Below are 54,935 nucleotides of genomic sequence, written 5' to 3' on the forward strand. Positions count from 1 at the left end.
GGTCCGATGTGTTCGAATACATCGAGCGATTCCACAACCCGAGGATGCGACGTAGGGTCGCCAGGCAGGATCAGAAGTTCTCAGCTCTTTCACAACCGTCCGTGATTTCGGGGTAGAACCCAAGCGAAGCGCCGCGCCTCACAGCTGCCCAAGCGCAGTAGCGCCACTGGGCCAGGGTGAGAACAGGGCAATCGCGGTATGCAAACGCAATGTCCAGCGCCCAACCGCCAGGGAACCTGTGCTTGGCCAACTGCTGCTCAAAGAAGCGCTCGGTTTCTGCCGAGCCGATGTCCGTCCACAAGCGCAGTTGAAATGCGGTAACGAAGTCGTCCCGCTCGAGCGTATCGAAATAGTCATCCAGGGCTTCCAGCAGGCGGCCGGGCTCATAAACCGTCCATGCCAATCGCCACTGCAGCCCTTCGATCGGCGTGGTGTGCGCGTCTGGCTTGAACTCCCATCGCATCTGCGGCCACGGCACTTCGATGACGCCCTGGTCTTGCAGCAGCGCGAGAATGACCAGCGTCATCCGCTTGGTCGGCGCAATCGGCAGTCGACGCTGCTGACCGGTCAAGAGCGCCCATAGGTAGAGACAGCCCTGCAACCCGAGCTCATCGACAGTGGCGGGAGCGTGAGGCGCCATAGAAGGGGCGTGACTCGTTGTCGGAAATGCTAAGGATATCTTAGTATTCAGAAGTCGGTCACTCCGCCATCCTTAAGGCCTTCTTAGGGGAGGGCGGTGGTGACCCGGACGACGCAGCACCCGGTCTTCGCACGGCGGCTGGCCGAGGCGCGGAAACGTGCGGGCTTGTCGCAGCGGCAACTGGGGGTACTGGCCGACCTGGATCCGACCGTGGCCTCACCTCGCATCAACCAGTACGAACGCGGCAAGCATGAACCGCAACTCAAGACGGCCAAGCGGCTGGCCGAAGTCTTGGGTATCCCGCCGGCCTTTCTCTATACCGAAGACGAGGTTCTGGCCGCGTTGCTGCTGCGATGGAACGATCTGACGCCACGCCAAAAGAAGGACCTGCTCAAGCAGGCCGAGACAGCACCGGTGAAGCGATCACACAAGGCCGAGTAAGGGCGTCATTGATTTGCCAGCATCCGCGCACGTGGGGCCTGCCCTTCACAGTGCCTTACAGGCAGCGTGCGACAAGAACGGCGCACTCGGCAATTGCCACCCTTTGCCGTGTCTCTCGGGCCTCCGTGCAGCTCGCTGCACGAAACCGACCCCAATGTCTCTCAGGCTCTATGCCGGCGATCGCGTCTGGCTGATCGTGCCGGATTGCATGCTCGCCTCCCAGGCGGCCATTGACCGCTATGGCCCACTTGCGTTTGTGGGAGAGGTGGACGAGATGTGTTTGAGCGATACCGAACTGGCCAAAATCATGGCAGGGTTCGATGTCGACTTGTTTGCCAAAATCTCAAAGAAGGCCGCGAAACTCTTGTTGGCAGGGAGCGGGGCCTGACGCCAGAGTCGGGCGACAAACCCTGGACTATGCTCAAGGCATGCGTTCACACCTGTTGTACATCCGGAACGCCTTGGCAAGGTAAAGTAGCGCCATGTCCACCCGCGCCATCCTGTTGCGTCTGTTGCTGTGCGTTGCCTTGGTATTCAACGGGGCAGCCTCGGCCATGGCGTCTGTGCAGATGATGCAGATGCACGCGGATGGGCATGAAGCCGCAAGTACTCCGGTCGCGCCTATGGCGAGTGCCGAGTCCGAGATGCCATGCCACCACGACGGGCAGCCCGCGCATTCGCAGGATGCGGCCGATGCGGCAACGGCTACCAAGGACAAGCAACCCGGCCAGTCACCCGATTGCTGCAAGTCGAGCACCTGTACCTGTGCATGCGTGCATCAGGCGGCCGCCATGGTGCCGGTGATGGCCTTCCAGGGCACCGCCCTGCTGCATGTCGGTAGCGTGCGATCGATGGCCTTGGGCCATGCAACACCACTGTTGCCCCATCTGATCCGACCTCCCATCGGCTAAGTGTCCTTTGGCGCCCCGGGCGCCGGTTCGCTTGCGCGCGTCGCCGTTCGACGTGCTTTGCAGGCAGTGGTCCAGCGCTTGTGCTGGCCTATGACACTTTGATGGAGTTCACATGTCTTCCGATGCTTTCGGCCGCAATGCCGACGGGTTGTTCAAACCGTCGCGGCGGCGATTCGTGCAGGGGTTGGCCGCGGGTGGTGCTGTGGCCAGCCTGGGTCTCTGGCCCAAACTCAGTTGGGCGCTCAAAGGCCCCGGTAATCCGAATGTCCTGTCGGGTACCGAGTTCGACCTGACCATCGGCGAGACGCCGATGAATTTCACCGGGCGCACGCGTCCAGCAGTCACCGTCAATGGCTCGATTCCAGCACCGCTGCTGCGCTGGCGCGAGGGTACGACGGTCAACCTGCGTGTCTCCAATGCGCTGCCGGAAGGCTCGATCTTTGGCCATGAAACCTCGATCCATTGGCACGGCATCCTGCTGCCGGCCAACATGGACGGTGTGCCTGGGCTGAGCTTTGACGGCATCCACCGGGGCGAGGCCTACCACTATCGGTTTAAGGTGAATCAGGGCGGTACGTACTGGTACCACAGCCATTCGGGATTCCAGGAACAGGCCGGGCTCTACGGCCCGCTCATCATCGATCCCATCGAACCTGAACCGTTCGCCTACGACCGCGACTACGTGGTGATGCTGTCCGACTGGACCGACATGGACCCCACACGGCTGTTCGCGCGGCTGAAGAAGATGTCGATGTACGACAACTACTACATGCGCACGGTCGGGGATTTTCTGCGTGATGCTGAGCGAAATGGTCTTGCGACCACGATCGACGACCGCAAGATGTGGGGACAGATGCGCATGTCGCCGACCGACCTGTCGGACGTCAATGCGAACACCTACACCTACCTGATGAATGGCGAGACCTCGCTGAGCAACTGGACCGGCCTGTTCCGCTCCGGCGAGAAGATCCGCTTGCGCTTCATCAACGGTTCGGCGATGACGCATTTCGACGTGCGGATACCCGGCCTGAAGATGACCGTAGTGGCCGCCGATGGCCAGTACGTGCATCCAGTCACCATCGACGAGTTCCGCATCGCCACTGCCGAAACCTTTGACGTGATCGTCGAGCCGTCGGGGCAGGATGCCTTCACGATTTTCGCGCAGGACATGGGCCGCACCGGTTTCGTCGCCGGCACGCTGGCCGTGCGCGAAGGGCTTCGTGCGCCGATTCCGCCGGTCGATCCTCGTCCGCTGCTGACCATGCAGGACATGGGCATGGATCACGGAAGCATGGGTGGCATGGACATGTCCGGCGGCAAGGGCATGGAAATGAGCTGTGGCGCCAACATGGGCATGGCCGGCATGGATCATGGCGCGATGGCGCAGACGTCGAAGCCGGCCGATGCCGATCCGCATGCAGGTCACGACATGGCGACCATGAAAGATGGCTCGATGGCCGGCATGGATTCCGGGAGCACGGTCACGCACCCGGCCAGCGAAACGCGCAATCCGCTGGTCGACAACCAGGCCATGGTGGTCAGTTCACGGCTTGATGATCCGGGCATCGGCCTGCGCGACAACGGACGCAAGGTCTTGAGCTATTCGATGCTCAAGAGTGCCTTCGACGATCCAGACGGGCGCGATCCTGGCCGCGAGATCGAACTGCACCTCACCGGCCACATGGAACGCTTCGCCTGGGGCTTCAATGGGCAGAAGTTCTCGGACGTCGAACCGCTGCGTCTCAACTACGGCGAACGCATGCGCATCGTGCTGGTGAACGACACGATGATGACGCACCCGATCCATCTGCATGGCATGTGGAGCGATCTCGAGGACGATCAAGGCAACTTCCTCGTTCGCAAGCACACCATCGACATGCCGCCCGGCAGCAAGCGCAGTTATCGCGTGCGCGCCGACGCACTCGGCAGTTGGGCTTATCACTGCCATCTGCTCTATCACATGGAGGCGGGAATGATGCGCACCGTGAGGGTCGACGAATGAAGACGACCATTTCTGTAGCACCCCTCGCGGCAGGTCTGCTGTTGGCCCTCAATGTCGCCGCACAGGAGCACTCGCAGCATCAGATGCCGATGCCGGCCGCGCAGGATCATTCCCAACATCAGATGCCGGCGATGCAGGAGCACACTCAGCATCAGGTGAAACCGAAAGCCAAGCCGAAGGTAAAACCAAAGCCAAAACCGAAGGCGAAGCCCGTCACCACATCGAAGCCGAAAGCAACGGCGCCTGCTGCGCCAATGGATCACGCGGCCATGGGCCACGAGATGCCAGCGCAGGCGCCGGCCGCCATGGGGCATGACGCCGCGCAACCGGCACCGATGGATCACGCCGCGATGGGGCATGCCATGCCGCATCCCGCGGATCAGCCCATCACGCCGATTCCGGTGCTGACGGCCGAAGACCGCGCGGCGGCCGTAGCGCCACCGAACGATCATCCGGTGCACGACAACAGCGTGCAGCACTATGTGTTGTTCAACCGTCTCGAAGGCTTCGATACCGATGATGGCACCGGCATGGCATGGGAAGGCCAAGCCTGGGTCGGCACCGATCTCAACAAGCTTTGGCTGCGCAGCGAAGGCGAGCGGGTCGGTGGCCACATTGAAGGCGCGGATCTTGAAGTCCTGTATGGCCGTGCATTCGCTCGCTGGTGGGATGTGGTGGGCGGTGTGCGCCACGACTTCAAGCCGGGCGCATCGCAGGACTTCGTCGCGATCGGTGTGCAGGGCCTGGCGCCATACAAGTTCGAGGTGGAGGCGACCGCATACCTCGGCCAGTCCGGCCAGACCGCGGCACGCCTGGAGGCCGAATACGAAACACTGCTGACCAACCGGCTGATTCTGCAGCCGCTGGTTGAAGTCAATTTTTACGGCAAGAACGACGCGCGCCGTGGTATCGGTTCTGGCCTGAGTACCGCCGAGGCCGGTTTGCGCCTGCGCTACGAAGTCACCCGGCAATTCGCGCCATACATCGGCGTCGTTCGCGAGCACGCCTTCGGCAGCACCGCAGATTTCCGCCGTGCCGCCGGCGAAGACGTCAATGACACCCGCGTCGTCGCGGGCATCCGCATTTGGTTCTGATCGGGGAGATCACCATGCCATTCGTGACTCGAAAGTCCCTGCTCACCTTGAGCATCCTGTCCGGCGTCGCCCTGGCGGCAGCCGCCGGTTTCGTCTGGTCGGGCGTCTACAACATCGGCGCCGACGACACCCACACCCGGCCCGTTTACTCGGCGCTGCAGGCCCTCCGCGAACGCTCGATCGAGGTGCGCGCCGACAAGCTGCAACGGCCCGCGGATCTCTCCGATCCGGCGCGCATTCGCCAGGGCGCCGGCAACTACAACGCCATGTGCACCGGCTGCCACCTTGGCCCAGGCATGCAGGAGACCGAACTTAGCAAGGGCCTGTATCCGGCACCGCCGAATCTGAGCAAGGAAACGGTCGACGCCGGCAAGGCGTTCTGGGTGATCAAGCACGGCATCAAGGCCTCGGGCATGCCGGCCTGGGGTAAGAGCATGGACGACGAATACATCTGGAACATGGCGGCCTTCCTGCAGGCGCTGCCCAAGCTCACCCCCGAGCAATACCAGGCGCTCGTCGCCAGTAGTGGCGGGCATTCGCATGGCGGAGGCGAGAGCGAAGGACATTCGCATGCAGAGGGGGGCGAGGAACCTCATCACGATGAGGGTGAGGCTCATGAGCATGCCGAAGGCGAGGAACACGACGCGATGGCGGGCATGCCGATGGATGAGTCGAAGCCGCACGCGCATCCTCCGGGCACACCGCCGCATACCGACGCGATCAAGTCCACGCAGGCGCCGTCCGGTGGTGAGGTACATGTCCATGCCGATGGCAAGACGCATATCCACGATGCAACGCCTGCCGCCAAGCCGGCCCCAGCGACCACCAAACCGGCCACTGCTGACCCACATGCCGGCATGGACATGCCGGCAACCGCACCGGCCAGCGATGGCCACGATCACCAACACTGACCGGAGTCGAGAATCCATGATCCATCGAATTGTTTTCCTCGCCTTGCTGGCCCTTCCATTCGCCTCGCAAGCACATGACCCCGCACAGCACGCGAAGACCAATGCCCCCGCTATCAGCTCGGAGGCGAAGCCCGCGGTCGCGGCTGTGGACGCCTTTTCGGCTGCATTGCAGGCCGGTGATCTGAAACGTGCCGGCACCTGGCTGGCCGACGACGTGCTGATCCTCGAAAGCGGCGGTGCCGAGCACTCGAAAGCCGAATACCTGGGCGGGCATGCGACGCACGACGCCGAGTTCCTGAAAGGTGCACATGTGCAGTTGCAGCAGCGCACCGCCCAGGCGACAGGGGATCTGGCGTGGGTGGGGAGCGAAAGCGAACTGCACGCGACGAAAGATGGCAAGCCGATGACGGTGCTGAGCACCGAAACCATGGTGCTCAAGCGCGGTAAAGCGGGTTGGCGCATCGTCCATATCCACTGGTCTTCGCGGACCAAGCGATGAGGAGGGCGAGCATGTCGATGCATACAGCAACAACCGTGCTGGTACTGGCTGCAACCCTTTCACTGGGTGCTTGTGCCAAGCAGGCACCGGCACCGGAACGCGCCGCCGAGGTCACGGCCGAAACAACCGCAGTGCCCGCACCGACACAAGCGTTGCCGCTCGTCGTCGTTCACAAGAGTCCGAGTTGCGGGTGCTGCGGCTTGTGGGTAGACCACATGCGCCAGGCCGGCTTTCAGGTCGAGGTGCGCGACGAGGACAACGTCAATCCGGTGAAGGAGCGCGTGGGTGTGCCGTACGGCAAGGGGTCGTGCCACACCGCCGAAGTGGGCGGTTATTTCATTGAAGGCCACGTGCCGGCCGCGGACGTGAAACGCTTGCTGGCCGAGAAGCCCGACGCCAAGGGACTGGTGCTTCCCGGCATGCCGACGGGGTCGCCCGGCATGGAAATGCCGGACGGGCACACGGAGCCGTACACCGTCGAACTCGTTCGTCGGGACGGCACCACTGCGGCCTTTGCAGCGCACTGAACGCACATGGTGGGCCGAATGCAAAAGGGCTTGACTCTGGACTTTAGTCAAAGGTGGAGACTGGCGGCATCCCGTCACGAGAGATTCCCCAATGAAGATCGGTGAACTCGCCCAAAGCGCCGGTGTCCCCATCGACACAGTGCGGTACTACGAGCGGCAGGGCTTGCTGCCGGAGCCGCAACGTCAGCCGTCCGGCTACCGTCGCTACCAGACTGCGGATGTCCTGCGCCTGCGCTTCGTGCGTCGCGCCAAGGCGCTCGGCTTCACCTTGGAGGAGATCCGCGAACTGCTCGCGCTTTCCAGCCATCGCGAACACGACATGGGCAGTCTCAAGGCGGCCGCCGAGCAGAAGCTGGCGGGCGTCGAAGCCAAGCTGGCGGAACTGGCCCGGATTCGCGATGGCCTCCGGACCCTGATCAAGGCGTGTCCGGGCCATGGCGCGCTTGACGCGTGCCCGATTCTGCACGCCCTGAATGAGGACGCCGCATGAACACGCACATGCATTCTCACCACGACCATGACGCACATGAGCAGGGCGGTTGCTGCGCCAGCAACGCGAACCAGAAACCGAGCACGGTCCTCGATCCGGTCTGCGGCATGCAAGTCGACCCTGCGACCACGCCGCATCACGCCAGCCATGCCGGCACCGACTACCACTTCTGCTCGGCGCGCTGCCGGGAAAAATTCGTGGCCGATCCCGGGCGGTACACGGCCCCCACGGCCATGGAAGAAAAGAAGGGCAGTTGCTGTGCAAGCAAGGCGACTGCCGCGATCTCCGAGCAGACGGTGATTGATCCGGTCTGTGGCATGCAAGTGGACCCTGCGACCACACCGCATCACGCCAGCCACGCCGGGACCGATTACCACTTCTGTTCCGCGCGTTGCCAGGCGAAGTTCGTCGCCGATCCGCCTCGCTATCTCGCGCCGAAGGCCGAGGCGGCGCCTTCCGCGCCAGCAGGCACGATCTATACCTGTCCCATGCACCCGGAAATCCGCCAGGAAGGGCCCGGGACGTGCCCGATCTGCGGCATGGCGCTGGAGCCGGAAATGCCCAGCCTGGAAGACGAGGAAAACCCGGAACTGCGCGACTTCTCGCACCGCTTCTGGTGGACGTTGCCGCTGACCGTCGTGGTCTTCCTGCTGGCAATGCTGGGCGACCGGCTGACGTTCCTGAGCATGGGTGCCCGTACCTGGCTGGAACTCGCATTGAGTGCACCGGTCGTGCTCTGGGCCGGGTGGCCGTTCTTCGAACGCTGCATGCAATCGATCCGTAACCGCAGCCCGAACATGTTCACGCTGATCGGTATCGGCGTGGCTTCGGCCTTCGGCTACAGCGTGGTCGCCACCGTGGCGCCAGACCTGTTCCCGGACTCGTTCCGTGAACACGGCCGCGTCGGCGTCTATTTCGAGGCCGCCGCGGTCATCGTGTCGTTGACCCTGTTGGGGCAACTGCTGGAACTGCGCGCCCGCTCGAAGACATCGGCCGCGATCAAGGCCCTGCTCGGACTCGCACCGAAGACGGCGCGCCGCGTCAACGACGATGGCAGCGAAGAGGACATCCCGCTCGACCATGTCCACGTTGGCTACCGCCTGCGCGTGCGCCCGGGCGAAAAGGTGCCGGTCGATGGCGAAGTGCTCGAAGGGCGTTCCAGCGTCGACGAATCGATGCTGACCGGCGAGTCGATTCCGGTCGAAAAGACCGCCGGCAGCCGCGTGATCGGCGCCACGCTCAATGGCACCGGCAGCCTGGTGATCCGCGCCGACAGGATCGGCTCGGAAACGGTGCTATCGCAGATCGTGCAACTGGTGGCCCAGGCCCAGCGGTCGCGCGCACCGATGCAGCGCATGGCCGACAAGGTGGCGTTCTGGTTTGTCCTCGCGGTGCTGGCGGTGGCCGTGCTCACGTTCTTCGGTTGGGGCCTGTTCGGACCGGAGCCGTCGTGGACGTACGCCGTCCTTAACGCAGTGTCGGTGCTGATCATTGCCTGTCCGTGTGCGCTGGGATTGGCCACGCCGATGTCGATCATGGTCGCCACCGGTCGTGCGGCGCGTGCTGGCGTGTTGTTCCGCGATGCCGAAGCGATCGAGCAGTTGCGCAAGATCGATACCCTGATCGTCGACAAGACTGGCACGCTGACCGAAGGGCGGCCCGCGTTCCGCGCCGTCATGGCCGCCGACGGCTTCGACGACGATACCGTGCTGCGGTTTGCGGCCAGTCTGGAGCAGGGCAGTGAGCACCCGTTGGCGGACGCGATCCTGACCGAAGCCAAGCGCCGGAACTTGCCGCTGTCCGCGACCGATGACTTTGATTCGGTCACCGGCAAAGGCGTGCGCGGGCAGATCGCTGGGCAGATGCTTGCCCTCGGCAACAAGGCGCTCATGGCCGAGGTGGGCGCCGATGTCGCTCCGCTGCTCGCCCGCGCCGAAACCGCGCGAGGAGAGGGTGCCAGCGTGATGTTCCTGGCCGTTGATGGCCGGTTGGCGGGCGCAGTGTCCGTGGCCGATCCGATCAAGGCCACGACCTTGCCGGCCTTGAACGCCTTGCGTGCGGCAGGCCTGCATCTGGTGATGGCTTCGGGCGATGCGCAATCGACCGCCGAGGCGGTGGGTCGCACGCTCGGGATCGAGGATGTGCGCGGCGAAGTGCGTCCGCAAGACAAGGCCGCGCTGGTACAGCAACTCAAGGCGCAAGGGCGACGTGTCGCGATGGCCGGCGATGGCGTGAACGATGCACCGGCCCTTGCGGCGGCCGATGTCGGCATCGCCATGGGCACCGGTACCGACGTTGCGATGTCGAGTGCGCAGGTCACCTTGGTCAAGGGCGACCTACGGCGAATCCTGGAAGCCCGCGAGATTTCGGATGCGACGGTCGCCAACATGAAGCAGAACCTCGCATTCGCCTTCCTCTACAACGCCATCGGCGTGCCGATCGCCGCCGGCGTGCTGTATCCGGTCTTCGGTCTGTTGCTCAGCCCGATGATCGCGGCATTGGCGATGAGCCTGAGTTCCGTCTCGGTCGTCACCAATGCGCTGCGCCTCGGACGTGCTTCCCCTGCCGAATCTGACGCGGCCTTATCGCGCCAGGAACCCAAGCACGGCGCGTCCTGTCACTAGTTGTTCCTTCCCCACATAGGAGTCATGCCATGAAATACGTTTCCCTGTTCCTTATCTCCGCACTCGTATCAGGCGCTGCCTGGGCAGGTCCGCAGCAATCCGCTACGGCGACCGATCACAGCACGCATGCGGCGCACGCACAGCCGGCTGCACCAGCGAAGCAGGACACGTTTGCCGCCTACGACAAGGACAAGAATGGGTTCGTGTCCAAGGCGGAGGTCGCCAAGCATCCGAAGGTCGCAATGTTCGGTATGTCCGATTCCAATCGGGATGGCCGTCTGGATCGAGCCGAGTTCGCGATGATGGAAAGCATGTAACGAAATGCCGGCATGTGGCGGCAGATCACACTGCCGCCACCGTGCGAGTACCAGTCTTTCGCATTAGCTGCCAAGGAGGTGAGCGATGGAACACGCCAAACATGAAGCGCATGCTGGAAAGGGTGGGCATGCGGAGGCAAATCACTACGGACGCCTACTGGCGATGCTCGGGTTGTCTTTCGCGTGCATGTACGCACTCATGTACGCCATGGTCGATCGCTTTGCCAACGTCGTGCCGAATATCAACCAGTTCTACATGGCCGCTCTGATGACCGCGCCCATGGCGATCCTGGAACTTGCACTGATGGGCGCCATGTACCAGGACAAGCGAAAGAACGCCGTGATCTTCGTCTTGGCTGGCCTCGTGTTGGTTGGCAGTTGGTTCGGGATTCGCGCGCAGGCCGGTGTCGGCGACAGGCAGTTCCTCAAATCCATGATTCCACATCATGCCGGGGCAATCTTAATGTGCGAAAAGAACCACTTGCAAAACCCTGAGTTGAAGCAGCTCTGCCATAACATCGTTGCTTCCCAGCGCGCCGAAGTCGAGCAGATGAAAGCACTGTTGGAAGAACGGTAATTCACGTCACGGTCAATCGCCTTCAATTCGCACAGGTTGTGCCTCGCTCATGAGGCCGTCGCAAAGCGCCAAGAATCGCGCAGCGGTCGCGCTCGCCACCGGCACACTGGGAGATGACGCGTTCGAGCTCGGCGGCCATGTTGCTCAGTTCGCGGATGCGATCGCGGATGTCGGCGAGGTGCTGGCGCGCAATGACGTCAACATCGCAGCAGGACATCGCCGGGTCGTCGTCGAGGCTGAGCAGGCTACGGATTTCTTCCAGGCTGAATCCAAGCTCGCGGCCGCGGCTGATGAAGCGCAGCCGGTCGACCTCGGTGGGGCTGTATTCCCGGTAGCCGCTGGCGGTGCGGGCAGGGGCGGGCATAAGGCCCGAGCGCTCGTAGTAGCGGATGGTTTCCAGGTGACAGCCGCTGGCCGCCGCCGCTTCACTGATTTTCATTCGCATTTGCCCTTGACCCTGTAGCGGCTACGGACTTTACGCTGTGCACTTGTGCGGTGCCAACCCGGCGCCCTTTATGGATGTCCGCCGCCGTGCGATTCGTAGCCCGACTCGGTTTGCTGCTCTCCTTGGCCTGCGCATTTGGTGCGGCAGTGGCCGCCGAGCCCGCCAATCCGCGCCAGACCTGGCAACTGCTGGATTACATCGCCGTGGACTACGCCGGCGCGGTGCAGGGCGGGCAGGTGGTTGCGCCGGCGGAGTACGCCGAGATGCGCGAGTTCGCCGCGACCGTGCGAACGCAGCTGTCGGCGCTGCCGGCAACCCCGGCCCAGACGGAGCTGATCGCGCAAGCTGATCAGCTGGTGGCGACCGTGGAGGCCAAGGCCGAGGCGCATACGGTCGCCGCGGCCGCCCACCGGCTGGCCGACGCGCTGCTCAAGAGCTATCCCATCGCGGCGGTGCCTTCGACACCGCCCGACCCGGCACGGGCCGCGTCGCTATACGGGCAGCAATGCGCCGGCTGCCACGGTGCCTCGGGCCGGGGTGATGGTCCGGCGGCGGCCAGCCTGAATCCGCCCCCGATCAACTTCACCGATGTCGACCGCGCGGCGCGGCGCAGCCCACTGGCGCTGTATCAGGCGATTTCGCAGGGCATCCAGGGCACGGCCATGACGGGCTTCTCGCAGATGTCGGAAGCCGACCGCTGGGCCCTGGCGTTCTATGTCGGTGGCTTGGCGTACCCCGAAGAGGCGCGAGCGAAAGGCGAGGCCCTGTGGCGCGAAACCGAGGCGGTACGTCGTCGGATTCCGACCCTCGAATCTCTGACCCAGACCAGCGAAGCCGATCTCGCCGCCTCGCTCGGCGAGGCGCAGCAAGCCCAGGCGATCATCGCGTACCTGCGTTCGCAGCCGCGGGCGGTCACAACCCCCACCGCGGAAGCGAAGAATGACCCGTTCGCACTGGCGCGCCAGCGCCTCGCGGGTAGCGTGCAGGCCTTTGCCGCGGGCGACGCCACGCAGGCCAAGGCCCTGGCCCTCTCGGCGTACCTGGATGGCGTCGAGCCGGTCGAACCGACGCTGGCGGCCCGTGATAGCGCCCTGATGCGCGAAATCGAAACCGCCATGAGCGAGTACCGCGCACAACTCGGACGGAATACGCCAACGACCGAAGTGACGGAACAGGCCGACCGGATCAGCACGTTGTTCGATCGCGCCGCCAGCGTGCTGCAGGATAGTCACACCGACAGCACGACTGCCTTCCTCGGCAGCTTCACCATCCTGCTGCGCGAGGGCCTGGAGGCCTTGCTGATCGTGATCGGCATGATCGCCTTCCTGCGCAAGGCGGAACGACGCGAGGTGCTGCCTTACGTGCACGCCGGTTGGATCGGCGCTTTGCTGGCCGGCGTGGTGACCTGGGCGATCGCCACCTATCTGGTCGGCGTCAGTGGCGCCAACCGCGAGGTCACGGAAGGCCTGTCCGCGCTGTTCGCGGCGATCGTGCTGCTCAGCGTTGGTATCTGGATGCATCAGAAGAGCCTGGCGGGCCGCTGGCAGCAGTACCTCCACGCCAAGATGTCGGCCGCGCTGACGCGGCGCTCGGCGATCTTCCTGTTTTCGCTGGCCTTCATCGCGGTCTACCGCGAGGTATTCGAGACGATCCTGTTCTTCATCGCCATGTGGAGCGAGCACAACGGCGGCGCGATCGTCGCCGGACTGGTGGCTGGTAGCGCTGCGCTGGCCGCAATCGCGTACTGGATGCTGCGGATGAGCAAGCGCTTGCCGATCAGCCAGTTCTTCTCCATCAGTTCGATCCTGATTGCCGTGCTTGCAGTTGTGCTGGTGGGCAAGGGCATCGCCGCATTGCAGGAAGCCGGCTGGATCGGGCAAGCGCTGGTCGCCGTGCCGCGGATCGATTGGCTCGGCGTCTATCCGTCCTGGCAGTCGTTGACGGCCCAGATCGTGGTTGCCGTGATCGCGGTCGGCGGCTTCTATTTCAATGCCCGTTCTTCGCGTGCCCTGGCGCGCGCGGCCAATTGAGGATCTCTCGATGAGCGATTGTGGTTGCCACGACACCGCCGCCACGCTGAGCAAGAACACCGACCACGCCCGTCGCCGAGTGTTGTGGGTCGTGCTGGCGATCAATGTGTTGTTGTTCGTTGGTGAGTTCAGCGCCGGTTGGTGGGCCGACTCCAGTGCGTTGCAGGCCGATTCGCTCGACAGCCTGGGCGATGCGTTGGTCTATATCCTGAGCTTGTGGGTGATCGGCGGAACGCTGCGGCAACGAACCAAGGCCGTGTTTCTCAAAGGCGGCATCCAGGCACTATTCGGCCTCGCAGTGCTGGTCGAGGTTGGGCGTCGCGCATGGTTGGGGGCCGAGCCCGTCGCGCCGATCATGGCGATCGCCGCGAGCATCGCGCTTGTGGGCAATTTGATCTGCTTCGGGTTGCTGACGCGCTTTCGCAGCGACGACATGAACATGCGCTCGGTCTGGCTATGCTCGCGCAATGACCTGGTCAATAACGTCGGCGTGATTGCAGCAGCAGGGCTGGTGAAGTGGTTCGATAGTCCATGGCCGGACTTGCTGATTGGCCTGCTGGTCGCCGTGCTGTTCCTGCGCACGGCGGCCCATGTCCTCACTGGGGCGTGGCAGGACTGGCATCGTCCGGAGTCTGTGGTTGTCACCCAGCCGTCATCGTGTGGCGTGCGACGTTCCCCCGCACCCGACGCTGCCGCCAACCGTCGCGGATGAAATTTCATAACATCCAGCCGGGTGTGTATTGTGCGCGGGTGACTTCGGCCGCCTCCCGTACCTTGCTCGCCCGCTTGCGCGCTTCTGCGCGGCTCGCCGTGCTTGTGCTGCTGGTGTTCGCGCTGAAGCTGGGCACTGCCGCTGCCTGCGTCAAGCATGATTTCGCGGATATGGGCTTCGGTACGGATGGCAGCCATGCCGTGGCGGTGAAGGCGTCGCCGCTGGATGGCGGTAATGACGATTCCACGAAGCTCAAGCTCGGGCATGCCGCTTGCAGCCACTGCGGTTGCCATCACGCGGCAGCCATGGTGCCGGATACGCAGGTCGTGGTTGTGCTCGTGCCGCAGGCACTGCCCATGCGTACGTCCGGGTTACCGCCCAGCGCGTCGCAGCCCTTGGAACTGAGGCCGCCGATCGCCTGAGTCAGGTGTTATGCCCCTCGGGCGCGGAGCGCCCGAGGACACCGTCGACTCAGAGGATCCTCCAATGCACTTTGTTCGTTCGCCGCGACGACGTCGCGTCGCGCGGCTGGCCGTCCTGGCCTTGGCAGCGAGCTTGCTGCCAGGCTTGGCCGTGGCCGCCCAAGCTCCCGAGACACAGGCCCCCGCCGCACTTCGCAACGCGCTGCAGGCCGCCTGGCAACACCACCCCAGTTATCGTGCCACCGAAGCGCAGCTGGCCGCGGCGCGTGCCCGGTTCGATGCAGCCGGACAGCCGCTCTACAACCCCGAAGTGGAGTTGGCTGGCGACGATGAAGGCCCGGATCGCACTACAACCGCGGGCCTCAACCTCACGCTCGATCTGAGCGGCAAGCGCCGTGTGCGTCGCGAAGCGGCCTCCGCGCGGGTCGATCAAGCCACCGCTGAAGCGAAGCTGCGGCGCCGCGATTTCGCCAAACAGTGGTTCGCCAGTTGGGCGGAGCTGCAGACGATGCAGCAACGCGTGCGTACCGGTGAACGCCGATTGGCGTTGGTGACGCGCTTCGGCGATTTGGCGCAAAAGCAGTTTGCGGCCGCCGACATTTCCGGGTTGGAGCGCGATTTGGCGCTGCTGGCCCGTGATGAGGCGCAGGCGGAGCAGTCGCAACTCGTCGCCGAACAGGCGGAGGCCGAGGCGCGTTTCCGCGCGGTCGGCGGCTCACCGGAACTCCTGGCGAGCCTGGCGCTGCCCAGCAATGCATTGCCACCGCCGACGGCGCCCCAAACCGGCATCGAACAGTTGCCCGATTGGCAAGCCGCACAAGCTGCTGCGCTCGCCGCCGAACGCGAAGTGACCGTCGCCCGTCGCAACCGCATCGCCGATCCCACCGTGGGCGTGCGCGGAGGACGTATCGACTACGGCAATGTGCAGGACAACGTGATCGGCGTGTCGCTCAGCATCCCGCTCTTCGTGCGCAATTCGTATCGCGCCGAAGTGGTGGCGGCCCAAGCCGATGCGGATGTCGCGGTCGCGGAAGCCGAACGCGTGCGCGTCGAACTGGATGCCGATCGCCGCCGCGCCATCGACAGCTACGCCGCCGCGCAATCGGCCTGGTCGCACTGGCAGGCGAGCCGCGGCACGGATGTGGAGCGTCGCGCCAATCTGCTGGAAAAGCTCTGGCGCGAAGGCGAGCTGTCTACCGCCGACTACCTGCTGCAACTCAAGCAGACCCTCGACACGCAGCTCGCCGGCGCTGAACTCGAAGCGCGCCTGTGGCGCAGCTACGCCGACTACCTCGCCGCCACCGGACAGCTCGAACGCTGGGCCGGGCTGGAGGGCACCCCATGAGAGAGATTTCGATGACCCCGTTCCGTCTGATGTCCCCGTTGCTCGCAGCGGCGTTGCTGCTTGCCCTGGCCGCATGTTCGAAGTCCCCCTCGACCGAGTCGACCGCAACCGAAGCCGAGAGCGCTGAAGCGCCTGCCGAAAGCGAAGCCGGCATCGCGCCCGTCAAGCTCGATGCTGCGGCGATGAAAGCGGCCGGCATCGTCGTGCAGGCGTTGCAACCCGCTTCGATGAGCGAACAGCTGCGTGCGCCCGGTGAAGTGCTTGACAATGCCTACGGCACGGCGCTGATCACACCCAGCGTCGAAGCACTGGTCGTGCGTCGCCATGCCAAGCTCGGCGACGAAGTGCGTACTGGTACACCGCTGGTGACGTTGTCCAGCGTCGAGGTCGCCAATGCCCAGGCAGACTTGCGCATCGCCGAACAGGAATGGCGTCGCGTGTCTGCGCTTGGCCGTGAAGCCGTGTCCGGGCGCCGCATCAACGAGGCGCAGGTCGCGCTCGATCGCGCCCGTGCCACCGCGCAGGCGTATGGCTTGCCGGGCACGGCGGCCGGGCGCAGCAACGGCCAGTTCACTCTGACTGCGCCGCACGCCGGACGCATCACTGAAGATGCGGTCGTTATCGGCGAGAAAATCGAACCGGGCAAGACGCTGTTCCGCCTGGTCGACGAATCGGTGGTCTGGGTCGATGCCAAGTTGCCGTCCGGGATCGTCCCGCGCATCACGCCTGGTACGGAAGCAACGGTCGTATTCAACGGCGAACGCCTGACGGGCACGGTCCAGCACCCCGCGCATCGCACCTCGGACGCGACCCGCAACGCGGTGGTGCGCATCGAGGTGCCCAACAAAGGTGACCAGCTACACAGCGGCGACTACGTCGATGTGTTCTTTGAAGCCAGCGACGCCACCAATGGAAAGAGCCCTGCTGCGATGATGGTGTCGGTGCCAACCGACGCGGTGGTGCAGTTGGAAGGCGACACGGTCGTGTTCCGCCGCAACGCAACCGGTGCGCTGGAACCGACGCCGGTTCGCACCGGTGAGGCGATCGGTGATCGGACCGTCATCCGCGAAGGCCTCAAGCCCGGCGATGCCGTCGTGGTCGAAGGTGCTTTTGCCGTCAAGGCGCAGATGCTCAAGTCGCAGTTGGGGGAAGAGTGATGATCCCTGACGCCAATCCCGCCCGAGTGGGAGGTGCGCCATGCTGAATCGCCTGGTCGAACTCTCCCTGCGCTACAAATTCCTGGTCCTGATCGTGTTCGCGGTCGTCGCCTTCCTCGGCGTCAGCGCGGTACGCAACGTGCCGATCGATGCCTTCCCCGACGTGACGCCGGTCCAGGTCAACATCTACACCGAGTCCCCGGGCCTGGCGGCCGAGGACGTCGAGCAGTTGCTCACCACGCCGGTAGAGTCGGCGCTGGCCGGCCTGCCCAAGGTGCAGGAAATCCGCTCGGTCAGCCTGTTCGGGTTGTCGTACGTGTCGGTCTATTTCAAGGACGACATGGATATCTACTTCGCTCGCCAGCTGGTCAACGAACGCCTGCAGGAAATCGGCGACCGCCTGCCGGAAGGCTACGGCAAGCCGAGCATGGGGCCCAACACGTCGGGACTGGGGCAGGTGTACTGGTACACGGTCGAACGTGCGCCCGGCGTTTCAAAAAACCAGGTCAGCGACATGGACCTGCGCACCTGGCAGGAATGGACCGTGCGCCTGATCCTGCGTACCGCACCAGGCGTGGACGACGTCAGCTCCTGGGGCGGTGGCGAACGCCAGTACCAGGTGCAGATCGATCCGCAGCGCCTCTATGCCCGCGGCTTGGGCTTTGGCGACGTGATCAACGCGCTGCCGGCCAACAACGGCCAGGTCGGCGGTAACGTGATGGACGTGGGCCGCGAACAGTTCCTCGTGCGAGGCCTGGGCCTGCTGAAATCGACCGAAGACATCGGCGCGATCGTGCTCAAGGCCGAGGACGGTGTGCCGGTGTACCTGCGCGATGTGGCGACGGTAGTCGAAGCCCCCGCGCCGCGCTTCGGTGCGGTGACGCGCGACGGCCAGGAAGTCGTGATGGGCCAGGCACTGGCTCGTATCGGCGAGAACGCCAAGGACGTGGTCGAGGCGGTCAAGGGCAAGCTCGATGTGGTGCGCGATGCACTGCCCAAGACCATGGTGCTCAAGCCAATCTACGAACGCACCGATCTCGTCAACAAGGCGGTGGAGACGGCCGTACGCGCATTGGTGGAAGGCTCGCTGCTGGTCGCGGTGATCCTGTTCCTGTTCCTTGGGGAGGTCCGCTCGGCGCTGGTGGTGATCGTCACGCTGCCGCTGGCGATGCTGATTGCCTTTATCGGCATGGGGCAAGTCGGCTTGTCCGCCAATCTGATGTCACTCGCGGGCCTGGCGATCGGCATCGGCATGATGGTGGACGGCGCGGTGGTGATGGTCGAGAACGCGTTCCGGATCATGGCCGAGCGGTTGGAGCATGGCGAGAAGGTTGACAAGACCTCCGCGGTGCTGGCCGCCGCCAAGGAAGTCGCCAATCCGATCACCTTCGCGATCGGCATCATCATCGTGGTGTTCCTGCCGCTGTTCTCACTGGAAGGCCTCGAAGGCAAGATGTTCAAGCCAATGGCCTTCAACATCGCCTTCGCGATGGCCGGTTCGCTGATCCTGAGCCTGACGCTGATCCCGGTGCTGGCCTCGATGATCCTCAAGCCCAAGCCGGAGCGTGACACCTGGCTGGTCGCACGGATCAAGCGCGGTTATCGCCCGCTGCTGGACAAGGCACTGGCACGCAAGCGTGTGGTGGTGGTCAGTGCCGTCGTGGCGCTGGTGGCGAGCCTCGCGTTGTTCCCGTTCCTCGGCAAGGAGTTCATGCCGCAGCTGCAGGAAGGCTCGATCATGTGGCGGATCACGGGCATCCCGTCGACCTCGCTCAACGAATCGATCCGCACCAGCAACACGATCGCCGCGGCGTTCAAGCAGTTCCCCGAGGTCGAGACCACGCTGGCGATGATCGGCCGCGCCGAGAAGGGCGAGACCGCCGACGTCAACTACATGGAGATCTACACCGCGCTCAAACCCGAGGACGAGTGGAAGTCGGGCCGCGATATCAAGCAGCTCGAAGCGGCGATGCAGGAGGCGCTGGAAAAGGTGGTTCCCAACGTGGTGCCCGGTTACACCCAGCCAATCCAGATGCGCGTAGAGGAGTTGATCTCTGGCGTGCGCGCCACGCTGGCGCTCAAGCTTTACGGCGAAGACCTCGGCGAGCTCGACAAGCTCAGTGGCCGGATCAAGCGCGTGCTGGACAAGGTGCCCGGTGTGGCCGATCTCGCCCTGGAAGCCAACATCGGCAAGCCGCAGATCCGCATCGCGGTCAAGCGCGACGAACTGGCCCGCCATGGCATGAACGCCGAGGAAGTGCTCACCATCGTCCGCAACGGCTTGGGCGGCGAACCGGTGAGCGTATTGCTCGACGGCGTGAAACGCTTCGACATCGCGGTGCGGCTGGATGACCCGACACGCGATTCGGTCGAGTCATTGCGTCGCATCCCGCTACGCACCGCGACCGGTGCCTTGGTGCCGCTGTCGGAGGTGGCCGACATCAACGTGGCCGAAGGCTACTCCTTCGTCCGCCGCGAGCAACTGCAACGCTATGCGGTGATCCAGATGGACGTGCGTGGTCGCGACGTCGATGGTTTCGTCCAGGACGCTGAGGCGGCAATCAAGCAGCAGGTGAAGCTGCCGCCGGGCTACTGGATCGAATGGGGTGGGGCGTTCGAGAACCAACAGCGTGCCTTGGCCAAGTTGGCGCTGATCGTGCCGGTCACGATCTTCTTCATCTTCGTGCTGCTCTATACCGCCTTCAACTCGGTCAAATACGCGGCGCTGATCCTGGCCAACGTACCGTTCGCCACCATCGGCGGCCTGTTGGCGTTGTTTGTCACCGGACAGTACCTATCGGTGCCCTCTGCGATCGGCTTCATCGCGGTGTTCGGTGTGGCGATGCTCAACGGCATCGTGCTGGTGAGCTTTCTCAACGAGCTGCGCGAGAAGGGCCTGTCGGTGCGCGAGGCGGTGGTTCAGGGCACGGCGCTGCGTCTGCGACCGGTACTGATGACCGCGAGCGTGGCGATCCTCGGCCTGGTGCCGATGCTGCTCTCCAGTGGCGTGGGTGCGGAAACCCAGCGTCCGTTGGCGACCGTGGTCGTCGGTGGCCTGATCAGCTCGACGTTGCTCACGCTGATCCTGCTTCCAGTTCTGTACGAATGGCTTGAAAACCGCTCCGACCGCAAGACGGCCGAGCGCAACTCCAGGGAGTCCGCGTCATGAAACAGATCAAGGCATTCGTGCATCGCAACCGCGTCTCGGACCTGATCCACGCGCTGGGAGCCGCCGGCTTCCAGCGACTCAGCCTGTTCGACGTGAAAGGCCTGCTGCGCGCACTCAGTGCGCGCGAGCAGGAGTATTCCGTCGAGTTCGGCGATCAGGTGATCAACGAAGTGCAGATGGAGCTGTTCTGCGAAGACAGCGATGTGGCCCGGGCAGTGGGGATCTTCCGCCAAGTCGGGCACACGGGTCGGCCCGACGCCGGCTGGGTCTATGTCAGCCCGGTCGAGCAGGCGTTTGCGATCGATGGCGCCGTGTAGTGGCGTGGCGTAGCCCCGGTTGAGGATCAGACACATGACCCGAGCACACAACGCAGTACGCGAGTTCGTGATTCCGGTGGGTGTGGCAGTGCTGGCAGTCGTGCCAGCGCTGTTCCTGCGCCTGACCGGTAGCAGCGTCGGCGCCCTGGCGGACACGGCGCTGTTCGGTGTGGCCATTCTGGCCGCCGGCTTCCTGTTGTCCTGGGGAGCGGAGGCTGCCGAGAAGTACATCGCCACCGGCTTCGTGCTGGCGGTGGTCGCGTTGATTACGGTGCTGCCCGAATACGCGGTCGACTTCTATTACGCCTATCGCGCGGGTCAGGATCCGGCTTCGGGATATGTCGCCTATGCCGCCGCGAACATGACCGGCGCCAACCGCCTGCTGATCGGCTTGGCATGGCCGCTGCTGGTAGGACTGCATTGGTGGAGGTCAAGACAACGCGGAATCACGTTGCAGTCAGAGAACTCGGTCGAGATTGTGTTCCTGGCCCTGGCCAGCGCGTATGCCTTCGTCATCGTATCGAAGAATCGTATTGGCGTATTCGACTTTGTCGTGCTGGGCGCCTTGTTCTGCCTCTACCTGTGGCGCACCTCGCAGGCAGGCAACGAAGAGGAAGAAGATGACGAGGAGCCAGGCCCGGGAGCGGTGATTGCGCAGTGGTCGCCCGCCTGGCGTTGGACTGCGATGGCAGTGATGAGTCTGGTGGCGGCTGGCGTCATCTTGCTGGCCGCGGAGCCGTTCGCCGAGTCTCTTGTGGCTTCTGGTCGTCGTCTGGGGGTCGACGAGTTCCTGTTGATCCAGTGGCTGGCGCCGCTGGCCAGTGAGGCCCCGGCGGTCACCATCGCCATCCTGTTTGTCCTGGATGGCCGCGCCCGTGCCGGCCTGACCACCATGATCAGCGACAAGATCAATCAATGGACCTTGCTGGTGGGCATGCTCCCGATCGCCATGAGCATTGGCGCTGGCGAACTGACCTCACTTCCGCTGGACGCACGGCAGCATGAGGAGTTCTTTCTGACAGCGGCGCAATCGGTATTCGCCCTCATGTTGCTGTTGTCGTGGCGTTTAGCACCATGGGGTGCGATCGCCTTGGTCTCGCTGTTCCTCACCCAGCTTGGACTGGCGTTCTTCTACCAGGCGACGCCGGAGCGCGAAATAGCCGTGCTTACCGGGATGGCTTGGGTTTATCTGACACTGGCGGCAGTGTTGATGATCTTCAATGCCAAACAGTTGCCGGTGCTATTCCGTTCGGCGTGGGCAGTGCGCCGGCTGGAGCCAAAAGAAGCATCTTCTTGAACTTAAGGATTGGAGGACCCGAACATGGGTGCAGGGCACGATCACGGAACAGGCGAGATTCAGCATGAGAAGCCGCTGTGGTGGGCCTTCGGGCTCACCGCTGCCTTCCTGATTGCGGAAGTGGCTGGCGGCTTGATCACCAACAGCCTGGCGCTGTTGTCGGACGCCGCCCACATGATGACCGATGTGATCGCGTTGGCGATCTCGCTGGTCGCCGTGCGGCTGAGCCGTCGACCGCCGGACGCCAAACGCACGTATGGTTATGCGCGGATGGAGGGCATTGGCGCGATGGTCAATGGCGGCCTGCTCTTCGTCGTGGCCGGCTACATCTTGTGGGAAGCCGTGGGTCGCTTCCGCCAGCCACCGGAAGTGGCCTCGACCGGCATGATGGTCATTGCCTCGATCGGCTTGGTGATCAACCTGATCTCCATGCGCTTGCTCAAGGCCGGTAGCGGCACCAGCCTCAACGTCAAGGGCGCGTACCTCGAAGTCTGGAGCGACATGCTGGGGTCGGTGGGCGTGCTGATCGGAGCGTTGATCATCAAATTCACCGGCTGGAAAGTCGCCGATCCGATCATCGCCGTGTTGATCGGCTTGTGGGTGCTGCCGCGCACGTGGACATTGCTGCGGGAAGCCGGTCAGGTGCTGATGCAAGGCGTACCGCACGGGCTGGAATTGGATGAGGTTCGCACCATGATGCTGTCGCATCCCAACGTCACCGCCGTGCATGACCTGCACGCGTGGGCATTGGGCTCGAAGGAGCCCGTACTGACGGCGCATATCGTGTTGCGCGACGGGGGCGACGGAGAGCAGGTCCGGCGCTCGCTGGCCGCTGCGCTGGAGGAGCGGTTTAATGTTCACCACGCGACGCTGCAAGTCGAGATGACGCCATGTGACGAGGCACATGGTCACGTCTAATCGGCTAACGCGGCGTACTGACCGTGCGCTCCTCCGCATGCTCCAGACGGTCCAGGGTCGGACACGACTTGCCGGCGGGTGCTTGACCGCATTCGGCGATGAGGTTCATCAGATCACCTTCCAAACGATGTAATGCATCGAGTCGTTGACGAACGTCGGCCAGCTTGAGCTCAGTCAAGTGACGCGTTTGTTCGCAGGCCCGCTTGCCTTTGAGCTCCAACAGCCCGGCAATTTCATCCAGGGTAAATCCCATCGCCTGGGCGCGTCGGATGAATTGAAGACGGGTGACATCGGCCTGCCCGTAGTGGCGGAAGCCGCCCAAGGGCCGCTGGGGTTCCGGCAGCAATTGGCGGCGCTGGTAGTAGCGCACGGTCTCGACATTCACGCCGGCCGATGCCGCCAGTTTGCTGATGGTGAGGGCGCTCGTGGCCATGGCTTGACTCCGTACTTAGGTACGGACTGTAGTATGCGCCCATGGCTAGCCTTCCTGCCAAATCGTCCCTTCCGGCCATCGTTGCAGCGAGCCTTGCCGCTATAGGGGCATCGGTGTGCTGCGTTGTGCCCTTGGTTCTGGTGCTGCTAGGTATCAGCGGCGCGTGGATTGCCAACCTCACCGCGCTGGATGCCTGGCGACCTTGGTTCAGCCTGGCCACGTTGGTGTGCCTTGGCTGGGCATTTTGGAGCCTGTACGGCCCTGCCTCCCGCTGCCGAACGGACGGAGCTTGCATTGATCCGCGCGTGTTGCGCCGCCGCCGGCGTTGGCTCTGGATTGCGACCGTCGTGATCGCGCTGCTGCTGCTCTTTCCGTATTACGTAGCCTGGTTCTTGTAGGAGAGGAACGATGCGTCAGTTGATTGTTGGGTTGATGATCTTGTGGACGGGCATGGCGTTGGCCGCGACGCCGAAGAAGGCCGTCCTCGATGTTGAAAACATGACCTGCCCGGCGTGCAGCATCACGATCGAAAAGGCCCTCGGCAAAGTACCTGGCGTTTCCAAGGCACAAGTCGACACCAAGGCGGCCACTGTCACCGTGGACTTCGATGCCGATCGCACCAACGTGCCGGTTATCGCGCGTGCGATCACCGAGGCAGGTTTCCCGGCCAAGGCGAAAGCGAACGGTGGCTGAGTTGCAGTTGCAGAGCACGCTGACGTGTCCGCAATGCGGACACCAGGCCGTCGAGACCATGCCGACGACGGCGTGCCAGTACTTCTACGAGTGCACGGCCTGTGGTGAGCTGCTACGGCCCAAGCCGGGCGATTGCTGCGTCTTTTGCTCCTACGGCACGGTGCCTTGCCCGCCGATCCAGCAGCAAAGGCCCTGCTGTGGATAGGTGGTTGGACGCCGGGTGTGAGGAACTCGCCGGGCTAAACCGTGTCTATGGGCTATCCGGCTTGCTCTCCGCCAGAGGAGTACCATCTCGCCCATGATCCGGCGCGCCCGCCACCGCCTACAGATCGCCGTCCTGGTGATCGTCTGCCTGTTGTTCCAGCAGGCGGCGTTGGCGGCGTACCTGTGCCCGATAGAGCAGAGGCCCGCCGAGACCACGGCGATGGCCGAGCCTTGCGCCGAGATGGGCATGGCACAGCAGCAGGACACGGACAATCCGCTGCTTTGTCAGAAGCACTGTAATCCTGATCACACAGTAACGACTGATACAGCCAAACTGTCCGTGCCGCCGCTGGCCATGCCGGCGTTCGTCCTTGCGCCGGTCTTTGAGCAACCCGTATCCCACGTCGCCATCCAGGTCGACGTGCCGATTGCCCGATCCGATCCGCCTCCGCGGCTGCGATTCTGCAGTCTTCTGATCTAGCCCCCGAAACGACGTAGCGAATTCGCGCCGACGCCGATGCGCCGTGCGCGCTGTGTCATGTCTGTTTCGGAGGCGTCATGAACTCCCGTTTTGATCGTTGTCGGTCCTGGGGCGCACTTGAGCGTGCGCTAGTCCGGACCTTGTGCATGGCCGTGCTGGCGATGCCAATCGCGGCCTTGGCCGCATCCCACGAGCTCACGCTGGCGGAGGCGGTGCGCTTGGCCACCGAGCGTGCGCCCATGCTCGATGCACGTCGGGCCGGGGTATCGGCCGCGCAGGAAGAGGCCGCACGCGCTGGCGCCTTGCCTGATCCGATGCTGACCGTGGGCATCGACAACCTGCCGGTGACCGGCAGCGACGCCTTCAACAGCCGCGTTGACGACATGACCATGAAGAAGATCGGCTTGCGGCAGGAGATTCCGTCGCGGGCCAAGCGTTCGGCGCGACAGTCCTTCGCCGCCAGGCAGATCGACGAAGCCCAGGCGCAATCACAGGCCGAGGTGCTGGCCGTCCGTCGCGCTGCGGCCGAAGCCTGGATCGCGGTCTGGGCGGCGCAACGTCAATTGGGCGCGTTGCAGAAGTTGCGGGAACAGGCGGCGTTGGCTGCGAAGGTGTCGAAGGCGCGGTTGGCTGGTGGTGGCGAATCGGTGAGTGACGCGCTGGCTACCGAAGCGGCGCTGCTGGAACTCGACAACCGCATCGAGGCCGCGCGGGCCGAAAAACTGGCGGCCCAGGCCGGACTGGCGCGCTGGCTGGGCGACGCAATGGTCGAGGTTTCCGATCAAGCCCCGAACCTCGACTCGCTGCCCGTCTCCGAAGCCCGATTGCTGGCGGAGGTGGATCGGGTGGGGCCATTGCTTCCCGCCACCGCTCAGCTCGAAACCGCCGCGGCCGCGGTCGATGTCGCCCGCGCCGACAAGCGTCCGGACTGGAGCGTGGGTGCGTCCTATGGCCAGCGTGCCGGTGGTCGCGACGACATGATCATGCTCGAAGTAGGCATCGGCCTGCCGTTGTTCTCGCGCAACCGACAAGATCGCGGCATCGCCGCTCGCGAAGCGGACTACCAGGCTGCATTGGCTACGCGGGAAGACCTGCGCCGTCAGGAAACGGCGCGCATTCGTGCCGACCTCGCCCGATGGGAAGGGTTGAAGCGCCAGGTCGCCTTGCACGAGGACTCCCTGCTGCCACTCGCACAGGACCGCAGCATGGCCACGCTTGCCGCGTATCGCGCCGGAGGCGAGCTGCAACCGTGGCTCAACGCCCGACGTGACGAACTTGATGTCCATCTCGCGCACGCCGAACACCTCGGTGAACTCGGACGTGCCTGGGCCGCCTTGGCCTTCCTGCTGCCCTCGGAGATGCAGCCATGAACACCACTCATCGCGGCGCGGTCATTGCTGCTGTTTCGCTCGTGCTGGTCGCCGCTGTTGGCCTCGGCTACTGGTGGGGCTCTCACGGGGGTACGTCCTCCGCCGCCGCATCGAGTCCGCAGTCCGCCGAACGCAAAGCCCTCTATTGGTACGACCCGATGGTGCCCGACCAGCACTTCGACAAGCCCGGCAAGTCGCCCTTCATGGACATGCAATTGGTGCCGAAGTACGCCGATGAAGCGACTACCGAAGGCGTTGCCGTTGCACCGGGCGTGCGCCAGAACCTCGGCATTCGTACGGTGGTGGTCAAGCGTGGCCAATTGACGGCAGCCGTCCGCGTGCCCGGCACCATCGGCTGGGACCTGCGCCAGGAACGCATCGTCAGTGCACGGGTCGACACTATCGTCGAACGCCTACACGTGCGCGCCCCATTTGAGCCCGTGCACGCGGGGCAACCGTTGGCCAGCATCATCGCGCCAACTTGGGGCACTGCGATTGCCGAAGCGCGTGCGCTCGGTGGAGCCCGCTCCGCTGCAGCACGCGGGTTGCAGTCCGCCGCCCACGAACGATTGCGGGCATTGGGTCTGCCCGCGGGCAGCGATGCAGGGCAGGGCGGACGACTCACCTTGACCTCGCCCGTGACCGGTGTCGTCAGCGAAATCGGTGTGCGCGAAGGGCAATCTGCGCCGATGGGCACACTGCTGTTCCGCGTCAACGGTACCCGCACGGTCTGGCTCGAAGCGTCGATTCCGCAAGCAGGGAGTGCAGGCATCGCGACGGGTACGCCGGTGGAAGCGGCTGTTGACGCGTTGCCAGGCGAGACCTTCCACGGCCGCGTGGAAACGTTGCTGCCGCAAGTGGACATGAGCAGCCGCACGCAGCGAGCCCGCATCGTGTTGGACAACCCGGACGGCCTGCTGGCACCGGGCATGTTCGCGCAGATCACCTTGCAGCCAACCGCGAGCGTCGAACGGCCGCTGGTACCGACGGACGCGTTGATCGGAGCGGGGGCGCAGGCCCGCGTGATCGTGCTCGGCGCCAACGACACGTTCCATCCCGTGCGCGTGCAGGCCGGTCGCAGTGGCGACGGCATGACCGAAATTCTTGCGGGGCTGAAAGGTGGCGAGAAGGTGGTGGCCTCGGGGCAGTTCCTGATCGATTCGGAAGCGAACCTGTCAGGCGCGCTCGAACGCCTCAATGCCGGCGCGGGCGATGAAGAAGCGAATATGCCGAGCGATGTCATGCCCGGTATGCCGGACATGGCGATGCCGGCAACGCCTGCACCCGCGCGCCCGACACCATCCGTGCCGTCCAAGAAGAAGGCGCCCCCAGCCGTTGCAAAGCCAGCGGTCACCGCGTCACCCAAGGCGCGGCAATGCCCGGTGGCCTATTGGTACGACCCGATGGTGCCGGATCAGCGCTTCGACAAGCCCGGCAAGTCGCCCTTCATGGACATGCAACTGGTGCCCAAGTTCGCGCCTGGGGCGACCCCGGATTGCACGATCCGTGATGTGCCCGCTGTGGAGCGACAGCCATGATCGCCCGCATCATTCGCGCTTCCATTGCCAACCGGCTGTTCGTGCTGGTGGCCGCCATCGCGTTGGCGGCGACGGGCATCTGGTCGGTATCGCGCACGCCGCTTGATGCGTTGCCCGACCTGTCCGATACGCAGGTCATCATCCGCACGGAGTGGCCCGGTCAGACACCGCGCATTGTCGAAGACCAGGTCACCTATCCGCTGACGACGACCATGCTGTCGGTGCCGGGGGTCAAGGCGGTGCGCGGCTTCTCGTTCTTCGGCGATTCGTTCGTCTACGTGCTATTTGACGACAAGACCGACTTGTACTGGGCGCGTTCGCGTGTGCTCGAGTACCTGAGCCAGGTGCGTGATCGCCTGCCGGCGCAGGTCAGCCCGGCGATCGGGCCGGACGCCACGGGCCTGGGCTGGATCTACGAGTACGCGTTGGTGGATCGTACCGGCAGACACGATCTCGGCCAGTTGCGTGCGTTACAGGACTGGTTCCTGCGCTACGACCTCAAGACCGTGCCCGACGTGGCCGAAGTCGCAAGCGTGGGCGGCATGGTCCAGGCCTGGCAGATCACGCCGGATCCGCAGGCATTGGCCGCCCGCGGAATCACCATCACGCAGCTCACGGATGCCATTCAGGCCGCAAATGGCGCCACCGGCGGTTCGGTAATCGAGCAGGGCGAAGCCGAATTCATGGTGCGCAGCGAAGGCTACCTGCGGTCGCGCGAGGATTTCGAACGCGTGCCGGTGACAACGGGCGCCGATGGAGTTCCTGTCCTGCTGCAGGATCTGGCGATCGTGCAACGTGGACCAACGCTACGGCGCGGCATCGCTGAGCTCGATGGGGAAGGGGAGGTCGCCGGTGGCGTGGTCATCCTGCGCTCGGGCAAGAACGCGCTCGCCGCGATCAAGGCGGTGAAGGCGAAGCTGGCGGAGCTGAAAGCAAGCCTGCCTCCGGGCGTGGAGATCGTGCCGACCTACGATCGCTCCGAATTGATCCTCGAAGCCGTGCACAACCTCACCCGCAAGCTCGGCGAGGAATTCCTGGTGGTGGCGCTGGTGTGCGCGCTGTTCCTCTGGCACCTGCGCTCCTCGCTGGTGGCGGTGATCACCTTGCCGCTCGGCGTGCTGGCGGCCTTCATCGTGATGCATGCCCAGGGCATTACCGCGAACCTGCTGTCCTTGGGCGGCATCGCGATCGCCATCGGTGCCATGGTCGATGCCGCTGTGGTGATGATCGAAAACGCACACAAGCATCTCGAGCAGTTCCGCGACGTACAAGGTCGCGAACCCGTAGGGAACGAACGCTGGGAGCTGATCGCGGATGCCGCGGCCGAAGTTGGTCCGGCATTGTTCGTGAGCTTGCTGGTGATCACCCTTTCGTTCGTGCCGGTGTTCGCCCTGCAGGCGCAGGAAGGGCGATTGTTCTCGCCATTGGCCTATACGAAGACCTATGCCATGGCCGCGGCGGCGGGTCTGTCCATCACGCTGATCCCGGTGCTGATGGGCTATCTGATCCGTGGCCACATCCGCGCGGAACGGGACAATCCGATCAATCGGAGCCTGATCGCGTTGTATCGCCCGGTGCTGGATGCGGTTCTGCGCTTCCCGAAACTCACTTTGGCGCTGGCCGGCATCGTGCTGCTGCTCAGCCTGATCCCATTGTTGCGCCTGGGCAGTGAATTCATGCCGCCCCTGGAGGAAGGCACGCTGCTGTACATGCCCTCGGCCTTGCCAGGCCTGTCCGCCGGCAAGGCGTCGCAATTGCTGCAGCAAACCGACCGCATGCTCAAGACTGTGCCGGAGGTGGATCATGTCTTCGGCAAGGCGGGCAGGGCAGAAACCGCCACTGATCCGGCGCCATTGGAGATGTTCGAAACCACGATCACCTTCAAGCCGCGCAGCCAATGGCGGCCAGGCATGACACCGGAGAAACTCCGCGAGGAGCTGAATCGTGCGGTCCAGGTCCCGGGACTGACCAACCTGTTCGTGCCGCCGATTCGCAACCGCATCGACATGCTCGCCACCGGCATCAAGAGCCCGATTGGTATCAAGGTGTCGGGGCCGGACGTGGCCGTATTGGCGCAATTGAGTGATCGCATCGAGCAGGTCGCGCGTACGGTGCCCGGTGTGAGTTCCGCGCTCGCCGAACGCATTGCCGGTGGCCGCTATCTCGACGTCAACGTGAGGTCAGACGCTGCTGCCCGCTACGGATTGAGCCAGGCCGATGTGCAACGCCTGATCGCGACGGTGGTGGGTGGGGAGCCAGTGTCGGAGACGATCCAGGGCCGCGAGCGCTATCCCGTAGTCGTGCGTTATCCGCGCACGGTGCGCGATTCACCGGCGGCATTGGCGCAACTGCCGGTGCTGGCTTCCAATGGCGCGCAGCTGACATTGGGGCAGGTGGCTGACCTCAGCGTCAGCGAGGGTCCACCGATGCTGCGCAGCGACAATGCCCGCCTGAGCAACTACGTCTACGTCGATGTCGCGGGACGAGATCTCGGTTCTGTCGTCGCCGACCTGCAGCGTGCCGTGGCCCAACAGGTGCCGATGCCCGCCGGCTATGCCGTGGGATGGTCCGGGCAGTACGAATACCTCAAGCGTGCCAGCGAACGCTTGCGGGTCGTGGTGCCTGCCACCTTGATGATCATTTTCGGCTTGATCTATCTCGTGTTCCGGCGTGCCTCGGAAGCCGCGGTGATCATGCTCAGCCTGCCACTCGCGCTGGTCGGTGGGCTGTGGCTGATCTGGGCCATGGGCCACGCCGTGTCGGTCGCCACGCTGATCGGCTTCATCGCGCTGGCAGGTGTCGCTGCCGAGTTCGGCATCATCATGCTGCTGTACCTGCGCCATGCCTGGGAGCGACAGCTCGCCGCACATCCGAATTCCGGCGAGATCGAGCTTGACGCTGCCATTCGTGCGGGTGCGGTACAACGTGTCCGGCCGAAGGCAATGACGGTGGCCGTGATCCTTGCAGGTCTTCTGCCGATCCTGCTGGGCGGCGGGGCTGGCTCCGAAGTCATGCAACGCATTGCCGCACCCATGGTTGGCGGCATGCTCAGCGCCCCGCTGCTCTCGATGCTGGTGATTCCGGCGGCATATGTCCTATTGCAGCGCCGGCGTCTGGCGCGCGGATCGACGAATCTCGTTCGGAGGTCATGACATGAACGCGCCATCGCCAGTCGTCCCATCAACCCTCCGTGCGTGCCGGCTGCCACGCTACGAGGAGTGTTCTCTTTAGCGGCCACCTCATTCCAGGAGCGCCATCATGAAAACCATTGCTGCCTTGTCTGTTGTTCTCTTGCTCGCTGCCTGTTCGGCACCGCAAGGCGAAGCCGCCAAGCGCGACGCGGCAGCGACACCGTCGCCGCAGGTCGCGACAACGGAGCCGGCGTCATCCGCCTCCCCCGTGGCCGACATGCCTGCTGCCGCCGTGGCCTTCGCCTCAGGCAAGGTCGAAGCCGTGGATGCCACCGCCGGCACCGTCACGATCGCCCATGGCCCGGTCGACGCATTGAAGTGGCCGGCGATGACCATGACCTTCAAGGCCGGCAGTGTCGATATCGCCGGCTTGAAGTCCGGCGATCAGGTGGATTTCGAATTCACCTCGACCGGAATGGACGGCACACTGACCAAACTCACCCACCGCTGACGAGCTCATGGTGGAGCCGGGCGCGCGTTGCTGCGAGTTTCCCACCATGACTTCAGGATGTCTGTGCGGTTGCCCGTCTAACCGCCGCGGATTCTATCCAGCAAGCGGTGCCACCATGAAGGCGCCGATGAGGTTCCCGGCGGTTGCGCCGGAAGAGACCCCGTCGTTGCAGGAGGTCGTGCCTCGCGTTGCGCATGCCATTCGACATCGCGTTGATCGCGCTTGCGCACACGCGCGATTTCGGCCTTCGACATTGCCCACGACCATCGCACACGGTTGTTTTCGATCCAGTAGTGGGAGCGGCAGGGAAAGCTCCAATTCCCGATGGACGGGTACAACGAAACCGTATCGCCACGCTCAGTCAATCGCCATTTCGCCGGATTGAGCGGGGTGACGACCTCGAGACCACAACCGCAGCAGCACAGATGAACTGCCGTGCGGTAGCGCTTGGAGATATACAGGTGACCTGCCCGCAAGACACTTGGAATCGCCTCGACGAAGACGGGCTGCAGGCGATTGATCGGGCTCAAATGATGTCCTCGCCGACCAGGGCGTTCGGCGCTATGGCGTAGCTCGTATTGTGCTCGCCTCCGCTGTCACGGTAGAAGCCTGCCCATTTTTTCCAGCGAATGACCGCGAGTGTTGCGTTAAGCGCATTGAGCTCGGCGATCTGGACATTAGTCTTGTACTCATTCTCCTCGCCGTCGTCGTCAACGAAGGGAATCCGTTTACGTGCCATTTCGCGCGATGCAGGCGTACTTGTCGTGACCCGCAGGACGCCACCGAGTCCCTGTTCACTGCGGGTGACGCCCATGCCCACATCGATGAAGGGAACCCCGAATTCTTCCAAGGCGGCAACCAGATCCCGTTTCACCGCGCCTCGATCGAGGCACAGGAACACGAAGTCCAATCCGCGAAGTTGTGCCAGATTGCCCGCGCTCAGGTATTCATTGTGCGGGTGGATGCCACGGCGCATCGCTGCATAGAGCGTGGCGAAGTAGGTCACCTTCTGCTGCTTGGCGCGTAGCTGATCGAGGGAAGCTGCGCCAGGCGCTCGGAAAGCATTGTGGCTGGAGAAGAGATCACCATCGAACAGGTGGATTTCCCGGACCTGCGTTTTCGCCACAAGGTCGAGGATGTACGCCCCGGTACCGCCCAGGCCAACAATGGCGATGCGCTGGGCGGTCAGTTTCTCGTTGAGCGCGCCGATGCCCGCGCGGCTTGATGCCGTGTCGGCATACTTGAAGACGGACTCAGCCTCATCTTCGATCTCAAAGACCGGATACGTCTGCGCTGTTGCGGTCGAATCCAGCCGTTGGGCTTCGCCGACGATACGACCCAGATAGGTCGTCATCTTGTGGTGGAAGTCCCGGTAATCTGCCTTGGCCGAAAATGTCAGGACATTGGTGAGGCCATCGCCCAGATCCTGGCGCGGGCTCTGGTTTTCGAACCCACGAATCGGCTGGCCGTCGCCATGGCATGGGTGCTCGCCCATCCAGTAGCACACATGCGTGTTGGGCTTTTCGGTATGTTCGCCGTCATCCAGCGTGAGTGGCGAAATGAGCGTGCCACGCTCAACCACACCCTGCGAAGTGACGTAGGGGACGTCCTGGATGACAAGGTAGCCGCCGCGGATCGCAAGGTCGTAACCTTCGTTCCGCAGTTGCTCCAGGTCGGGATTAAGACCGATTAGTCGCTGTGACATCGAACTCCATACCATCCTTCACCATCACCGAATCCCCTTCCAGCAGCGTGCCGTTGGGCTTGTCGTTGTGGCCACGTGTGTACTGAATCGTGAATTGAATGCCGTCGCCGCTTGGCGGGTTGTCGAAGGCGTAGGCGATGACATCGTCGAAAGTCAGTCGTTCCTTGGCGATGGACTTGGGTCGACCGTTGAAGATCACGGTCACTTCCTTGTCATGGCCAGGCGCCTTGTCGGCGTGTTCGTTATTCATGGTGGATCCTCATGAAAAAGGGCAAGAATCAGGCGGCCTTGCGGCCGATCTGCTGCAGTTCCATCACGTCAAGCGTGAAATCCAAGGGCACTTGGATCGGCTCAACCGGGGTGCGTTTCTCGTTGTAGACGTCGACGTCGGTCTTGAGCTGCACGCAATCACCGACGATCTGCTGGCGTCGCTGTGCGAAGGATTTGACGAAGTGGGTATGTGGCGCGTTCGGATCATCCAGGTCCGCCCACAGGGAGAGCGTCTTGTTCCCCCGCTTTTGGGTGGCCGCGTGCTTCGCGCGGTACCGGCGTCCGAAGCGGTCGACCCGATACTCTTCGCGAAAGACCTGCGCGATGTCGGTCGCGATGGCGTCGATCACGGTCTTGACGCTGGGCTTGTGCAGCCCATTGGCGTAAGCCCATTCCGCGACGGCGTGCGCATCCAGCAAACCGTCGGAACCGACTTCCTGCTTGTAGCGCTCCACGTAATCTTTGACAGCGTTCGAATAGCCAGACATTGCTGATTCCTCTTAAGCCGTGTGAACCACACCCCAGCCATCGGTCAGCGCCGCGGCGGTGACGAGGGCTCGGACTTTGACTTGGTGCTTGCGGAACAGGTCGTAGCGTCCCAGGCGCCGCTGTAGCTGACCGACTACCAGTCCCGGATGGATATTCAGTCTTTGGGCAAACAGAACCACGCGCTCCTCAGCAAAAAAAGGCGAGACACGGGCCACGAAGCCATTCATCTCGCTGCGGGAAACGCAGAACTCGGCGGCCTCAGTGTTCGCTACCGCTTCCTCTTCGCTGATCTGGTCAGCTGCCGTGCCTTCCAGATCCTGGTCGAGGACGTAACCCTGCGCCTGACCATGTCCACGCAGTACATGCTCCAACTCGTGCCGCAGCACGAACCAGAAGTTGTCGATGCGATCGAGACGCAACGAAAGGGCGACCACGGGTTCTTGAGCGGTCAGCCAGAAACAGGCACCGTCGATCTTGCTGCCCGGAATCGGCTCGACCACGACGAAACGCACGCCGCACTCAGCCAGGATGCGCGGCACGTGCCGGGTTTCCTCGGGGGCCGACAACAGGGCGGACAGACGCGGCAATGCCTGACGCAAGGCTGCCTCGGTGTAGGGGGCGATGACCAATTCCGACGCGATGCGGCGCGCCCGGCATAGCCAGGCCAGTTGCAGCATGTTGGGCTTGTCGAAGGCGTCGGTCTTGCGTGCGGCATGCGCGAAAGGAATCTCGGCCTCGATATCGTCCAGCCCGAAGAACGCCTGGAACTGCTGTTCCAGCACGTCGATGCTCTTGGAAGCTTCGATCCAGCCGCGCTTGATCATTTCGCGCACGGGGAAGCGTTCGTACAGTTTGGCGCGCCGGGCAATGAGCCCATCGGAGACTTGCACCTTGGAGAGCTGGTACTGGCTCTCCAGATTCATCCACAGCTCGGGGCCGGTACCCAGCGAATCGCCCAACTGGATCGCGGTCTCCGGGGTAATGGCCTTCTTGCCGGCGATCAACTCGTTGATGAGGCGCACCGGGCGCCCAATGATTTCCGCCAGTTCAGTCTGGGACCAGCCGCGGGCTTCCAGTTCCTCCCGGAGAAACTCGCCCGGCGGGAACGTCTCGGCAATCGTATTCATGCGTTCGTCCTCGGGTGGGGGTCAGTGGTAGTCAATGATCGAAATGACAACGACACATTTGCCGTCATCGTCTTGGCGGATCCGCAACACCAGCCGCCACTGGCTGTTCAACCGCATGGAGCATTGCCCGGCACGGTCGCCCTGCAATTTCTCGTAGTGCAGCGATTTCATGGCGTAGAACGCACGTTCGTCGACCGCGGCCCGGATGAGCTGCATCCGTTTGCGAAAGGCCTTCACGATGGCGGCGTCAAAGCCCGCGGTGAATCCCGGGTCCGCCTCAAGCCTCCGAAGTGAGGCGTCTTCGAAATCCACATCCATGGGCAGGCACGGTAGCAGGCCGATTCTCAGCTGTCAATGACCCTATTACACTAAGTGTAATAGCGGTCAAATCAGTCTTCGAGAAGCTTAGCCGCCGGATTGTCGGTGACCCCGCCGGCCTGGAAGTAGCCGATCACGCTGGCCACCGCGCGGTGTTCGGTCATGGCCATGATGGCGGGCAGGGCAATGCCTTGGCGCCCACCTTCGGTCACGAAGCCCGATCGCAGGCTGTGGCCGCCGAAATCGCCGTCGAGTCCGGCCTTGGCCGCGCGGCGTTGCACCACCTCGGCGATGGCCTTGGGGGACAGGCCGGGGCCGATCCGCGCCTTCCACAGACGTCGGAAGATCGGCCCCTCGGTCAGGCCACTGGCGGTCAGCCATGCCGCCATCGCATCCGCAGCCGCACCCAGAATCGGCTTGTCGGGCGTAGAGGAGGCCGTCGGGCCAGCCTGCTGGCTCTTGCTGTGCTCGAGTCGGTACACGAAGGCGCGCTCACCGGCGCGGCGCAGATCGCCGAGGTCGGCCGCGGCGACCTCGCTGCGGCGGCGGCCACCGCTGGCAAAGGCGAAGTAGAGCAGGGCGCGGTCGCGGATCCCTTCCAGGGAGTCGTCGCAGGTGGCGATCAAGGCTTCCAGTTCGCGTTTGGCGATCGCGGTCTTCTTGGTGGGCCGTTCCCCGCGCTTGACCGCCGCCCGGCGACCGCGGGCGAGCAGGTGCCGCACCGCCGGCGCCTCGCAGGGATTGGCCACCTTGTTGAGCTGGTGTGCCGTGGACAGCACCGCGACCCGGTGCACCACGGTGCTGAGCTTGAGTGCGCCTGCGCGCTGTTTGAGCTTGGCCGCGACCAACTGGGCATCCAGCGCGGACGGCAGTTCCCAGGCCAGGCCAGTCTTCGAGCGCCGGGCCACATGGTCGACCACGAACTGGACCACGGCGGTCTCCGGAACCGGCAGCGCAATCACTGTGCCATACCGGCCTTGGAACCAGGCGGCCCAATAGCGCAGCGCGCTGGCGTAGCTGCGCGTGGTATTGGCCGAGGCCGCTTCCGCCAAAATTTCCCGCACGGCGTCCGCAGCGCTGGCTGCCAATTGCTCCGGCAGCAGCGCGGGAAGCAGTTCGATAGCCGGTACCAGTTCGTTATTTTTACATATGTACTATGTAGTAAAATAGACGAAATAGGGCATCTACCGACGATAACTATCCTTTATCGGCAGTAGGATGGCAACGGGGTAGGGCACCGCAGTCGGAGACAGGTATGGCTAGGCCAGGCGTGGGTTTTGAGGACATCTCGGAGGCGGCGGACGCATTGTTGGACGCCGGCGAACGACCGACCACCGAGAAGATCCGCGGGCTGTTGGGACGCGGCTCCCCGAACACGATCGGACCGTTGTTGGATCGCTGGTGGGCGGCGCTGGGCCCGCGGCTGCGCCAGCAGCACGCCAAGCTGGACATGCCCGAGGCGCCGACGGACGTGGCGGCGCTGGCCACGCAGCTTTGGGCGCAGGCATTGGCCGCGGCGCAGCAGAACGCGGAAACGAGCCTCGCCAACGAACGGATAAGCTTGCAAGAGGCCCGACGCGAGATCGAGGCCGAGCGCAAGACCCAGCAGGCCGATCTCGATGCTGCCGCCGCCGCCGCCGAGGCCGCCGTTCGGGCCAAGGGCTTAGCCGAGACCCGCCTCCACGACGTCCAGCGACTCAATGAGCAGCAAGCGCTGCAGCTGGTCGATCTGGCCCAGCAACGAGACGCCCTGCAGGCCCGCTACGACCGGCAAGAAGCCGAGTTGCTCGAGCTCACGGAGCGGCTACGGCAGCAGGAAGCTGTCGCAGCGACGGAACAAGCGGCTCACGCTCAGCACCTGCGCGCCACTGAAGACCGCGCTCACGGCGAAATTGACCGAGCTCGGCAGGAGACGAAGGACCTCCGTGCCCAACTAACCGCGCTGGCCCGAGAACGTACGGTCAGCGAGCAATTGTTGCGGCAACAGCGCGAGGAGGCTGTGGCGGCGACGGTCGCGGCCCAGCGCGAGGCCGGGTTGCAGCGAGGGCGGGCCGAGGCACTTGAGCAACAGCTGGACCGGTTGGGTGATCTGCCGGCAACATTGCAGGCGACGCTGGCCCAGGCTCAGAACATGACCAAGCGGCCCATCAGCCGAGATAGGGCGACCACGAAACGCACCGCCAAACGCAAGTCCGCGGTAGACTAAGGAATCCTTAGGGAAAAGTGCCGCGTCACCAAAGTGATCTCCGAAGACGAGCTCAGTCGTTTGATGCAGCTGGCGATCGCCGATAAGGCGGCGGAACCAGCGTTCTTCCGTGCCTTGCTGGAGGCGACGGTCTACGCTCACGCCCCGCGCCATGACCGTAGTGGCCGCCTGCGTTTCATCCAGTTCACGACGCCCGACGGACTGACGGTGCTGCCGTTCTTCAGCGACGAGACGCAAGCCAAATCCGCCGCTGGCGCAAATGCAACGGTGGTCGTGTTGCTCGGGCGACAGCTGTTTGAGCTGGCCCGGGGTGCGACCTTCATGCTCAATCCAAATACCGTCAGCTGCACGCTTTACCCCGAAGAAGTGGCTGCATTGCTCGATCGCGGCGAAGTCGCAGTCCTGGAACGCGTCGAGGCCGGAGAACACCAGTATCGGATTAATCCCCTTGACGAAATTCCCGCGTGGGTGGTCGACCATCTGCTTCCGCTGTTTGCAGCCTTGCCCTGTGTTTCGGCCGCGTATGCCGTCGAGATCGGCAACTCAGACACCCCAGGACGTGGGCTACTGATCGCCGTTGCTGTGCCGATTAAGGATGCGGAACGTGTTGCGCGGGCCACCACCACCGCGTTACAGACACACGCCGATGAGCTCCAACTGTCGGTGGATCTCACTGCGTTCGAGCCGGGCGAGGTGCCAGACTGGCTGGCGGACGCTGTAGTAGCCCCATTTTATGAACGAGCCATCGGTGAGCGACTTGTCCCGGGGTCCGAGCGGGTACAGTGAGAGCGGCGTGGAAGCCAGCTCGAACGGGGCTGACCATTGCTCGGGCGCCATGTCCGCTATAGGTCACATCAACTAAGCAGAGTAGTCAGGAGTATCGGGCCGAGAGCGCCGATGTTGTTGGTTGGACGCCGTTGTACGCTCGTTGCAAATTGTACGATTCGAGCGAAATCCGTATTAATGATTCACACCGTCCAGACGAAAACGAAGGGCCGCCAGCTTGAGATCTGCGGCAATATCGAGCCCCAAGTGCCTCAGATTTGCTGTTCTGTTCGCTGGATAGATGGAACGTAGTGCCTTGACTGGAAAACTGCACGCCCACGAGTGCGCCGCCAAACCAGCAAGCCCACCGACGGCTCCGGCACCGATGCAGGCGCTGAGTCCGGCGCATCGATTCGGTAGACATTTCTGCAATGCGCCAACCTCAAGGCGATAAAGACTGCCTAGGTTCATCGGATGGCAAAGTTGTCTGCCTCGAATCGTAGAGTTTCTACCTGGAAGAGGCGGAAATCTCTGCGATGAACACAGCCATCCGACGGTCAGAAATGCCTGACCCGCCGCATGCCCATAATTTCGCATAATGCATACCGTGCCGTATGGTTCCCGTTCAGGGCTTTACGGCAAACGCTCCCGCCTTCCTTCTATCACGCCTGACCAGTTCCGCGAGCTTCGGGAATTCACCGGCAAGACTCGCGCCGATGTGGCCCGCCTCGTTGGTGTCAGCCTGCGCACCGTAGGCAACTGGGAAACAGGCGCAGCAAGGCCCAGCTACGCCGCTTACAGGCTCCTCCGCGTCATTCTCCGGGGCGACACGCTGCATCCCGGCTGGGAGGCGTACAGGTTCATCCGGGGCAAGCTGGTGACGCCAGAGGGGCGGGCACTCGGCCCCGGTGACTTGTCCTGGCTATCGCTGCTGGTGCAGCGGGCCAATTTCCAGAGTTTGGTTTCCGTGGCACGGCTTGCGGGCTACCCCGGATTTGGTGTAGGGTCGGCAACGTCGATGCCCCGCGCCCACGGGCGAGCAGTTGGCAACGACCCATCATCTGCCACTGAACATCTTCGGGGCGGACCGAGAGGACAGGAGGTTTCCTCCGCTCTCGCGGGACAGCGACTTGACGATAAGTCGTTGAAAGCTAAGGGAATTCTTCGGAATCCCCTTAGCTTGACCCTATCAGTCCGCCAGCAGACAGTGCCGCAAGGTCAAGCGACCGATTCCCCCCCGCAACAACCACTCCCAAATTCTCGGCGACGATCGACGCCGATCACTTCGCGCTCTGCTTTGCCGACGCTTACGCGCTCAAAGCGGACACGCCGCACCGACGCCGGCGGTACCGACGCCGGCGGTGCGGCGTGCGGTAGCGCGCTGCAAGCCATCGTCATGGAGGGTCAGCCATGAGCCGCCGCCATTGCCGAGGGCGCGTTGCCTCTGCGAATTACCTCGTGTGGGAGCGGGCGGTTGCGTTCTACTCGAACCTGCTTGTCAACGCTGATCGGCTCCTCGCCGAAGAACGGGATCCCGCCATGCTTCTGGCCGGCTGCAAGATCCGTGACGAGCTCCAGGAAGCGCACCGCCTCGCCTTGCACAAGCTGCGGGCGCTGGGTGGGGCGCAGGCGTGAACTGGACTTCGGGTGCAGGGCGGAGCCCTGCGGGTGATGGGCCATGGATGGCCCGCTCTGGAGGTGCTGGCGTAGCCGGCACCGTAGCGGCTGGAGCCGCCTCGGCGGAGTCTCCAAGGGTGGCCCGAACCACCCTTGAAAACCCGCTTTTTTGCTTTTGCCCGCGAGGGCAGTTCTTGCCGTCGGTTGCATCCGTCGGCCACACTCAACGCCGCACAGGAGGCGGCATCGCCATGGTACAGACCAACAAGCGACTTCGCATAATGCATATTATGTAAAGTAAAAGCCATCGTGGCATCGAATCCGCATGGATTCACGTATACCCAGACACTCTTCATTAGTAACGACTCAAAGGCGGCTCTCTTGATATCCACCGCCCTGGTGCTGTTCCGGCGCGACCTGCGCCTGACGGACAATCCGGCGCTTGCCGCCGCCTGCGCCGCCCACGACCGGGTGTTGCCGGTCTACATCCATGCGCCTGACCAGGACGCGCCGTGGGCACCGGGCGCCGCCAGCCGCTGGTGGTTGCACCACGCGCTGGAAGCCCTGCGCGCGCAGCTGCTGGCGCAAGGTGGCGACCTGCACATCCGGCACGGCAACCCGCGGGACGCACTGCGCGATCTGGTGCGCGCCACCGGCGCTACCGCGATTTACTGGAACCGCCGTTACGAACCCGCCGGGATCGCCTGCGACACCGCGCTCAAGGCTGCACTGCGCCAGGACGGCATCGAGGTGCACAGTCACGCAGGCAACCTCTGGCATGAGCCATGGACCCTGGCGACGGACGCCGGCCAGCCCTACCGGGTGTTCACCCCGTTCTGGCGCAAGCAGCGGTCGCAGCTCCCAGACGCGGCACCGCTGCCCATCGCCCGGGCCCGCGAGTGGATGCAGGTTCCGGGCAACTTGCCAACAGCTGCGCTGGGGCTGCTGCCCAAGATCCGCTGGGACGCTGGGCTGGCCGAGGCGTGGACGCCGGGGGAAGCCGGCGCCCACGAGCAGCTGGAGATTTTCGCGGACGATGCCGTCCTGGATTATGCGAAGGGCCGCGATCTACCCGCCCGCCACGGCACCTCGCGGCTGTCGCCGCACCTGCATTTCGGCGAGATCACCCCACGGCAGATCCAGCGCGTCCTGCAGGACCGTGCCAGCCGCAGCGACACCCGACAGCGGCCGGATCTGGAGCCTTACCTGCGCGAGCTGGGTTGGCGCGAGTTCGCACACCACCTGCTCTTCCATTTTCCGCAGACGCCGGAGGCGAACTTCAATCCCCGCTTCGACGGCTTCCCGTGGGCGCCCGCCGACGACGCGCTGCTGGCGCGCTGGCAGCAGGGCCGCACCGGCATCCCGCTGGTGGACGCCGGTATGCGCGAACTCTGGCACACCGGCTGGATGCACAACCGCGTGCGCATGGTGGTGGCCAGTTTCCTGACCAAGAACCTGCGCCAGCATTGGCTGCAGGGTGCGCGCTGGTTCTGGGACACGCTGGTGGACGCCGATCTGGCCAACAACACGCTGGGCTGGCAGTGGGTGGCCGGCTGCGGCGCAGATGCGGCGCCCTACTTCCGGGTCTTCAACCCGTACCTGCAAGCGGCCAAGTTCGACCCGGACGCTACCTACATCAAGCGCTGGCTGCCGGAGCTGGCCCCGCTGCCGGCCAAGGTGCTGCACGAGGCGGGCAAGCATTCCGCCCTGCTGGCAGCCCGCGGCTACCCGGCCCCGATGGTGGACCTGGGCGCCTCCCGCGATGCCGCGCTGGCGGCCTGGGGCACGCTGGCAAAGCAATGACGACCGCCGGCAGGCTCATGCCGGCCAGGCGATCGCCTCCGGGGCGCAGCCCCGTTCGAACAGCGGGCGGCTGAACCAGTAACCCTGCATCAGGCGGATGCCAAGATCGCGCAGGCAGCACATCTCATCGACCGTTTCGATGCCCTCTGCGATCACCTGGATCCCCAATTCGCAACACATCGCCGCCACGCCAGCGACGATGGCACGGCGCGGCTTGCTCTGGTCGATCCCGCGCACCAGCGCCATGTCCAGCTTGACGATGTCGGGCTGGAAGTCGGCCAGCAGGTTCAGTCCGGCAAACCCGGCGCCGAAGTCGTCGATCGCGGTCATGAAGCCGATGCGCTTGTACTCGCGCAGGATTTCCGCGAGCCACTTGCCATCGTTGACCTGCTCGCCTTCCACGGTCTCGAAGATGATCCGGTCAATCGGAAAGCCATGCTTGCGCGCCGCCACCAGCGTCGAGCGGATACACAGCTCGGGTCGGTAGATGGCATTCGGGAGGAAGTTGATCGACAGGTTGGACTGCATGCCCAGCCGCGAGGCGATCTCGATCGCCTTGCCGCGGCAGGCCTGGTCGAATTGGTAGCGATTGGCGTCGGTGACCCGCGACAGCACCGTGGGCGCAGGCTCGCCGCCCGGGCCGCGCACCAGCGCCTCGTGGGCGAACACCTGCCTGTGGTCAATATCGACGATGGGCTGGAACGCATAGCTGAAATCGAACTCCAGCGGCGCCGCATCGCGGCAAAGGCCGCAACCTTCGCGCGTTTCCTTCGGCTCCATGCGGTGCCCCCATTGCGACGCGATGGCCTACGAGACTACCCGACGGCAGGAAGATCGAGGGTGCGATCTCAGTTGCAGTTCCGCGCGATGGCGGCATTGTCGATGATGGCAGGCCGCACGCCGTCCATGCGCACCAGATGCAGCATGCAACCGCCAATGGCGCGCGTGGTGGTCAGCACACCCGGCAGCAGGCGTCCGGCGACGGCCAGCACGGGGCCACCCAACGCATACAGGACCCGCCGTATCCGATGGGGCGAGGCTTCACCCAGCACCGGTCGCACCACCCCTGGCCGCAGGCAGGTGTAAGCCAGGCCGGAGCGGGCAAGAACGGCTTCCGCCTCGCCCTTGACGCGCAGCGGCATGACCCGGCTGCCGGCATCGGCGCCCATGCCCGAGACATAGGCGACGAAGCCCCCGGGATTGGCCGCTGCATATGCCTCGATGACGCGTGCCAGCGTGGCCACCGTCGCCTCGCGGTATGCCGCTTCGGTCATGCCCACGGGCAACGGGCCGGCGCAATACAGACAGGCGTCATGGCCATGCAGATCAAGGCGGGCCAGCGCCTCCTGGGTGAAGGCCGGCACCTGCAGCACCTGCACCTTGGGGTGTGGCGCAGCGTACGGGCGGCGAACCAGCACGGTGACGCCTGCGATGTCGGGCGCCTCCAGCAGCACCTGCAAGACGCCCTGCCCCACCAGCCCGGTGGCACCGACCAACAGCACCTGCTTGTCCATCGTGTGTCTCCTCACGTGCGCCCACCGCAGCGTTGAGAACAGTAGCGAACGGAAGGCCAATCGCGCGCCCACTTGCGACGCCACTGGAACGGCCGGCCGCAGGTCGCGCAGATCTTCTGTGGCAATTCGCTTTTCTTGCGCATGCGTGGCATGACAGCCGCCTTATTTGCCGGCCACTACCCCGCGGCCGCCGTCCACCCCGATGACCTGCCCGGTGATCCAGTCAGCCTGCGGCGAGAGCAGGAATGCGGCCAGACTTGCGATGTCGTCGGGTGTTCCCAACCGCGCCAGCGGGTGCATCGCGGCGATCGATTCGCGCATGCGCGGATTGCCCACGATACCCTGCGCCAGCGGTGTCTCGGTCAGCGATGGCGCGATGGCGTTGATGCGCACCGCAGGCGCCAGTTCGGCCGCCAGCGCCCGCACCAGCCCCTCCACCGCGGCCTTGGCCATTCCGATGGAGGCATGCATCGGGAAGCCGCGGCTTGCCGCCACCGAGGAAAACAGCACCACCGAGGCGCGTTCGCCGGCAGCACGGAGTGCCGGCAGTGCGGCTTGAATCGCCAACGCGGCACCCGCAGCGTTCAGCCGGAAATCGCGCTCGAAATCCTCGGGCGTCAAGCGGGTAAAGGGCTTCAAGTTGATGCTGCCCACGGCATAGACCAGACCTGACAGCGACGGACCTGCGTCTGCCGCCACCTGTTGGACTGCACCTGGCTGGAGCACGTCAACGGCGGTGTACGTGGCACCCAGCGGATCGGCGAGCGCCTGCAGACGCTGCACATCGCGTGCCACCAGGTGCAGCGCGTGCCCTTCTGCCGCCAGACGCCCACACAGCGCGCTGCCGATGCCACCAGTGGCGCCATACACCAGGATCTTGCCTGCCATGCGTCCTGCCCTTGCCGTTGACCGTCATCAACCGCTACGGGCAGGACTGCCGGGCGGATGCAGCGCCCGGCGATCTGGCGTCCGTCAGTGCGCTGGCATGACGGTGGAATCAGGCCTGTCCTGGGGCTGGATCGGCGTGTGCAGCGCCGTCCGGCGTGATGCGGAACCACAGTGCATACAACGCCGGCACAAACAGCAGGGTGATGGCGGTGCCCACCGCCACGCCGCCGATCAGCACATAGGCGAGCGGCCCCCAGAAACTGTCATGGGTCAGGGGGATGAAGGCCAGCATCGCCGCCAGCGCGGTCAGCACCACCGGGCGGGCGCGCTGCACGGCGGCTTCCACGACGGCGTCGAACGCGCCCAGCCCCGCCTCGAAGTTGTCGCTGACCTGCTGCGTGAGAATCAGGGTATTGCGCATCAGGATCCCGGCGAGTCCGGTCAGGCCCAGCAGCGCCACGAACCCGAACGGCTGCCAGAACACGACCAGCGCCAGCACGGCACCGATCAGCCCCAGCGGCGCAGTGGCCACCACCATGAAGGTGCCGGCAAACGAGCGCATCTGCAGCATGATGAAGATCAGCATGAACGCCACCATCACCGGCTGCAATTTGGCGATCGAGGCATTGGCCTTGCCCGATTGCTCCACCGAGCCGCCGATGGCAACGCGATAGCCGGGCGGCAGGTCTGCTCGCACCTTCTCCAGCCTCTTCCAGACGGCATCGGTGACATCGTTGGGCTGTGCGCCGCGCACCTCGCCCTGCACCGCCACGAAGGGTTCGCGGTTGTAGCGCTTGATCACCGGCTCCTCATAGCGCACCTCCACCCGGCCGAGCTGCGCCAGCGGCAGCTTGCGCCCGTCGCGGTTGAGCAGCTCGAGACTGCCCACGGTTTGCGCGTCAAGCCGCTTGCCGTTGAGTGCGCCGCGCGCGATCAGATCGACGCTGCGGATGTCGCGCCGCAACTGCGTCACCGGCACGCCATCGAGCAGGAACTGCAGCTGTTGCGCCACATCCTGCGGGGTCAGGCCCAGCAGGCGCAGCCGATCCGGGTCGGCGGTCAGGTGCAGCACGGGGGTACGTTCGTCCCACTCCAGGTGAGGGTCAACGACGTGCGGGTTCTGTGCCATCACCTCGCGCACGCGGTAGGCGATCGCGCGCACCTGGTTGGGATCCTGGCCGAAAACGCGGAACTGCACCGGCCAGATCACCGGCGGCCCGTACAGCAGCCGCGCCACGCGCACCCGCGCCTGGGCGAACTCACCGGCACGGATGTGTTGCTCCAGCGTGGCCATGATGCGGTCGCGTGCGGCCTCGTCCTGCGCCACCACGATCAGCTTGCCAAAGGCAGGATCGGGCGGCTCGGGGTTGGCCGAAATGAAAAACCGCGGCGCGCCCGCGCCCACATAAGCGGACAGGGTTTTGACCTCGGGCATCGGCGAAAGAATCGCTTCCAGCTGGCGCACGGTTTTGTCGGTCACGTTGATCGCGGTGCCTTGCGGCAGATAGACGCTGACCAGCACCTCGGTGCGGTCGGAACTGGGGAAGAACTGTTTCTGCACCACCGTGGCCATGCCCACGATCGACAGCACCAGCAGGCCCACCGTGCCGGCCACCACGATCACGCGATGGCGCACGCACCCGGTGATGAGGGCGCGCAGGCGCTGGTAGCGCGGTGTCCTGTAGAGGTGTGCATGGTCGTGCTGCTGCGTAGGCGGCACTTCGCGCAGCAGCTTCACGCCCAGGTAAGGCGCAAACATCACCGCCACCAGCCAGGAGACGAGCAGGCTGATGCCCAGCACCCAGAAAATGTTGCCGGCATATTCCCCCACGCCCGAGCGGGCAAAGCCGATCGGCAGAAAACCCGCCACGGTGACCAGGGTGCCAAACAGCATCGGCGCGGCCGTCACGTTCCAGGCATGGGCGGCGGCGCGCACCTTGTCCCAGCCCTCTTCCAGTTTGACCAGCATCATCTCCACCGAGATGATCGCGTCGTCCACCAGCAGCCCCAGCGCGATGATCAGCGCGCCCAGGGTGATGCGGTCGAGATTGATGCCCATCAGCCTCATCACCAGGAAGCTGATCCCCAGCGTCACTGGCACGGCGATGCCAACGATCAGCCCGGCACGCCAGCCGATGGCCAGCATGCTCACCCCCATCACCACGATCACCGCTACCAGAAACTTGATCTGGAACAGGTTGACCGCCTTGGCGATGGCATCGGCCTGGTTGGTGAGCTGCGTGAGCGTCATGCCCAGCGGCAGCTCGGCTTTTTCCTGGTCCAGATAGGCCTGCAGGCGCTTGCCCAGTTCCAGGCCGTTTTCGCCTTTGTTCATCACCACGCCAAGCAGCACGGCATCCTGACCGCGCGCCCGCACCAGATACGAAGGCGGCTCCTCATAGCCGCGGCGAATGGTGGCGATATCGCCCAGCCGCAACACCTTGTTGCCGGCACGGATCGGCAGCGCCGCCAGCGTGTCGGGGTCGCTCAAGTCGGCATCGAGCCGGATGTACAGACGCGGCCCGTCGGTTTCAATCCGGCCGGTAGGCACCAGCCGGTTGCTGGCATCGATGGCTTCGAAGATGGCCTGCGGCGACAGACCCAGGTTCACCAGGCGGGCATTGTCGAACTCGACATAGACCCGCTCGCTGCGCTCGCCCAGCACCAGCGCCTTGTGCACGCCGTCGATACGCTGTAACTGATCGCGCAGGCGCTCGGCCTCACGCACCAGATCGCTCATCGGCAGCCCCGGCGCGGTCAGCGCGAGCAGGCTGAAATAGACGTCGGAAAAATCATCGTTGGCGATCGGGCCGATCACGCCATTGGGCATGTTGCGTGCTTCGTCCCACATGCGCTTGCGCACCTGGTAGAACAGCTCCGGCACCTTGGCTTGCGGGGTGTAGTCCTGGAACTCCACCTGCAAGGTGGCTTGCCCCGGGCGCACGGTGGTCTCAATCCGGTAGAGGTATTCCACCTCCTGGATGCGCTTTTCCAGACGATCGACCACCTGCTCTTGCAGCTGCTGCGCCGAGGCGCCGGGCCAGGCGACGCTGACCTGCATCACGCGTACGGTGAAGGCCGGGTCTTCGGCGCGCCCCATCGAGGCAAAGGCGTACAGCCCACCCAGCACCGACAGAATCAGCAAAAACAGCGTGACGGCGCGCTCGCGCACCGCGAGCGCCGACAGGTTGGGAAAACTCATCGCGCCAGCTCCCGCACGCGCATGTCGTCCTTGAGCAGGTGGGTGCCCAGGGCCACCACATGCTCACCGGCCTTGAGCGCACCCGCGACCGTGGCCTGACGATCATCCAGTGCCAGCACGCGCACCGGCACAGGTTCCAGGCGCCCGTCGCGCACGCGCCAGACGCGCGGGCCATGACCGCGCTCATCCAGCGCGCCGATCGGCACCCGCCACTGCGCCTGCGCGGCGGCCGGGTTGCCGCCATCGGCAAACCGGGTCGAGACGATGCTGCCCAGCGCCAGCGCCTGCGGCAGATTCGGCACCGTGTAGCGGGCGCGCCGGGTGCGTCCGGACGCATCGACCATGGGTGCGGCTTCGCGCAGCGTGAGTGGCCGCGTTTGTCCGTCGGGCAGGACGGCCTCGCCCGCAGGCGGCGGCAACACGTCATCCGGGAAGAAGACTTCGATCTCACGTTCACCAGCCTGTGCCAGCACCGCCACCGGTTGCCCCGCGCTGACGACCTGCCCGGGCTGACCGCTGACCTCCATCAGCACGCCCGCGGCCGGGCTGCGCAGCTGGGCATACCCTAGGGCATTGCGCACCTGGGCAAAGCGCGCCGCCGCGGCATCACGCCCGCTTTGCGCTTGCCGCACCGCCAGCGCGGCCCGTTCCACCGCCTGGGCGCTGACGAACTGGCTGTCCTGCAACTGACGGAACCGTTCGAAATCGGCCTGCGCGGTACGCAGCGCCGCTTCAGCGGCTTTCAGGTCAGCCTCGGCGCTACGCAACGCCTGTTCCAGATCGATCGGGTCGAGGGTGAACAGCACCTGCCCGGCCTGGACCGATTGCCCGGCATCGGCCTGGCGCGTCAGGATCCGCCCACCGACCTGAAAGGCCAGCGGCGATTCAAAGCGCGCCCGAACGGTGCCTGACAGCGCCCGGGATGAAGCCGTCACCGGCGCCACGGTCACCGTGCGGACATAGGGTGCGGCATCCGCGGCCGCGTTGGCGTCAGATGTGCGATGGCACGCAGTGGTCAGTGCGAGCAGGCTGGCGATGGCGGTCACCAGGGCGGCGCGATGGGCAACAGGCATGGATGAACGTCTCTGGGTTTATTTCTAAACTTTAAAGTTTACATATTGGGCCGCGTGGCGACCAGAGGCGAAAACACTCTTTCAGCGTTCGGCGACATCGCCGTGACGCACGTGAGTGCCGACCCGGCATTGCAACGCCGGGCTTACGCACAACGAACCTGGACTGGATGCAGGCGGCGGTTGCATCCAGCCCGACCGGCCTGCCGTAACACAGGCATCCCCGCTTTGGAGTTTCCCGCCATGCGCAGCCTGATTGCCGCTGCTCTGCCCGCGCTGCTTGCCATCCTGTTGACCGGTTGCGCCGAAGCGGCCACACCGATCCGGCCCGTGGCGCAGGTCGATCTACCGCGCTACATGGGCCGCTGGTACGTCATCGGCATCATTCCCACCTGGCTGGAACAGGGCAATCACAATCCGGTGGAAACCTACCGGCTGGATCGCAATGGCAATGTCTGCACCTGGTACCGCTACCGGCCCGACCGTTTCGATGCCCCGGTCAAGCGCCTGAAATCGACCGGTCTGGTGGTACCCGGTACCGGCAACGCCGAATGGAAGGTGCGCTTCTTCGGCCTGTTCAAGGCCCAGTACAAGGTCGGCTGGCTGGCCGAGGACTACAGCCAGGTGCTCGTCGTGCGCGATGCCCGCGACTACCTCTGGTACATGGCGCGCACACCCACCGTGAGCGAGGCGGACTGGCAGGCCATGCTGACCCGTGCCCGCACGTTTGGTTACGACGTCTCGCGCATCCAGCGGGTGCCGCAACGCTGGCCCGAGCAGGGCCCAGGCAGCGACCAGTTCGACGGTGAGTGCCCATGAACGTGGCGGTCCTGCTGCTGGCGCTCTTGATGCCGCTGGTGGCCTGGCTGTCCAATACCGGCCTGCTGGGCCCGAGCAATGGCGAGATTTCCAACCGCTATCCAACCCTGATCGTGGCCGCAGGCTATGCCTTTGCCATCTGGGGGCCGATCTTTCTGCTTGATGGCGTGTTTGCCATCGCCCAGGCCCGCATCCGCACGCCCGATGCGCGCCTGCGCCGTATCCGCGTGCTGACGGCCATCGGCTTCGCACTGACCTCGCTGTGGATGGTGGTGTTCTCGTTGCAGTGGTTCTGGCTTGCGCTGGCCATCATCTGGGGCAGCTTGGGCTGTCTGCTGGCAGCAGCCTGGCTGGCATCTGAGACCCGCACCCACTCGCGTGGCCCCTGGTGGCAGTACATCCCGCTGTCATTGCACGCCGGCTGGGTGTCGCTGGCGGTGTTTCTGAATGTCGCGCAGGTGGTGGTGGCCTTCGGGCTGCTGCCAACCGACCGGATGTTGCCGTGGACGCTGGTGCTGTTTGCATTGGCTGGGCTGTTGCTGCTGGTCGTTCTGCTGAAACTGCGCGGTAACCCCTGGTACGCCTTGGCGGCGCTGTGGGGCCTGGCCGGCGTGTCGGTCAAGCAGCAGGCGTCCGAGCTGCCCGGTGCCAATGTCGCCGCCACGATCGCGCTGGTGCTGGCGGGACTGGTCGTCTTCACTGCGCTGGCCCTACGCCGCAACGGCTGGCGCACCCAACCCGGGCGCCACACCGGATGACCTGCCTGCGGCTGGTGCTGGGCGACCAGATGAACCCGCGGCATCCCTGGTTCGATACGGTGTCGCCGGATGTTCTGTATGTCCTGATGGAAGTCCGTCAGGAAACCGATTACGTCCTCCACCACGCGCAGAAAATCATTGCCATCTTTGCAGCCATGCGCCGCTTTGCGGATCGCTTGCGCGCCGCCGGTCATCGCGTTGCCTATCTGCGGATTGACGATCCCGACACCCTGCCGTCGCTGACCGCCAACCTGGACCGGCTGATGGCGCTGCACGGTGCCACTGCGTTTGAGTACCAGGCGCCGGACGAATGGCGGCTGGACGCGCAGCTCAAAGACTACGCCGCGCGCCTGCCCATTCCTGCGCGTTGCGTGGACAGCCACCACTTCCTCGCAGCACGTGATGCCGTAGCGAGTTTTTTCGGCACCCGCAAACGCTGGACCATGGAGCTGTTCTACCGGCACATGCGGCAACGCCACGGCATTCTGCTGGAGCCGGACGGCGCCCCGCTGGGCGGGCGCTGGAACTTCGATGCTGAAAACCGCAAGCCCTGGCGCGGGGATCCGCCGGAGCCGCCAGACTTGCGGCCGCCCCATGATCACACCGCCCTGTGGGCCAGCATCCAGGCCGCGGGTGTCACCAGCTTCGGCAATCCGTCGGCGGATGCATTCCGCTGGCCGATCGACCGCGAGGAAGCGCTGGGCCAGCTTGATGCGTTTGTCGAACATGCGCTACCGCACTTCGGTGACTACCAGGACGCGCTGAGCAGCCGCGCCCACCGGCTCTTCCACTCCCTGCTGTCATTCGCGTTGAACGTGAAGATGCTTTCACCGGCCGAGGTGATTGCACGGGTGGAAACCGAGGGCCGCGCCGGTCGTGCGCCACTGGCAGCGGTGGAGGGCTACATCCGCCAGATCCTGGGCTGGCGCGAGTACGTACGCGGCGTGTATTGGGCGCGCATGCCCGGCTACGACGCCAGCAATGCCTTCGGGCACGACCGCCCACTGCCGGACTGGTTCTGGACCGGGCAGACCCGGATGGCCTGCGTGCGTGCGGCGATCGGGCAGTCGCTGGCACACGCACACGCCCACCACATCCAGCGGCTGATGGTGATCGGCAACTTCGCCCTGCTGGCCGGGCTGGACCCGCAGGCGCTGCATCGCTGGTATCTCGGCATCTATATCGATGCCTTTGAATGGGTGGAACTGCCCAATACGCTTGGGATGAGCCAGTTCGCTGACGGCGGCCTGCTGGCCACCAAGCCCTATGTCGCATCGGCGGCCTATCTGCATCGCATGGGCGATCACTGCGGGCACTGTTACTACCGTCGTGACGCCCACATCGACCCACGCGCATGTCCGTTCAATGCGCTCTACTGGACCTTCCTGGATCGCAACAGCAAGCGTCTGGCCGGCAATCCACGGCTGGCAATGCCCTACCGGCAGCTGGCACGCATGCCGGCCGCAAAGCGGGAGGCGTTGGCGATGCGGTCGGCGGAGGTGCTGGCAGATCTCGACGGGCTCTGATCCACCGCATCCAAAGCGAATCGGCCGGCGTAAGCACCGGCAAGCGCTGCAACCGGCAAAGGTCGTATGCCGCGCGCCCTTCCCCCGCCTTCTCGAGGCCACGCCATGTCGCACCCCCTGCGGGAACCCGCCCCCATCCAACGCCTTGCACCGCTCACCGCGTCGCAGCGCGTACGCGAACGCCTGCGCAGCGCAGGCACCCGCTTCCATGCCAATGACAACATCGCTGACTACCTCGAAGACGGCGAGCTGGAAGCGATAGAAAGCGAGGTGGCCGCCAAGGCGCAGGAGATGCTGCGCGCGCTGGTCATCGATACCGACAACGACCACAACACCCGCGACACCGGCCGCCGCCTGGCCAAGATGTTCGTGCGCGAGGTGTTTGCCGGCCGCTTCCAGACGATGCCCGCGGTCACCGAGTTTCCCAATGCCGAGCGCCTGAACGAGCTGATGATCGTCGGGCCCTTGCGTGTACGCAGCGCCTGTTCGCACCATCTCTGCCCGATCATGGGCCAGGTGTGGGTAGGCGTGCTGCCCAATGCCGACTCCAACCTGATCGGCCTGTCCAAATATGCCCGCCTGATCGACTGGATCATGAGCCGGCCACAGATCCAGGAGGAAGCGGTCAGCCAGATCGCCGACCTGCTGGAGCAGCGCCTGAAGCCGGACGGCGTTGCCGTGGTGATGGAAGCCGACCACTACTGCATGCACTGGCGTGGCGTGAAGGACGACGGGTCGAAAATGATCAACAGCGTGATGCGTGGCCGCTTCCTCACCGACCCATCGCTGCGTAAGGAGTTCCTGTCCCTGCGTCGAAGCGGCTGATTCCGGCCGCAACGCCAACAAACGAACGGCCCGCATCGGACAATGCGGGCCGTTTTCGTTTGGATGAAAGCTCCGGTCAGGCCGGAGCGGGCGCAGAGATCAGAGACCGACCATCGGCTGCAGCTTGCGGGCCAGCCAGCCGCGGAACTGCAGCGGGCCGTCCAGGGCCGCCACGCAGATGCAGGGCACACCGGGCGAAGTCACCGGCTGGTGTTCGATGTCGCTGTCCAGGTCGGCCATGTCGCCGGGGCCGAAATGGCCCAGTTCGTCGTCGTAGGCACCTTTCAGGATCTGGGTCAACTCGCTCCCACCGTGACTGTGCACCGGCATGCTTTTACCGGGGGCGATCTTCAGCAGGACGAGCGCGTCGCCGCTGCTGCGGGGCGCGCGGATCATGTGTACGCCTGGCGCCATCCAGCGCCAGCGCAGCGCCTTCCAGCTCTTGCCAAAATAGGGCTGCAGCGGACGCGGCAAAGCGTCGGTATCGCGCCGAGTATCGACAGGATCGGGCCGTGCACGCCCGGACGCCATCGGCAACGGTTGCCGCAGGCGCGCCAGCATGTCGTCGCGCAGGCGCTCGGCGCGTTCCCCTGCGGCCGGCACCGGCTGCTGCTGGAGCAGCAGCGCGCCACCGACGTGCTCGGCCTCGGCCCGCCGGGCCCGGCAGTGCGCACATCCTTCGAGGTGGGTCTCGGCGACGGCCGCCATTTCGGGCGACAGCGCGCCCGCGGCAAGGCTGACCAGCGTGGCCGGGTCCAGATGGTGGCGTGGGCTGCTCATGCCGCCCCCTGCACGCTGGACTGCAGGCGCTGGAATGCGCGGCGGATGGAGGATTTCACCGTCCCAAGCGGCATGCCGAGCTCGTCGGCGATCTGCTGGTGGGACTTGGCTTCGAAATAGGACATGCGGATCAATCGGGCTTGGGTTGCGGACAGGCGCTCGATGCGCTCGTTCAGGTCGGCGTGGGCGGCATAGCTTTCGGCGGAGGAGAACACGGGGTTCTGTGGCTCCTCCTCCAACTCCCATTCCGGCTCTGTGTCCACCGCGATCCAATGGTTCTCACGCCGCAGGCGGTCGATGTGCAGGTTGCGGGCGATCCGGAACAACCAGGTGGACAGCGCGCTACGGTTGGCATCGTAGCTTTCAGCCCGCTGCCACAGCCGCAGCAGCGCCTCTTGCGCCAGTTCCTCGGCCACCGCCTCCGGCACGCCCAGCCCTCGCAGGTACAGGCGGACGCGCGGGGCGAAGTGGTCGTAGATCCGCATGAAGCAATCCTGGTCGCGCCGTCGCGCAACCGCCTGCATCTGACCGGACCAGTAGCCCGGGTCTCCGGGGCTTGCATCGGGAATCGACATGACTCTGGCCGCCTCGAAAGGCGACAGGTCTCCGGCGTTGGGATTGGCTCGCATGGTAGGGCAATTGCCGGCGGAAGGGATTCGTCGATTCCTACGCAGGGCCTTCGGGTTTGGATGCGGCAGGGGAATAAATGACACCCCCCCTGCATCCATCGCGGGAAAAGTCGCGTAAATAGACGCGTTCCCAACGGATGCTCACGATGCCCCAGGACCCGGCGCCCCCACCCCAGCGCACTTCTGCGAAAGCCACCGGCACCCGCTGGCTGCGCCAATGGTTTGACAGCGCCGCGATGCCGGTGCCGGAGGGTGCCGATGCAGACCGGGTGGACTGGCTGCGGGTGCTGCCCTTCGTCCTGCTGCACCTAGGCTGCCTGGCCGTGATCTGGGTGGGCGCATCCCCCATCGCCCTGCTGGTGGCCGCCCTGCTCTACGCCGTGCGCATGTTCGCGATCACCGGCTTCTACCACCGCTACTTCTCGCATCGCGCCTTTCGCACCTCGCGCCCGATGCAGTTCATTTTTGCTTTGGTCGGTGCGGCCAGCGTGCAGCGCGGACCGCTGTGGTGGGCGGCGCACCACCGCCACCACCACCGCCATTCCGATGCGCCGGAGGATCCGCACTCCCCCCGCCACGGGTTCTGGCGCAGCCACATGGGCTGGTTCCTCACCAAGCGCGCCTTCGCCACCGACCTAAGCCGGGTGCCGGACCTGGCCCGCTTCCCGGAACTGCGCTGGCTGGACCGCTTCGATGTGGCGGTACCTGCGGCTATGGCCGTGGCCCTGTATGGGGTAGGCGAAGTGCTGGAGCGCGTCGCGCCGGGGCTGGGCACCAACGGCCCACAGCTGCTGGTGTGGGGCTTTTTCGTCTCGACCGTGGTGCTGTTCCACGCCACGGTGACCATCAACTCGCTGGCGCACCGGTTCGGCAGCCGTCGTTTCGCGACGACCGACGACAGCCGCAACAACCTCTGGCTGGCGCTGCTGACCTTCGGCGAGGGCTGGCACAACAACCACCATTTCTATGCCAGCAGTGCACGGCAGGGCTTCCGCTGGTGGGAGATCGACCTGACGTGGTACGGCTTGCGACTGCTGGCGGCGCTGGGGCTGGTGCGCGACCTGAAGCCGGTACCCGCCTGGGTGCTGGCCAAGGCGGAGCGCTGACATGCGCATCGCCGTCGTCGGTTCCGGCATTTCCGGGCTGGCCAGCGCCTGGCTGTTGTCGCACGCGCACGACGTGGTGCTGTTCGAGGCGAACGATTACCTCGGCGGCCACACGCATACGCACCCGATCGAGCTGGCCGGCCAACGCTATGCGGTGGACACCGGCTTCATCGTCCACAACCCAGCCCACTACCCCCTGCTCACGCGCCTGTTCGACCAGCTCGGCGTGGCCAGCCAGCCCACCACCATGAGTTTCTCGGTGCACAACGCGCGCACCGGGCTGGAATACAACGCGACCACGCTGGACACGCT

57 protein-coding genes and 2 pseudogenes (1 of these 59 running past the window's edge) are annotated in these 54,935 nt (G+C 64.7%); 41 read left to right on the forward strand and 18 right to left on the reverse strand.

Translation table 11 applies throughout. The annotated features are described in order from the left end of the window. Positions 1–70: 70 nt before the first annotated feature. Positions 71–526 carry a hypothetical protein gene (locus tag ACK4SG_RS00005; protein ID WP_409598832.1) on the reverse strand — a complete coding sequence of 152 codons (456 nt, stop codon included), beginning with the start codon at positions 524–526 and terminating at the stop codon, positions 71–73. Between the two features lie 213 nt (positions 527–739). Here ACK4SG_RS00005 and ACK4SG_RS00010 point away from each other — a divergent pair, with 213 nt between their 5' ends. The 12 genes from ACK4SG_RS00010 to ACK4SG_RS00065 all read left to right on the forward strand — a co-directional run bounded on the left by ACK4SG_RS00010 (position 740) and on the right by ACK4SG_RS00065 (position 11,033). Beyond that, positions 740–1,081 carry a helix-turn-helix domain-containing protein gene (locus ACK4SG_RS00010; protein WP_409598833.1) on the forward strand — a complete coding sequence of 114 codons (342 nt, stop codon included), beginning with the start codon at positions 740–742 and terminating at the stop codon, positions 1,079–1,081. Between the two features lie 154 nt (positions 1,082–1,235). Next, positions 1,236–1,469 (forward strand): hypothetical protein, encoded by a 234-nt coding sequence (locus tag ACK4SG_RS00015; RefSeq protein ID WP_409598834.1) that lies wholly within the window; start codon positions 1,236–1,238, stop codon positions 1,467–1,469. A gap of 94 nt (positions 1,470–1,563) precedes the next feature. Next, positions 1,564–1,992 carry a CopL family metal-binding regulatory protein gene (locus tag ACK4SG_RS00020; protein WP_409598835.1) on the forward strand — a complete coding sequence of 143 codons (429 nt, stop codon included), beginning with the start codon at positions 1,564–1,566 and terminating at the stop codon, positions 1,990–1,992. Between the two features lie 112 nt (positions 1,993–2,104). Beyond that, positions 2,105–3,994: a copper resistance system multicopper oxidase gene (locus ACK4SG_RS00025; RefSeq protein ID WP_409598836.1), complete on the forward strand. Its 1,890-nt coding sequence runs from the start codon at positions 2,105–2,107 to the stop codon at positions 3,992–3,994. Beyond that, positions 3,991–5,088, forward strand: a complete 1,098-nt coding sequence (locus ACK4SG_RS00030) for a copper resistance protein B (protein ID WP_131658874.1) — start codon at positions 3,991–3,993, stop codon at positions 5,086–5,088. The genes ACK4SG_RS00025 and ACK4SG_RS00030 overlap by 4 nt, the downstream gene beginning before the upstream one ends. A gap of 23 nt (positions 5,089–5,111) precedes the next feature. Continuing rightward, positions 5,112–5,999 (forward strand): c-type cytochrome, encoded by an 888-nt coding sequence (locus tag ACK4SG_RS00035; protein ID WP_409598837.1) that lies wholly within the window; start codon positions 5,112–5,114, stop codon positions 5,997–5,999. After that, positions 5,977–6,498: a YybH family protein gene (locus ACK4SG_RS00040; RefSeq protein ID WP_409598838.1), complete on the forward strand. Its 522-nt coding sequence runs from the start codon at positions 5,977–5,979 to the stop codon at positions 6,496–6,498. The genes ACK4SG_RS00035 and ACK4SG_RS00040 overlap by 23 nt, the downstream gene beginning before the upstream one ends. A 17-nt stretch (positions 6,499–6,515) precedes the next feature. Beyond that, positions 6,516–7,025, forward strand: a complete 510-nt coding sequence (locus ACK4SG_RS00045) for a DUF411 domain-containing protein (protein ID WP_409599665.1) — start codon at positions 6,516–6,518, stop codon at positions 7,023–7,025. Positions 7,026–7,116: 91 nt separating this feature from the next. Further along, a complete protein-coding gene (locus ACK4SG_RS00050; RefSeq protein ID WP_130518299.1) occupies positions 7,117–7,515 on the forward strand; it encodes a heavy metal-responsive transcriptional regulator in 399 nt (132 codons plus the stop codon). Next, positions 7,512–10,139, forward strand: coding sequence for a heavy metal translocating P-type ATPase (locus ACK4SG_RS00055; protein ID WP_131658876.1), 2,628 nt, complete (start codon positions 7,512–7,514; stop codon positions 10,137–10,139). The genes ACK4SG_RS00050 and ACK4SG_RS00055 overlap by 4 nt, the downstream gene beginning before the upstream one ends. Positions 10,140–10,168: 29 nt before the next feature. Beyond that, positions 10,169–10,456, forward strand: a complete 288-nt coding sequence (locus ACK4SG_RS00060; RefSeq protein ID WP_130518303.1) for an EF-hand domain-containing protein — start codon at positions 10,169–10,171, stop codon at positions 10,454–10,456. Positions 10,457–10,541: 85 nt separating this feature from the next. Next, a complete protein-coding gene (locus ACK4SG_RS00065; protein WP_165421927.1) occupies positions 10,542–11,033 on the forward strand; it encodes a DUF305 domain-containing protein in 492 nt (163 codons plus the stop codon). A gap of 22 nt (positions 11,034–11,055) precedes the next feature. On the opposite strand, the gene ACK4SG_RS00070 is transcribed toward ACK4SG_RS00065, so the two are convergent. Continuing rightward, positions 11,056–11,472: a MerR family transcriptional regulator gene (locus tag ACK4SG_RS00070; protein ID WP_130518305.1), complete on the reverse strand. Its 417-nt coding sequence runs from the start codon at positions 11,470–11,472 to the stop codon at positions 11,056–11,058. 80 nt (positions 11,473–11,552) lie between these two features. Between ACK4SG_RS00070 and ACK4SG_RS00075 the strand changes: the two genes are divergently transcribed. The 9 genes from ACK4SG_RS00075 to ACK4SG_RS00115 all read left to right on the forward strand — a co-directional run bounded on the left by ACK4SG_RS00075 (position 11,553) and on the right by ACK4SG_RS00115 (position 22,845). Beyond that, the gene (locus ACK4SG_RS00075) at positions 11,553–13,508 is read left to right on the forward strand and encodes a cytochrome c/FTR1 family iron permease (RefSeq protein ID WP_130518307.1); all 1,956 of its coding nucleotides are present in this window, start codon (positions 11,553–11,555) and stop codon (positions 13,506–13,508) included. A gap of 10 nt (positions 13,509–13,518) precedes the next feature. Continuing rightward, entirely contained in the window at positions 13,519–14,220 is a 702-nt protein-coding gene (locus ACK4SG_RS00080; RefSeq protein ID WP_131658879.1) for a cation transporter, read from the forward strand. Further along, positions 14,217–14,642, forward strand: a complete 426-nt coding sequence (locus ACK4SG_RS00085) for a hypothetical protein (RefSeq protein ID WP_409598839.1) — start codon at positions 14,217–14,219, stop codon at positions 14,640–14,642. Before ACK4SG_RS00080 ends, ACK4SG_RS00085 begins: the two co-directional genes overlap by 4 nt. Positions 14,643–14,706: 64 nt before the next feature. Then, complete coding sequence (locus ACK4SG_RS00090; RefSeq protein ID WP_409598840.1) at positions 14,707–15,987, forward strand: TolC family protein; 1,281 nt, start codon at positions 14,707–14,709, stop codon at positions 15,985–15,987. Continuing rightward, on the forward strand, positions 15,984–17,144 hold the full coding sequence (locus ACK4SG_RS00095) for an efflux RND transporter periplasmic adaptor subunit (protein WP_409598841.1): 1,161 nt from the start codon (positions 15,984–15,986) through the stop codon (positions 17,142–17,144). The genes ACK4SG_RS00090 and ACK4SG_RS00095 overlap by 4 nt, the downstream gene beginning before the upstream one ends. A 40-nt stretch (positions 17,145–17,184) precedes the next feature. Next, entirely contained in the window at positions 17,185–20,313 is a 3,129-nt protein-coding gene (locus ACK4SG_RS00100; RefSeq protein ID WP_409598842.1) for an efflux RND transporter permease subunit, read from the forward strand. Continuing rightward, a complete protein-coding gene (locus tag ACK4SG_RS00105) occupies positions 20,310–20,630 on the forward strand; it encodes a P-II family nitrogen regulator (protein WP_130518319.1) in 321 nt (106 codons plus the stop codon). Before ACK4SG_RS00100 ends, ACK4SG_RS00105 begins: the two co-directional genes overlap by 4 nt. A gap of 34 nt (positions 20,631–20,664) precedes the next feature. Then, positions 20,665–21,927, forward strand: coding sequence for a sodium:proton exchanger (locus tag ACK4SG_RS00110; protein ID WP_409598843.1), 1,263 nt, complete (start codon positions 20,665–20,667; stop codon positions 21,925–21,927). Positions 21,928–21,951: 24 nt separating this feature from the next. Beyond that, on the forward strand, positions 21,952–22,845 hold the full coding sequence (locus ACK4SG_RS00115; RefSeq protein WP_409598844.1) for a cation diffusion facilitator family transporter: 894 nt from the start codon (positions 21,952–21,954) through the stop codon (positions 22,843–22,845). A gap of 4 nt (positions 22,846–22,849) precedes the next feature. Here ACK4SG_RS00115 and ACK4SG_RS00120 read toward each other — a convergent pair whose 3' ends face one another. Continuing rightward, positions 22,850–23,278 carry a MerR family transcriptional regulator gene (locus tag ACK4SG_RS00120; RefSeq protein ID WP_409598845.1) on the reverse strand — a complete coding sequence of 143 codons (429 nt, stop codon included), beginning with the start codon at positions 23,276–23,278 and terminating at the stop codon, positions 22,850–22,852. 41 nt (positions 23,279–23,319) lie between these two features. On the opposite strand from ACK4SG_RS00120, the gene ACK4SG_RS00125 reads away from it, so the two are divergent. The 9 genes and pseudogenes from ACK4SG_RS00125 (at position 23,320) to ACK4SG_RS00165 (ending at position 31,206) form a co-directional block, all read left to right on the forward strand. After that, entirely contained in the window at positions 23,320–23,676 is a 357-nt protein-coding gene (locus ACK4SG_RS00125; RefSeq protein ID WP_409598846.1) for a mercuric transporter MerT family protein, read from the forward strand. Positions 23,677–23,686: 10 nt separating this feature from the next. Then, positions 23,687–23,971: a heavy-metal-associated domain-containing protein gene (locus ACK4SG_RS00130; RefSeq protein ID WP_409598847.1), complete on the forward strand. Its 285-nt coding sequence runs from the start codon at positions 23,687–23,689 to the stop codon at positions 23,969–23,971. Beyond that, a complete protein-coding gene (locus tag ACK4SG_RS00135) occupies positions 23,964–24,176 on the forward strand; it encodes a GDCCVxC domain-containing (seleno)protein (protein WP_162373638.1) in 213 nt (70 codons plus the stop codon). Before ACK4SG_RS00130 ends, ACK4SG_RS00135 begins: the two co-directional genes overlap by 8 nt. 93 nt (positions 24,177–24,269) lie before the next feature. After that, the gene (locus ACK4SG_RS00140; RefSeq protein WP_409598848.1) at positions 24,270–24,656 is read left to right on the forward strand and encodes a hypothetical protein; all 387 of its coding nucleotides are present in this window, start codon (positions 24,270–24,272) and stop codon (positions 24,654–24,656) included. A gap of 146 nt (positions 24,657–24,802) precedes the next feature. Further along, complete coding sequence (locus tag ACK4SG_RS00145) at positions 24,803–26,026, forward strand: TolC family protein (protein ID WP_409598849.1); 1,224 nt, start codon at positions 24,803–24,805, stop codon at positions 26,024–26,026. Then, a pseudogene (locus ACK4SG_RS00150) lies at positions 26,023–27,174 on the forward strand (efflux RND transporter periplasmic adaptor subunit); the annotation flags it as partial. The gene ACK4SG_RS00145 and the pseudogene ACK4SG_RS00150, both read left to right, overlap by 4 nt. A gap of 234 nt (positions 27,175–27,408) precedes the next feature. Continuing rightward, positions 27,409–27,504, forward strand: a pseudogene (locus ACK4SG_RS00155) (heavy metal-binding domain-containing protein); the annotation flags it as partial. Between the two features lie 56 nt (positions 27,505–27,560). Continuing rightward, positions 27,561–30,716 (forward strand): efflux RND transporter permease subunit, encoded by a 3,156-nt coding sequence (locus ACK4SG_RS00160; RefSeq protein ID WP_409598850.1) that lies wholly within the window; start codon positions 27,561–27,563, stop codon positions 30,714–30,716. A 106-nt stretch (positions 30,717–30,822) separates the two neighbouring features. Further along, positions 30,823–31,206: a copper-binding protein gene (locus tag ACK4SG_RS00165; protein ID WP_409598851.1), complete on the forward strand. Its 384-nt coding sequence runs from the start codon at positions 30,823–30,825 to the stop codon at positions 31,204–31,206. A gap of 77 nt (positions 31,207–31,283) precedes the next feature. On the opposite strand, the gene ACK4SG_RS00170 is transcribed toward ACK4SG_RS00165, so the two are convergent. From ACK4SG_RS00170 to ACK4SG_RS00200, 7 genes are all read right to left on the reverse strand, one after another. Beyond that, positions 31,284–31,736 (reverse strand): DUF6527 family protein, encoded by a 453-nt coding sequence (locus tag ACK4SG_RS00170; RefSeq protein ID WP_409598852.1) that lies wholly within the window; start codon positions 31,734–31,736, stop codon positions 31,284–31,286. Beyond that, positions 31,733–32,911, reverse strand: a complete 1,179-nt coding sequence (locus tag ACK4SG_RS00175; protein ID WP_409598853.1) for a ThiF family adenylyltransferase — start codon at positions 32,909–32,911, stop codon at positions 31,733–31,735. Before ACK4SG_RS00175 ends, ACK4SG_RS00170 begins: the two co-directional genes overlap by 4 nt. Further along, the gene (locus ACK4SG_RS00180; protein WP_409598854.1) at positions 32,886–33,161 is read right to left on the reverse strand and encodes a multiubiquitin domain-containing protein; all 276 of its coding nucleotides are present in this window, start codon (positions 33,159–33,161) and stop codon (positions 32,886–32,888) included. Before ACK4SG_RS00180 ends, ACK4SG_RS00175 begins: the two co-directional genes overlap by 26 nt. Positions 33,162–33,189: 28 nt before the next feature. Next, positions 33,190–33,669, reverse strand: a complete 480-nt coding sequence (locus tag ACK4SG_RS00185; RefSeq protein ID WP_409598855.1) for a hypothetical protein — start codon at positions 33,667–33,669, stop codon at positions 33,190–33,192. A 12-nt stretch (positions 33,670–33,681) separates the two neighbouring features. After that, the gene (locus tag ACK4SG_RS00190) at positions 33,682–34,797 is read right to left on the reverse strand and encodes a HigA family addiction module antitoxin (RefSeq protein WP_409598856.1); all 1,116 of its coding nucleotides are present in this window, start codon (positions 34,795–34,797) and stop codon (positions 33,682–33,684) included. A 21-nt stretch (positions 34,798–34,818) separates the two neighbouring features. After that, positions 34,819–35,115 (reverse strand): type II toxin-antitoxin system RelE/ParE family toxin, encoded by a 297-nt coding sequence (locus tag ACK4SG_RS00195; protein ID WP_409598857.1) that lies wholly within the window; start codon positions 35,113–35,115, stop codon positions 34,819–34,821. 71 nt (positions 35,116–35,186) lie between these two features. Then, the gene (locus tag ACK4SG_RS00200; RefSeq protein ID WP_409599667.1) at positions 35,187–36,218 is read right to left on the reverse strand and encodes a site-specific integrase; all 1,032 of its coding nucleotides are present in this window, start codon (positions 36,216–36,218) and stop codon (positions 35,187–35,189) included. 152 nt (positions 36,219–36,370) lie between these two features. Here ACK4SG_RS00200 and ACK4SG_RS00205 point away from each other — a divergent pair, with 152 nt between their 5' ends. The 5 genes from ACK4SG_RS00205 to ACK4SG_RS00225 all read left to right on the forward strand — a co-directional run bounded on the left by ACK4SG_RS00205 (position 36,371) and on the right by ACK4SG_RS00225 (position 41,506). After that, complete coding sequence (locus ACK4SG_RS00205; RefSeq protein ID WP_409598858.1) at positions 36,371–37,321, forward strand: DNA-binding protein; 951 nt, start codon at positions 36,371–36,373, stop codon at positions 37,319–37,321. 33 nt (positions 37,322–37,354) lie between these two features. Next, positions 37,355–38,107, forward strand: a complete 753-nt coding sequence (locus tag ACK4SG_RS00210; protein ID WP_409598859.1) for an SseB family protein — start codon at positions 37,355–37,357, stop codon at positions 38,105–38,107. A gap of 577 nt (positions 38,108–38,684) precedes the next feature. Further along, complete coding sequence (locus tag ACK4SG_RS00215; RefSeq protein ID WP_409598860.1) at positions 38,685–39,500, forward strand: VC1465 family Xer recombination activation factor; 816 nt, start codon at positions 38,685–38,687, stop codon at positions 39,498–39,500. Then, on the forward strand, positions 39,497–39,721 hold the full coding sequence (locus ACK4SG_RS00220; RefSeq protein WP_409598861.1) for a hypothetical protein: 225 nt from the start codon (positions 39,497–39,499) through the stop codon (positions 39,719–39,721). Before ACK4SG_RS00215 ends, ACK4SG_RS00220 begins: the two co-directional genes overlap by 4 nt. Before the next feature lie 366 nt (positions 39,722–40,087). Next, a complete protein-coding gene (locus tag ACK4SG_RS00225; RefSeq protein WP_409599669.1) occupies positions 40,088–41,506 on the forward strand; it encodes a cryptochrome/photolyase family protein in 1,419 nt (472 codons plus the stop codon). Between the two features lie 15 nt (positions 41,507–41,521). Here the strand turns inward: ACK4SG_RS00225 and ACK4SG_RS00230 are convergent, their stop codons facing one another. From ACK4SG_RS00230 to ACK4SG_RS00255, 6 genes are all read right to left on the reverse strand, one after another. Then, on the reverse strand, positions 41,522–42,286 hold the full coding sequence (locus tag ACK4SG_RS00230) for an EAL domain-containing protein (RefSeq protein ID WP_409598862.1): 765 nt from the start codon (positions 42,284–42,286) through the stop codon (positions 41,522–41,524). Between the two features lie 68 nt (positions 42,287–42,354). After that, positions 42,355–43,020, reverse strand: coding sequence for an NAD(P)H-binding protein (locus tag ACK4SG_RS00235; protein WP_409598863.1), 666 nt, complete (start codon positions 43,018–43,020; stop codon positions 42,355–42,357). 11 nt (positions 43,021–43,031) lie between these two features. Beyond that, complete coding sequence (locus ACK4SG_RS00240) at positions 43,032–43,172, reverse strand: DUF2256 domain-containing protein (RefSeq protein ID WP_409598864.1); 141 nt, start codon at positions 43,170–43,172, stop codon at positions 43,032–43,034. Between the two features lie 10 nt (positions 43,173–43,182). Further along, the gene (locus tag ACK4SG_RS00245; RefSeq protein ID WP_409598865.1) at positions 43,183–43,908 is read right to left on the reverse strand and encodes an SDR family NAD(P)-dependent oxidoreductase; all 726 of its coding nucleotides are present in this window, start codon (positions 43,906–43,908) and stop codon (positions 43,183–43,185) included. A 109-nt stretch (positions 43,909–44,017) separates the two neighbouring features. Beyond that, positions 44,018–47,110: an efflux RND transporter permease subunit gene (locus ACK4SG_RS00250; protein ID WP_409598866.1), complete on the reverse strand. Its 3,093-nt coding sequence runs from the start codon at positions 47,108–47,110 to the stop codon at positions 44,018–44,020. Continuing rightward, positions 47,107–48,183, reverse strand: coding sequence for an efflux RND transporter periplasmic adaptor subunit (locus tag ACK4SG_RS00255; protein ID WP_409598867.1), 1,077 nt, complete (start codon positions 48,181–48,183; stop codon positions 47,107–47,109). Before ACK4SG_RS00255 ends, ACK4SG_RS00250 begins: the two co-directional genes overlap by 4 nt. A 240-nt stretch (positions 48,184–48,423) precedes the next feature. Here ACK4SG_RS00255 and ACK4SG_RS00260 point away from each other — a divergent pair, with 240 nt between their 5' ends. From ACK4SG_RS00260 to folE, 4 genes are all read left to right on the forward strand, one after another. Beyond that, the gene (locus tag ACK4SG_RS00260; RefSeq protein WP_409598868.1) at positions 48,424–48,999 is read left to right on the forward strand and encodes a lipocalin family protein; all 576 of its coding nucleotides are present in this window, start codon (positions 48,424–48,426) and stop codon (positions 48,997–48,999) included. After that, positions 48,996–49,757, forward strand: a complete 762-nt coding sequence (locus tag ACK4SG_RS00265) for a hypothetical protein (RefSeq protein WP_409598869.1) — start codon at positions 48,996–48,998, stop codon at positions 49,755–49,757. The genes ACK4SG_RS00260 and ACK4SG_RS00265 overlap by 4 nt, the downstream gene beginning before the upstream one ends. Beyond that, positions 49,754–51,283, forward strand: a complete 1,530-nt coding sequence (locus ACK4SG_RS00270; protein WP_409598870.1) for a cryptochrome/photolyase family protein — start codon at positions 49,754–49,756, stop codon at positions 51,281–51,283. The genes ACK4SG_RS00265 and ACK4SG_RS00270 overlap by 4 nt, the downstream gene beginning before the upstream one ends. 105 nt (positions 51,284–51,388) lie before the next feature. Further along, entirely contained in the window at positions 51,389–52,108 is a 720-nt protein-coding gene (gene folE, locus ACK4SG_RS00275) for a GTP cyclohydrolase I (RefSeq protein WP_409598871.1), read from the forward strand. Between the two features lie 99 nt (positions 52,109–52,207). Here the strand turns inward: folE and ACK4SG_RS00280 are convergent, their stop codons facing one another. Together ACK4SG_RS00280 and ACK4SG_RS00285 are read right to left on the reverse strand one after the other, a co-directional pair. Then, the gene (locus ACK4SG_RS00280; protein ID WP_409598872.1) at positions 52,208–52,888 is read right to left on the reverse strand and encodes a ChrR family anti-sigma-E factor; all 681 of its coding nucleotides are present in this window, start codon (positions 52,886–52,888) and stop codon (positions 52,208–52,210) included. Beyond that, positions 52,885–53,517 carry a sigma-70 family RNA polymerase sigma factor gene (locus ACK4SG_RS00285; RefSeq protein WP_409598873.1) on the reverse strand — a complete coding sequence of 211 codons (633 nt, stop codon included), beginning with the start codon at positions 53,515–53,517 and terminating at the stop codon, positions 52,885–52,887. Before ACK4SG_RS00285 ends, ACK4SG_RS00280 begins: the two co-directional genes overlap by 4 nt. Before the next feature lie 146 nt (positions 53,518–53,663). Between ACK4SG_RS00285 and ACK4SG_RS00290 the strand changes: the two genes are divergently transcribed. Both ACK4SG_RS00290 and ACK4SG_RS00295 read left to right on the forward strand, forming a co-directional pair. Further along, entirely contained in the window at positions 53,664–54,623 is a 960-nt protein-coding gene (locus tag ACK4SG_RS00290) for an acyl-CoA desaturase (protein WP_409598874.1), read from the forward strand. A 1-nt stretch (position 54,624) separates the two neighbouring features. Continuing rightward, a protein-coding gene (locus tag ACK4SG_RS00295; protein ID WP_409598875.1) for an NAD(P)/FAD-dependent oxidoreductase crosses the window boundary here: on the forward strand, positions 54,625–54,935 show its beginning. Its footprint extends 952 nt past the window's final position; the window shows 311 of its 1,263 coding nt (coding positions 1–311); its start codon is at positions 54,625–54,627; the stop codon falls past the right edge of the window.

The sequence above is a fragment of the Thermomonas sp. genome, from assembly GCF_046293095.1.
Lineage (GTDB): Bacteria > Pseudomonadota > Gammaproteobacteria > Xanthomonadales > Xanthomonadaceae > Thermomonas.

What these genes read in the sequence shown, in the direction of transcription:
- ACK4SG_RS00130 (WP_409598847.1), top strand. Translation starts at nt 23,687, where the DNA reads ATGCGTCAGTTGATTGTTGGGTTGATGATCTTGTGGACGGGCATGGCG.
- ACK4SG_RS00055 (WP_131658876.1), top strand. Translation starts at nt 7,512, where the DNA reads ATGAACACGCACATGCATTCTCACCACGACCATGACGCACATGAGCAG.
- ACK4SG_RS00230 (WP_409598862.1), bottom strand. Translation starts at nt 42,286, where the DNA reads ATGGAGCCGAAGGAAACGCGCGAAGGTTGCGGCCTTTGCCGCGATGCG.
- ACK4SG_RS00195 (WP_409598857.1), bottom strand. Translation starts at nt 35,115, where the DNA reads ATGGATGTGGATTTCGAAGACGCCTCACTTCGGAGGCTTGAGGCGGAC.
- ACK4SG_RS00290 (WP_409598874.1), top strand. Translation starts at nt 53,664, where the DNA reads ATGCCCCAGGACCCGGCGCCCCCACCCCAGCGCACTTCTGCGAAAGCC.
- folE (WP_409598871.1), top strand. Translation starts at nt 51,389, where the DNA reads ATGTCGCACCCCCTGCGGGAACCCGCCCCCATCCAACGCCTTGCACCG.
- ACK4SG_RS00050 (WP_130518299.1), top strand. Translation starts at nt 7,117, where the DNA reads ATGAAGATCGGTGAACTCGCCCAAAGCGCCGGTGTCCCCATCGACACA.
- ACK4SG_RS00160 (WP_409598850.1), top strand. Translation starts at nt 27,561, where the DNA reads ATGATCGCCCGCATCATTCGCGCTTCCATTGCCAACCGGCTGTTCGTG.
- ACK4SG_RS00060 (WP_130518303.1), top strand. Translation starts at nt 10,169, where the DNA reads ATGAAATACGTTTCCCTGTTCCTTATCTCCGCACTCGTATCAGGCGCT.
- ACK4SG_RS00190 (WP_409598856.1), bottom strand. Translation starts at nt 34,797, where the DNA reads ATGAATACGATTGCCGAGACGTTCCCGCCGGGCGAGTTTCTCCGGGAG.
- ACK4SG_RS00085 (WP_409598839.1), top strand. Translation starts at nt 14,217, where the DNA reads ATGAAATTTCATAACATCCAGCCGGGTGTGTATTGTGCGCGGGTGACT.
- ACK4SG_RS00260 (WP_409598868.1), top strand. Translation starts at nt 48,424, where the DNA reads ATGCGCAGCCTGATTGCCGCTGCTCTGCCCGCGCTGCTTGCCATCCTG.
- ACK4SG_RS00110 (WP_409598843.1), top strand. Translation starts at nt 20,665, where the DNA reads ATGACCCGAGCACACAACGCAGTACGCGAGTTCGTGATTCCGGTGGGT.
- ACK4SG_RS00065 (WP_165421927.1), top strand. Translation starts at nt 10,542, where the DNA reads ATGGAACACGCCAAACATGAAGCGCATGCTGGAAAGGGTGGGCATGCG.
- ACK4SG_RS00015 (WP_409598834.1), top strand. Translation starts at nt 1,236, where the DNA reads ATGTCTCTCAGGCTCTATGCCGGCGATCGCGTCTGGCTGATCGTGCCG.
- ACK4SG_RS00205 (WP_409598858.1), top strand. Translation starts at nt 36,371, where the DNA reads ATGGCTAGGCCAGGCGTGGGTTTTGAGGACATCTCGGAGGCGGCGGAC.
- ACK4SG_RS00125 (WP_409598846.1), top strand. Translation starts at nt 23,320, where the DNA reads ATGGCTAGCCTTCCTGCCAAATCGTCCCTTCCGGCCATCGTTGCAGCG.
- ACK4SG_RS00165 (WP_409598851.1), top strand. Translation starts at nt 30,823, where the DNA reads ATGAAAACCATTGCTGCCTTGTCTGTTGTTCTCTTGCTCGCTGCCTGT.
- ACK4SG_RS00245 (WP_409598865.1), bottom strand. Translation starts at nt 43,908, where the DNA reads ATGGCAGGCAAGATCCTGGTGTATGGCGCCACTGGTGGCATCGGCAGC.
- ACK4SG_RS00100 (WP_409598842.1), top strand. Translation starts at nt 17,185, where the DNA reads ATGCTGAATCGCCTGGTCGAACTCTCCCTGCGCTACAAATTCCTGGTC.
- ACK4SG_RS00240 (WP_409598864.1), bottom strand. Translation starts at nt 43,172, where the DNA reads ATGCCACGCATGCGCAAGAAAAGCGAATTGCCACAGAAGATCTGCGCG.
- ACK4SG_RS00285 (WP_409598873.1), bottom strand. Translation starts at nt 53,517, where the DNA reads ATGCGAGCCAATCCCAACGCCGGAGACCTGTCGCCTTTCGAGGCGGCC.
- ACK4SG_RS00075 (WP_130518307.1), top strand. Translation starts at nt 11,553, where the DNA reads ATGTCCGCCGCCGTGCGATTCGTAGCCCGACTCGGTTTGCTGCTCTCC.
- ACK4SG_RS00030 (WP_131658874.1), top strand. Translation starts at nt 3,991, where the DNA reads ATGAAGACGACCATTTCTGTAGCACCCCTCGCGGCAGGTCTGCTGTTG.
- ACK4SG_RS00175 (WP_409598853.1), bottom strand. Translation starts at nt 32,911, where the DNA reads ATGTCACAGCGACTAATCGGTCTTAATCCCGACCTGGAGCAACTGCGG.
- ACK4SG_RS00255 (WP_409598867.1), bottom strand. Translation starts at nt 48,183, where the DNA reads ATGCCTGTTGCCCATCGCGCCGCCCTGGTGACCGCCATCGCCAGCCTG.
- ACK4SG_RS00020 (WP_409598835.1), top strand. Translation starts at nt 1,564, where the DNA reads ATGTCCACCCGCGCCATCCTGTTGCGTCTGTTGCTGTGCGTTGCCTTG.
- ACK4SG_RS00025 (WP_409598836.1), top strand. Translation starts at nt 2,105, where the DNA reads ATGTCTTCCGATGCTTTCGGCCGCAATGCCGACGGGTTGTTCAAACCG.
- ACK4SG_RS00105 (WP_130518319.1), top strand. Translation starts at nt 20,310, where the DNA reads ATGAAACAGATCAAGGCATTCGTGCATCGCAACCGCGTCTCGGACCTG.
- ACK4SG_RS00280 (WP_409598872.1), bottom strand. Translation starts at nt 52,888, where the DNA reads ATGAGCAGCCCACGCCACCATCTGGACCCGGCCACGCTGGTCAGCCTT.
- ACK4SG_RS00090 (WP_409598840.1), top strand. Translation starts at nt 14,707, where the DNA reads ATGCACTTTGTTCGTTCGCCGCGACGACGTCGCGTCGCGCGGCTGGCC.
- ACK4SG_RS00095 (WP_409598841.1), top strand. Translation starts at nt 15,984, where the DNA reads ATGAGAGAGATTTCGATGACCCCGTTCCGTCTGATGTCCCCGTTGCTC.
- ACK4SG_RS00270 (WP_409598870.1), top strand. Translation starts at nt 49,754, where the DNA reads ATGACCTGCCTGCGGCTGGTGCTGGGCGACCAGATGAACCCGCGGCAT.
- ACK4SG_RS00115 (WP_409598844.1), top strand. Translation starts at nt 21,952, where the DNA reads ATGGGTGCAGGGCACGATCACGGAACAGGCGAGATTCAGCATGAGAAG.
- ACK4SG_RS00045 (WP_409599665.1), top strand. Translation starts at nt 6,516, where the DNA reads ATGCATACAGCAACAACCGTGCTGGTACTGGCTGCAACCCTTTCACTG.
- ACK4SG_RS00265 (WP_409598869.1), top strand. Translation starts at nt 48,996, where the DNA reads ATGAACGTGGCGGTCCTGCTGCTGGCGCTCTTGATGCCGCTGGTGGCC.
- ACK4SG_RS00145 (WP_409598849.1), top strand. Translation starts at nt 24,803, where the DNA reads ATGGCCGTGCTGGCGATGCCAATCGCGGCCTTGGCCGCATCCCACGAG.
- ACK4SG_RS00250 (WP_409598866.1), bottom strand. Translation starts at nt 47,110, where the DNA reads ATGAGTTTTCCCAACCTGTCGGCGCTCGCGGTGCGCGAGCGCGCCGTC.
- ACK4SG_RS00215 (WP_409598860.1), top strand. Translation starts at nt 38,685, where the DNA reads ATGCATACCGTGCCGTATGGTTCCCGTTCAGGGCTTTACGGCAAACGC.
- ACK4SG_RS00140 (WP_409598848.1), top strand. Translation starts at nt 24,270, where the DNA reads ATGATCCGGCGCGCCCGCCACCGCCTACAGATCGCCGTCCTGGTGATC.
- ACK4SG_RS00180 (WP_409598854.1), bottom strand. Translation starts at nt 33,161, where the DNA reads ATGAATAACGAACACGCCGACAAGGCGCCTGGCCATGACAAGGAAGTG.
- ACK4SG_RS00005 (WP_409598832.1), bottom strand. Translation starts at nt 526, where the DNA reads ATGACGCTGGTCATTCTCGCGCTGCTGCAAGACCAGGGCGTCATCGAA.
- ACK4SG_RS00120 (WP_409598845.1), bottom strand. Translation starts at nt 23,278, where the DNA reads ATGGCCACGAGCGCCCTCACCATCAGCAAACTGGCGGCATCGGCCGGC.
- ACK4SG_RS00235 (WP_409598863.1), bottom strand. Translation starts at nt 43,020, where the DNA reads ATGGACAAGCAGGTGCTGTTGGTCGGTGCCACCGGGCTGGTGGGGCAG.
- ACK4SG_RS00070 (WP_130518305.1), bottom strand. Translation starts at nt 11,472, where the DNA reads ATGAAAATCAGTGAAGCGGCGGCGGCCAGCGGCTGTCACCTGGAAACC.
- ACK4SG_RS00080 (WP_131658879.1), top strand. Translation starts at nt 13,519, where the DNA reads ATGAGCGATTGTGGTTGCCACGACACCGCCGCCACGCTGAGCAAGAAC.
- ACK4SG_RS00040 (WP_409598838.1), top strand. Translation starts at nt 5,977, where the DNA reads ATGGCCACGATCACCAACACTGACCGGAGTCGAGAATCCATGATCCAT.
- ACK4SG_RS00185 (WP_409598855.1), bottom strand. Translation starts at nt 33,669, where the DNA reads ATGTCTGGCTATTCGAACGCTGTCAAAGATTACGTGGAGCGCTACAAG.
- ACK4SG_RS00220 (WP_409598861.1), top strand. Translation starts at nt 39,497, where the DNA reads ATGAGCCGCCGCCATTGCCGAGGGCGCGTTGCCTCTGCGAATTACCTC.